This window comes from Salinicoccus carnicancri Crm (assembly GCF_000330705.1).
Lineage (GTDB): Bacteria > Bacillota > Bacilli > Staphylococcales > Salinicoccaceae > Salinicoccus > Salinicoccus carnicancri.
Window position 1 is genome coordinate 518,733 of sequence record NZ_ANAM01000008.1, and the last position, 57,671, is coordinate 576,403.

55 protein-coding genes, 1 pseudogene and 1 CRISPR repeat array (1 of these 57 only partly in view) are annotated in these 57,671 nt (G+C 48.4%); of the genes and pseudogenes, 16 read left to right on the plus strand and 40 right to left on the minus strand.

What is annotated here, in order from left to right:
- Positions 1-854, minus strand: partial view of an N-acetylglucosamine-specific PTS transporter subunit IIBC gene (nagE, locus tag C792_RS0110400; RefSeq protein ID WP_026090320.1) — the 5' portion only. The gene continues 625 nt to the left of window position 1, outside the view; only the first 854 of its 1,479 coding nucleotides appear in the window; the start codon lies at positions 852-854; its stop codon lies off the left edge, out of view.
- A gap of 137 nt (positions 855-991) precedes the next feature.
- On the opposite strand from nagE, the gene nagA reads away from it, so the two are divergent.
- Entirely contained in the window at positions 992-2,131 is a 1,140-nt protein-coding gene (gene nagA / locus C792_RS0110405) for an N-acetylglucosamine-6-phosphate deacetylase (protein WP_017549386.1), read from the plus strand.
- A gap of 187 nt (positions 2,132-2,318) precedes the next feature.
- Here nagA and C792_RS0110410 read toward each other — a convergent pair whose 3' ends face one another.
- The 3 genes from C792_RS0110410 to C792_RS14475 form a co-directional block, all read right to left on the minus strand.
- Positions 2,319-2,846 (minus strand): hypothetical protein, encoded by a 528-nt coding sequence (locus C792_RS0110410; protein ID WP_017549387.1) that lies wholly within the window; start codon positions 2,844-2,846, stop codon positions 2,319-2,321.
- A gap of 92 nt (positions 2,847-2,938) precedes the next feature.
- Positions 2,939-4,555: a BCCT family transporter gene (locus tag C792_RS0110415; RefSeq protein WP_017549388.1), complete on the minus strand. Its 1,617-nt coding sequence runs from the start codon at positions 4,553-4,555 to the stop codon at positions 2,939-2,941.
- A gap of 108 nt (positions 4,556-4,663) precedes the next feature.
- On the minus strand, positions 4,664-4,966 hold the full coding sequence (locus C792_RS14475; RefSeq protein ID WP_017549389.1) for a TIGR04104 family putative zinc finger protein: 303 nt from the start codon (positions 4,964-4,966) through the stop codon (positions 4,664-4,666).
- Between the two features lie 140 nt (positions 4,967-5,106).
- Here C792_RS14475 and exaC point away from each other — a divergent pair, with 140 nt between their 5' ends.
- Positions 5,107-6,627 carry an acetaldehyde dehydrogenase ExaC gene (gene exaC / locus C792_RS0110425; RefSeq protein WP_017549390.1) on the plus strand — a complete coding sequence of 507 codons (1,521 nt, stop codon included), beginning with the start codon at positions 5,107-5,109 and terminating at the stop codon, positions 6,625-6,627.
- A 2-nt stretch (positions 6,628-6,629) separates the two neighbouring features.
- On the plus strand, positions 6,630-6,968 hold the full coding sequence (locus C792_RS0110430; RefSeq protein ID WP_017549391.1) for a DUF779 domain-containing protein: 339 nt from the start codon (positions 6,630-6,632) through the stop codon (positions 6,966-6,968).
- Positions 6,969-7,140: 172 nt separating this feature from the next.
- On the opposite strand, the gene C792_RS0110435 is transcribed toward C792_RS0110430, so the two are convergent.
- Entirely contained in the window at positions 7,141-7,446 is a 306-nt protein-coding gene (locus C792_RS0110435; protein ID WP_017549392.1) for a thiamine-binding protein, read from the minus strand.
- A 114-nt stretch (positions 7,447-7,560) separates the two neighbouring features.
- On the opposite strand from C792_RS0110435, the gene C792_RS0110440 reads away from it, so the two are divergent.
- Positions 7,561-7,746: a hypothetical protein gene (locus C792_RS0110440; RefSeq protein WP_017549393.1), complete on the plus strand. Its 186-nt coding sequence runs from the start codon at positions 7,561-7,563 to the stop codon at positions 7,744-7,746.
- Positions 7,747-7,783: 37 nt separating this feature from the next.
- Here the strand turns inward: C792_RS0110440 and C792_RS0110445 are convergent, their stop codons facing one another.
- From C792_RS0110445 to C792_RS0110475, 7 genes are all read right to left on the minus strand, one after another.
- Entirely contained in the window at positions 7,784-8,926 is a 1,143-nt protein-coding gene (locus tag C792_RS0110445) for a CapA family protein (protein ID WP_017549394.1), read from the minus strand.
- A 19-nt stretch (positions 8,927-8,945) separates the two neighbouring features.
- A complete protein-coding gene (locus C792_RS0110450; RefSeq protein WP_017549395.1) occupies positions 8,946-9,821 on the minus strand; it encodes a DNA-3-methyladenine glycosylase family protein in 876 nt (291 codons plus the stop codon).
- Positions 9,818-10,693 (minus strand): M23 family metallopeptidase, encoded by an 876-nt coding sequence (locus C792_RS0110455; RefSeq protein ID WP_017549396.1) that lies wholly within the window; start codon positions 10,691-10,693, stop codon positions 9,818-9,820. Before C792_RS0110455 ends, C792_RS0110450 begins: the two co-directional genes overlap by 4 nt.
- Positions 10,694-10,762: 69 nt before the next feature.
- The gene (locus C792_RS0110460; protein ID WP_017549397.1) at positions 10,763-11,683 is read right to left on the minus strand and encodes a TroA family protein; all 921 of its coding nucleotides are present in this window, start codon (positions 11,681-11,683) and stop codon (positions 10,763-10,765) included.
- Positions 11,684-11,795: 112 nt separating this feature from the next.
- Positions 11,796-12,188 carry a hypothetical protein gene (locus tag C792_RS0110465; protein ID WP_017549398.1) on the minus strand — a complete coding sequence of 131 codons (393 nt, stop codon included), beginning with the start codon at positions 12,186-12,188 and terminating at the stop codon, positions 11,796-11,798.
- Between the two features lie 12 nt (positions 12,189-12,200).
- Entirely contained in the window at positions 12,201-12,764 is a 564-nt protein-coding gene (locus tag C792_RS0110470; protein WP_017549399.1) for a VanZ family protein, read from the minus strand.
- Positions 12,765-12,783: 19 nt separating this feature from the next.
- On the minus strand, positions 12,784-14,532 hold the full coding sequence (locus tag C792_RS0110475; protein WP_017549400.1) for an ABC transporter ATP-binding protein: 1,749 nt from the start codon (positions 14,530-14,532) through the stop codon (positions 12,784-12,786).
- A 98-nt stretch (positions 14,533-14,630) separates the two neighbouring features.
- Here C792_RS0110475 and C792_RS0110480 point away from each other — a divergent pair, with 98 nt between their 5' ends.
- Positions 14,631-15,530: an ABC transporter ATP-binding protein gene (locus C792_RS0110480; protein ID WP_017549401.1), complete on the plus strand. Its 900-nt coding sequence runs from the start codon at positions 14,631-14,633 to the stop codon at positions 15,528-15,530.
- On the plus strand, positions 15,523-16,743 hold the full coding sequence (locus tag C792_RS0110485) for an ABC transporter permease (protein WP_017549402.1): 1,221 nt from the start codon (positions 15,523-15,525) through the stop codon (positions 16,741-16,743). Before C792_RS0110480 ends, C792_RS0110485 begins: the two co-directional genes overlap by 8 nt.
- 260 nt (positions 16,744-17,003) lie before the next feature.
- On the opposite strand, the gene nagB is transcribed toward C792_RS0110485, so the two are convergent.
- The 10 genes from nagB to pxpB all read right to left on the minus strand — a co-directional run bounded on the left by nagB (position 17,004) and on the right by pxpB (position 26,527).
- On the minus strand, positions 17,004-17,726 hold the full coding sequence (gene nagB / locus C792_RS0110490) for a glucosamine-6-phosphate deaminase (RefSeq protein ID WP_017549403.1): 723 nt from the start codon (positions 17,724-17,726) through the stop codon (positions 17,004-17,006).
- A 145-nt stretch (positions 17,727-17,871) separates the two neighbouring features.
- Positions 17,872-18,468 carry a pyroglutamyl-peptidase I gene (locus tag C792_RS0110495; RefSeq protein WP_017549404.1) on the minus strand — a complete coding sequence of 199 codons (597 nt, stop codon included), beginning with the start codon at positions 18,466-18,468 and terminating at the stop codon, positions 17,872-17,874.
- 89 nt (positions 18,469-18,557) lie between these two features.
- Entirely contained in the window at positions 18,558-20,129 is a 1,572-nt protein-coding gene (locus tag C792_RS0110500; RefSeq protein ID WP_017549405.1) for a glutathione ABC transporter substrate-binding protein, read from the minus strand.
- 118 nt (positions 20,130-20,247) lie between these two features.
- A complete protein-coding gene (locus C792_RS0110505) occupies positions 20,248-21,021 on the minus strand; it encodes a putative hydro-lyase (RefSeq protein WP_017549406.1) in 774 nt (257 codons plus the stop codon).
- Between the two features lie 11 nt (positions 21,022-21,032).
- On the minus strand, positions 21,033-22,244 hold the full coding sequence (locus C792_RS0110510) for an NRAMP family divalent metal transporter (RefSeq protein WP_017549407.1): 1,212 nt from the start codon (positions 22,242-22,244) through the stop codon (positions 21,033-21,035).
- Positions 22,245-22,264: 20 nt separating this feature from the next.
- On the minus strand, positions 22,265-23,020 hold the full coding sequence (locus tag C792_RS0110515; RefSeq protein WP_026090323.1) for a LamB/YcsF family protein: 756 nt from the start codon (positions 23,018-23,020) through the stop codon (positions 22,265-22,267).
- Positions 23,021-23,038: 18 nt separating this feature from the next.
- Entirely contained in the window at positions 23,039-24,385 is a 1,347-nt protein-coding gene (gene accC, locus C792_RS0110520) for an acetyl-CoA carboxylase biotin carboxylase subunit (protein WP_017549409.1), read from the minus strand.
- Between the two features lie 5 nt (positions 24,386-24,390).
- The gene (locus C792_RS0110525) at positions 24,391-24,816 is read right to left on the minus strand and encodes an acetyl-CoA carboxylase biotin carboxyl carrier protein (RefSeq protein ID WP_017549410.1); all 426 of its coding nucleotides are present in this window, start codon (positions 24,814-24,816) and stop codon (positions 24,391-24,393) included.
- Between the two features lie 5 nt (positions 24,817-24,821).
- Positions 24,822-25,811 carry a 5-oxoprolinase subunit C family protein gene (locus tag C792_RS0110530; RefSeq protein WP_017549411.1) on the minus strand — a complete coding sequence of 330 codons (990 nt, stop codon included), beginning with the start codon at positions 25,809-25,811 and terminating at the stop codon, positions 24,822-24,824.
- Positions 25,808-26,527: a 5-oxoprolinase subunit PxpB gene (pxpB, locus tag C792_RS0110535; protein WP_017549412.1), complete on the minus strand. Its 720-nt coding sequence runs from the start codon at positions 26,525-26,527 to the stop codon at positions 25,808-25,810. The genes C792_RS0110530 and pxpB overlap by 4 nt, the downstream gene beginning before the upstream one ends.
- A 206-nt stretch (positions 26,528-26,733) precedes the next feature.
- On the opposite strand from pxpB, the gene C792_RS0110540 reads away from it, so the two are divergent.
- Positions 26,734-27,999, plus strand: a complete 1,266-nt coding sequence (locus tag C792_RS0110540) for a Zn-dependent hydrolase (RefSeq protein WP_017549413.1) — start codon at positions 26,734-26,736, stop codon at positions 27,997-27,999.
- A 42-nt stretch (positions 28,000-28,041) separates the two neighbouring features.
- On the opposite strand, the gene C792_RS0110545 is transcribed toward C792_RS0110540, so the two are convergent.
- Positions 28,042-28,743: a ferredoxin reductase domain-containing protein gene (locus C792_RS0110545; protein ID WP_017549414.1), complete on the minus strand. Its 702-nt coding sequence runs from the start codon at positions 28,741-28,743 to the stop codon at positions 28,042-28,044.
- Between the two features lie 121 nt (positions 28,744-28,864).
- The gene (locus tag C792_RS0110550; RefSeq protein ID WP_017549415.1) at positions 28,865-29,770 is read right to left on the minus strand and encodes a macrolide 2'-phosphotransferase; all 906 of its coding nucleotides are present in this window, start codon (positions 29,768-29,770) and stop codon (positions 28,865-28,867) included.
- Positions 29,771-29,852: 82 nt separating this feature from the next.
- Here C792_RS0110550 and C792_RS14680 point away from each other — a divergent pair, with 82 nt between their 5' ends.
- Positions 29,853-30,701, plus strand: coding sequence for a CPBP family intramembrane glutamic endopeptidase (locus tag C792_RS14680; protein WP_017549416.1), 849 nt, complete (start codon positions 29,853-29,855; stop codon positions 30,699-30,701).
- 15 nt (positions 30,702-30,716) lie between these two features.
- On the opposite strand, the gene C792_RS0110560 is transcribed toward C792_RS14680, so the two are convergent.
- Complete coding sequence (locus tag C792_RS0110560) at positions 30,717-31,454, minus strand: DUF429 domain-containing protein (RefSeq protein WP_017549417.1); 738 nt, start codon at positions 31,452-31,454, stop codon at positions 30,717-30,719.
- Between the two features lie 123 nt (positions 31,455-31,577).
- Here C792_RS0110560 and C792_RS0110565 point away from each other — a divergent pair, with 123 nt between their 5' ends.
- Together C792_RS0110565 and C792_RS0110570 are read left to right on the plus strand one after the other, a co-directional pair.
- Positions 31,578-32,447: an AraC family transcriptional regulator gene (locus C792_RS0110565; RefSeq protein WP_017549418.1), complete on the plus strand. Its 870-nt coding sequence runs from the start codon at positions 31,578-31,580 to the stop codon at positions 32,445-32,447.
- Positions 32,448-32,557: 110 nt separating this feature from the next.
- The gene (locus C792_RS0110570) at positions 32,558-33,439 is read left to right on the plus strand and encodes an RluA family pseudouridine synthase (protein WP_017549419.1); all 882 of its coding nucleotides are present in this window, start codon (positions 32,558-32,560) and stop codon (positions 33,437-33,439) included.
- Positions 33,440-33,506: 67 nt separating this feature from the next.
- On the opposite strand, the gene C792_RS0110575 is transcribed toward C792_RS0110570, so the two are convergent.
- From C792_RS0110575 to C792_RS0110605, 7 genes are all read right to left on the minus strand, one after another.
- The gene (locus tag C792_RS0110575) at positions 33,507-34,325 is read right to left on the minus strand and encodes a hypothetical protein (protein ID WP_017549420.1); all 819 of its coding nucleotides are present in this window, start codon (positions 34,323-34,325) and stop codon (positions 33,507-33,509) included.
- Positions 34,326-34,489: 164 nt separating this feature from the next.
- On the minus strand, positions 34,490-35,272 hold the full coding sequence (locus tag C792_RS0110580; protein ID WP_040608873.1) for a CHAD domain-containing protein: 783 nt from the start codon (positions 35,270-35,272) through the stop codon (positions 34,490-34,492).
- A gap of 76 nt (positions 35,273-35,348) precedes the next feature.
- Positions 35,349-36,203 (minus strand): fructosamine kinase family protein, encoded by an 855-nt coding sequence (locus tag C792_RS0110585; RefSeq protein ID WP_017549422.1) that lies wholly within the window; start codon positions 36,201-36,203, stop codon positions 35,349-35,351.
- 98 nt (positions 36,204-36,301) lie between these two features.
- Positions 36,302-36,772: a thioesterase family protein gene (locus tag C792_RS0110590; protein WP_017549423.1), complete on the minus strand. Its 471-nt coding sequence runs from the start codon at positions 36,770-36,772 to the stop codon at positions 36,302-36,304.
- Positions 36,769-37,734: a 3-hydroxyacyl-CoA dehydrogenase NAD-binding domain-containing protein gene (locus C792_RS0110595; RefSeq protein WP_017549424.1), complete on the minus strand. Its 966-nt coding sequence runs from the start codon at positions 37,732-37,734 to the stop codon at positions 36,769-36,771. Before C792_RS0110595 ends, C792_RS0110590 begins: the two co-directional genes overlap by 4 nt.
- Positions 37,734-38,609 (minus strand): beta-keto acid cleavage family enzyme, encoded by an 876-nt coding sequence (locus C792_RS0110600; protein ID WP_017549425.1) that lies wholly within the window; start codon positions 38,607-38,609, stop codon positions 37,734-37,736. Before C792_RS0110600 ends, C792_RS0110595 begins: the two co-directional genes overlap by 1 nt.
- Before the next feature lie 104 nt (positions 38,610-38,713).
- A complete protein-coding gene (locus C792_RS0110605; protein WP_026090324.1) occupies positions 38,714-39,250 on the minus strand; it encodes a TetR/AcrR family transcriptional regulator in 537 nt (178 codons plus the stop codon).
- A gap of 279 nt (positions 39,251-39,529) precedes the next feature.
- Here C792_RS0110605 and C792_RS0110610 point away from each other — a divergent pair, with 279 nt between their 5' ends.
- Entirely contained in the window at positions 39,530-39,952 is a 423-nt protein-coding gene (locus C792_RS0110610) for a universal stress protein (RefSeq protein WP_017549427.1), read from the plus strand.
- A gap of 215 nt (positions 39,953-40,167) precedes the next feature.
- On the opposite strand, the gene C792_RS0110615 is transcribed toward C792_RS0110610, so the two are convergent.
- Positions 40,168-40,719 carry a TetR/AcrR family transcriptional regulator C-terminal domain-containing protein gene (locus C792_RS0110615; RefSeq protein ID WP_017549428.1) on the minus strand — a complete coding sequence of 184 codons (552 nt, stop codon included), beginning with the start codon at positions 40,717-40,719 and terminating at the stop codon, positions 40,168-40,170.
- A 186-nt stretch (positions 40,720-40,905) separates the two neighbouring features.
- Between C792_RS0110615 and C792_RS0110620 the strand changes: the two genes are divergently transcribed.
- The 5 genes and pseudogenes from C792_RS0110620 (at position 40,906) to C792_RS0110640 (ending at position 44,866) form a co-directional block, all read left to right on the plus strand.
- Positions 40,906-41,247: a DUF6176 family protein gene (locus tag C792_RS0110620; RefSeq protein WP_017549429.1), complete on the plus strand. Its 342-nt coding sequence runs from the start codon at positions 40,906-40,908 to the stop codon at positions 41,245-41,247.
- Between the two features lie 149 nt (positions 41,248-41,396).
- A pseudogene (locus C792_RS14795) lies at positions 41,397-41,546 on the plus strand (SDR family oxidoreductase); the annotation flags it as partial.
- A gap of 336 nt (positions 41,547-41,882) precedes the next feature.
- Positions 41,883-43,625 carry a carbon starvation CstA family protein gene (locus tag C792_RS0110630; RefSeq protein ID WP_017549431.1) on the plus strand — a complete coding sequence of 581 codons (1,743 nt, stop codon included), beginning with the start codon at positions 41,883-41,885 and terminating at the stop codon, positions 43,623-43,625.
- A gap of 17 nt (positions 43,626-43,642) precedes the next feature.
- On the plus strand, positions 43,643-43,900 hold the full coding sequence (locus C792_RS0110635; RefSeq protein ID WP_017549432.1) for a cory-CC-star protein: 258 nt from the start codon (positions 43,643-43,645) through the stop codon (positions 43,898-43,900).
- A 21-nt stretch (positions 43,901-43,921) separates the two neighbouring features.
- Complete coding sequence (locus tag C792_RS0110640) at positions 43,922-44,866, plus strand: ArsA family ATPase (protein ID WP_017549433.1); 945 nt, start codon at positions 43,922-43,924, stop codon at positions 44,864-44,866.
- A 77-nt stretch (positions 44,867-44,943) separates the two neighbouring features.
- Positions 44,944-48,856: direct repeats of the CRISPR family, unit length 32 nt; unit sequence ATTTCAATCCACGCACCCACATGGGGTGCGAC.
- 143 nt (positions 48,857-48,999) lie between these two features.
- Here C792_RS0110640 and cas2 read toward each other — a convergent pair.
- From cas2 to C792_RS0110670, 7 genes are read right to left on the minus strand one after another with little or no spacing between them, the layout of a single operon-like run.
- Positions 49,000-49,305 carry a CRISPR-associated endonuclease Cas2 gene (gene cas2 / locus C792_RS14485; RefSeq protein ID WP_425413717.1) on the minus strand — a complete coding sequence of 102 codons (306 nt, stop codon included), beginning with the start codon at positions 49,303-49,305 and terminating at the stop codon, positions 49,000-49,002.
- Complete coding sequence (gene cas1c / locus C792_RS0110645) at positions 49,306-50,334, minus strand: type I-C CRISPR-associated endonuclease Cas1c (RefSeq protein ID WP_017549434.1); 1,029 nt, start codon at positions 50,332-50,334, stop codon at positions 49,306-49,308.
- Positions 50,331-50,999, minus strand: a complete 669-nt coding sequence (cas4, locus tag C792_RS0110650; RefSeq protein ID WP_017549435.1) for a CRISPR-associated protein Cas4 — start codon at positions 50,997-50,999, stop codon at positions 50,331-50,333. The genes cas1c and cas4 overlap by 4 nt, the downstream gene beginning before the upstream one ends.
- A 2-nt stretch (positions 51,000-51,001) precedes the next feature.
- Positions 51,002-51,850, minus strand: coding sequence for a type I-C CRISPR-associated protein Cas7/Csd2 (gene cas7c / locus C792_RS0110655; RefSeq protein WP_017549436.1), 849 nt, complete (start codon positions 51,848-51,850; stop codon positions 51,002-51,004).
- Positions 51,851-53,743 (minus strand): type I-C CRISPR-associated protein Cas8c/Csd1, encoded by a 1,893-nt coding sequence (gene cas8c / locus C792_RS0110660; RefSeq protein ID WP_017549437.1) that lies wholly within the window; start codon positions 53,741-53,743, stop codon positions 51,851-51,853.
- Positions 53,744-53,757: 14 nt separating this feature from the next.
- Complete coding sequence (gene cas5c, locus C792_RS0110665; protein ID WP_017549438.1) at positions 53,758-54,471, minus strand: type I-C CRISPR-associated protein Cas5c; 714 nt, start codon at positions 54,469-54,471, stop codon at positions 53,758-53,760.
- Positions 54,472-54,529: 58 nt separating this feature from the next.
- Positions 54,530-56,953 (minus strand): CRISPR-associated helicase/endonuclease Cas3, encoded by a 2,424-nt coding sequence (locus tag C792_RS0110670; protein WP_017549439.1) that lies wholly within the window; start codon positions 56,951-56,953, stop codon positions 54,530-54,532.
- Positions 56,954-57,671: the final 718 nt, after the last annotated feature.

The window sequence follows — 57,671 nt, forward strand, 5'->3', positions numbered from 1 at the left end:
AGGGCAGTTGCCAGAAGGACCGATCCTGCCGCTTTCTTATATTTCGTTTTTGCTGTGTGATACATTGCAAGTGCCGCACCCGGCAGACCGAACATCATGATTGGGAAGAAACCGGCCTGATAGCGTCCGGTTATGCCCTGCTCACCTTCGCTTGCCCAGAAGTTTCCGATATCATTGATCCCAACAGTATCGAACCAGAACACTGAGTTGAGTGCATGGTGCAGTCCCGTCGGAATGAGGAGCCTGTTGAAAAATCCGTAGATGCCGGCACCGACCGCCCCGAGGCCGCTGATCCACTCACCGAAGTTGAAGAGCAGATTATACAGCAGCGGCCAGGCGACATAGAGGATGCCTGTGACCGCAAGCATGACGAATACCGCAATGATTGGCACTGCGCGCCTGCCGCTGAAGAAAGCAAGGTACGGCGGCAGTTTCGTTTCACTGAACCGGTTGTAGAGTGCAGCACTTATCAGACCGGTGACGATACCGATCAGAACGTTGTTTTCGATGACGCCGAATGCCTCACCGACCTCTTCGGCCGGCACTCCCTGCAGAAGTGCCACAGATTCCGCATTCAGAAGATTTGTGACTACCAGGAATGAGACCAGCCCTGTAATTGCCGCGGCGCCGTTCTTATCCTTGGACATGCCGAAGGCAAGCCCCACTGAAAAGATGATTGCAAGATGGTCGAATATGGATCTGCCGGCATTGATGAAGAATCCGGCGATGACACTCTCGCCGCCCCATCCAGTCGGGTCGATGGCATATCCGATACCGAGCAGCAGTGCTGCGGCCGGCAGCACCGACACAGGGAGCATGAATGATCTCCCCATATTTTGAACATAGCGTAACATATTTTTTCCTCCCTTTTTACCCTTTAATATATGTTATCGCTTACAATATAGCATATTTTGTCATATCTTTGATATACTATTTTTACCCACGCTTAAAGTTTTATGATAAATTATATTTTTTACAAGGAAGCGATCTGATGAAATTACTTATAAAAAATGCGCATATTGTCACCCATGAGAAAGTTCATGAGAATCATTGGCTGCTTACAGAAAACGGAAAAATCCATTCTTTCGGACCGATGGAAAACTGCCCGGAAGCTGACAACACAATAGATGCTGAACACAGCTACCTCCTGCCCGGCGCCATCGAGATGCATATCCACGGTGCAGACGGCGTTGATGCGATGGATGCAGACATGGAATATATCGAGAAGATTTCCGCCCACCTGCCGAAGACCGGATCCACATCGTTCCTTGCGACGACTATGACATCAACGATCGAGGATGTCGAACGGTCGCTCATGAACCTTGCGGATTACACCTATCAGTCCGGTGCCGAAATGCTCGGCATCCACCAGGAGGGCCCCTTCATATCCAAAAAGCACCCCGGCGCGCAGCATCCGGACCATATCATTACACCTGATGCAAAGATGATCCGCCGTCTCCAGGATATTTCCGGCAACAGGATCCGGCAGATCACGTTCGCACCGGAGGAGGATGAAAACGGCATATTCCTCGAGACTCTCAAGGAACTCGGCATCATTGCGTCCGCCGGCCACACCGATGCGCTGTATGAAACACTCACTGAGGCTGAAAAAAATGGCGTGAGCCATGTCACCCACCTGTATAACGGCATGCGCGGCCTCCACCACCGTGAGCCCGGCGTCGTCGGGTTCGCCTATATGTCCGATGCCTTCGTTGAAATCATCTCCGACGGCATCCATTCACGTCCCGCAATGGTGAAACTTGCCTACGACAACATCACTTCCGACCGGATGATCATGATCACCGATGCGATGCGTGCCCAGGGCCTGCCCGACGGCCGATATGACCTCGGCGGCCAGGAAGTCATTGTAGTGGGCAATGAAGCCCGTCTTGCCGACGGAACGCTTGCCGGCAGTGTGCTGACAATGGATCAGGCAGTGAGGAATATGTTCGCCTTCACCGGCTGCAGCTGGCCGGATATCGTGAAGATGTCATCCTACAATCCGGCAAGGGAACTCGGCATCACTGATCAGAAAGGCGTCATAAAAGAGGGCGCGGATGCGGATCTCGTCCTGTACGACGGGGAAGCCGACCTGATGCTTACAATCGTCAGAGGCAAAGTATTTTCATAGATGAACGGGAGGCTGGGACTAAACTATTCCAGTCATAAATAAGACGGACGTTGGCTTTTCCGGGGCATCGCGTGAGCCTGTAGTCTCACGCGATGCTATTCCCCCGGAAGTCTGACGTCCGTCTTTTAAAGTATAATCGATTATTTATATATATCCAGGGCTTATGCCCCATCTCCATTCATGTGCATCACCGGGGCTCGGGCAGGCTGACCTGGGCGATTTTCCCGATCTCATTGCAGAATATATCCCAGCCGCCCGGAAAACCATTGTTACCCGAACGTATCAGTTCACCCGCTGCCCTCTTCAACACGATTTCCCATTGTGTGCCTTCCAGCACGAACGGATTGTCATAACTTCGTTTCCAATTCAGTATATCCACCTCCCGAAGCATCTCCATAAGTTCCGTCAATTCCTTGTCCCCGAGCGTCGCTACGGTCTTTTCAACCCTGCCGCGCGTGGATCCCAGCCGGACTCCTCCGGTTTTCAGATCGATTTCTATTTCATTGAATCCCCGGTTGAAGCCGCCATAGGATATTTTCACACCATTTATTTCTCTGTAGGCAGCTTCAAAGGCTTCCGCTCTGTCCCATGCCCGGCCGCATTCACTGCAGACATATTCATCCATGTTCAACTCTTCTGTTTTGCGCGAGCCGCAGTCCACGCATTTCCTGTACATGATCACTGCACTCATCCTTTCAAAATACTGTGCATCCATTGTCTCACTAAAGATGTTTTTGTGCCCGGACTGGGTTTATCACATTAAAAAACACCTCCCGGAACCAACCGGGAAGTGCTCTTTCCGAAAGACTATTCCCACCATCTATCACGCTTGGCGTATGTGATGGAAAGTGTCTTCCGCTCTCTTTCTTTGTATGCGTTATGCCTTGCTTCAAGTTTGACCCTGTCTTCGCTGAGCGTACGGATGAAGGACACCATAAGCATGATGAAAATGGCTATCAGCGGTACCCCTGCAACGATGGAAGTCGTCTGAAGCAGACCCAATGAATCTTCCCCGCCGACCACAAGCAGTGAAAACGGCAGGAGGGATAATGCGAATGCCCAGAACAGCCTGTTCCACCTGTACGGTTCACCATCAACCTTGGTCTGCGTCGTACCGGCAAGTATATAGGAGCCTGAATCGAATGTCGTCGCCAGGTAAATCAGTGCAGTCACCAGAAACAGTACAGTGATGACCTCTCCCATCGGCAGCTGGGCGATGATTGCCATGATGGCATCTTCACCGCTGTGGTTCTGCAGGACCCCGGTAACCGAGTATGTGCCTGAAAGTTCAAGCCACAGGCCGTAATTGCCAAGTATCCCGAAAAATAGTACAGATCCAAGCGTTCCGTATACGAGCGTACCCAGTACAATTTCCTTCAGGCGTCTGCCTTTGGATATGCGTGCGATGAACAATCCGACAAACGGCGCATACACAAGCCACCATGCCCAGTAGAACACTGTCCAGTCCTGCGGGAATGACGTTTCCGGGATGCTACCTTGTCCGCCGAATGGTTCAAGCCATGTTGCCATGCGGAAGAAATCTCTGAACATCAGTCCAATACTCGATACCGTCGTCTCCATGATGAAAATTGTCGGTCCGACAAGGAATACAAAGGCAAGCAGTATGAACGTCAGCCATATATTGATGTCGCTGAGGAACTTTATACCGCGCTTCAGGCCGGAATACGAACTGAAGGCAAAAATCAATGTTGCAGCCACCAGTATGCCAAGCCGCAGCATCAGGTTTTGCCCGTCAACTCCGGATAATGATTCGATGCCTGCGGCAATCATCGGTGTGGCAAGGCCGAGTGTCGTCCCCGCCCCGCCGAGCAGTCCGAATATGAACAGGATGTCGATGAGTTTGCCCGGCCATCTTTCCGTGTACTTCCCGAGCACCTTTTCACACGCCAGACTGATTTTCAGTATAGGCGTCTTTTTCACATACAGCGAATAGGCGATCGGCAGCGCCGGGAGGACATATATTGCCCAGGCAATCGGTCCCCAGTGGAACATGCCGTAAGTGCTGGCATAGTTGATTGCTTCCTCGCTTTTCGGTTCCAGATGGAATGGCGGCGCCTCATAATAGTACACCCATTCGATGACCCCCCAGTAGAGGATGCTTGAGCCGATACCCGCACAGAACAGCATGGCCGCCCAGCTGAGTGTCTTGAACTCCGGCTCGTCATTTGCCTCTCCGAGAGTCACCTGGCCGTATTTGCCGAATGCTATATAGAGTACGAAAGCAAGCACGGCACCCCCAAGTGCAAGGTACACAGCACCAAGGCCCGTCGTCACAATGTTATTCAGAGCAAGTATGATCATATTGCTCGCTTCAGGAAACACCATGAGTGGTATGACAACAGAAAGCAGTATCAAAAGTGACACGACAAATGTCGGCCAGTCCATCAATCTGTATTTTTTCATTTTTCCCCACCTCTTGTAAGTTTCTGATACGTTGGATAAAGCAACTTATTCATCTTAACACAGTGAGACATTAAATCAACTGTCCAGACGGTAAAGTTTAGTATCCGTTCATTTATAGCGGTATTTTTTGAACCTGACGGTAAACGGCAGAAAGACAACCAGATAGATTACCAGCAGGGCGATGCTCATCAGAATGGATATGCCGGCCGGCAGCTGCATGACGGGCACCAGCAGGAACACCATCAGCGCCACACCAAGGATGGCAATATAATCATAAATGATCGCAAGTGTCGAAGGCTCTAAATACTCCCGGCATCCCGGACACCTTATACGGGTCCTCGGTTTTATTGCATAGCCCAGCAGTTTCTCTTTATAAGTCCAAACGTGATTGCAATACGGGCATTCACCCATATTTTCACCCCCTCTTTTTATCATTCCATTATAAGGTAAATCCACTCTTCAACCAAGAAGTTTTCAGAAAGTATGAAAACCTTTACAAAATGCTGAGTATTCAGATAAAATTAACGTATAACTGTTAGGAGGTAAGGTAGATGGTATATGAATTTCCGCACAAAGAGAATGCACAGTACAAGGTCAAAGCACAATATGAGAACTATATCGGGGGCGAATGGGTGCCGCCTGCAGGCGGACAGTATTTTGATAATGAATCACCGGTGATCGGCAAGGCCGTGTCCAAAGTCCCGCGTTCCACGAAGGAGGATGTCGACAGGGCGATTGAAGCGGCCCATGAGGCGCAGAAGTCATGGGGGCAGACTTCCCCGACCGAGCGCAGCAACATCCTTCTCAAGATTGCCGACCGTATCGAGGAAAACCTCGAGGAACTCGCGGTGCTTGAAACATTCGAGAACGGCAAGGCTGTCCGTGAGACTCTGAATGCCGACCTGCCTCTTGTGGTCGATCATTACAGATATTTCGCCGGCGCCATCCGCGCTCAGGAAGGCGGCATTTCCCAGATTGACAATGATACAGTGGCCTACCACTATCATGAGCCGCTCGGTGTCGTCGGCCAGATCATCCCATGGAACTTCCCGCTGCTCATGGCGACGTGGAAGCTCGCTCCGGCGCTTGCGGCGGGCAACTCCGTCGTACTGAAACCTGCGGAACAGACACCATCGACCATCCTGCATCTGATGGAACTTGTCGGCGACCTCATTCCGAAAGGTGTCGTGAACATTGTCAACGGTTTCGGTTCAGAAGCCGGACAGTCACTCGCCACCCACGACAAGATCAACAAGATCGCGTTCACCGGTGAGACGACTACGGGACGCATTATCATGCAGAACGCCAGCCAGAACATCATCCCCGTCACACTGGAACTCGGCGGCAAATCTCCGAACATCTTCGCCAAAGACGTAATGGATGCAGATGATGATTACCTGGACAAGGCTATTGAAGGACTCGTAATGTTCGCCCTGAATCAGGGTGAAGTATGTACTTGCCCATCACGTGCACTGATCCACGAGGATATTTATGATGAATTCATCAAACGTGTTATCGAACGTGTCGAAAAGATCCAGGTAGGCAACCCGTTCGATGAAAATACGATGATGGGTGCCCAGACTTCAAAAGAGCAGAAAGAGAAGATCAGCTCCTATCTTGAAATCGGGCGGAAGGAAGGTGCGGAAATACTGACGGGCGGTAGTATCAAGGAAGTGGATGGAGATATCGAAGGTGGATACTATTTCGAGCCGACCATCTTCAAAGGCGACAACACGATGCGCATCTTCCAGGAGGAGATCTTCGGACCGGTGCTCGCTGTCGCGACATACAAGGACGATGACGAAGCCATTGCAATCGCCAATGATACACTGTACGGTCTCGGTGCCGGTGTATGGACCCGCTCGCAGAATAAAGCCTACAGATTCGGACGTTCAATCCAGGCCGGCCGTGTATGGGTGAACACATATCACGATTACCCTGCCCATGCTGCATTCGGCGGCTATAAGATGAGTGGTATCGGCCGCGAAAACCACCTCATGATGCTCAGCCATTACCAGCAGACCAAGAACCTGCTGGTCAGCTACAGCGAATCCCCAAAAGGATTCTTCTAAAAATGGAAACGCTGAACAGTATTGATGCAACAGAAGCTGCCAGATCCCTGATCAGGGATCTGAAAGAAGAGCATGGTCCACTCATATTCCATCAGTCCGGCGGATGCTGCGACGGATCGAGTCCGATGTGCTTCCGGGAAGGTACGATGATCATCGGGGATGCCGATGTCAAACTCGGCGAAGTCGAAGGCGTGCCGTTCTATATGCACCACAGGCAGTACGAATACTGGAAACATACGCGGCTCACACTGGATGTCGTGGAAGGCATCGGAGGCATGTTCAGCATAGAAGGTCCACGCGGGGTCAGATTCCATATCCGTTCGGAACCGATAGAAGGATAGATTTCGACAGAAACCGGGGATACCCGGTTTTTTTTATGGCTTTTTGCGGGCAATGGGCGGAGTGCTATGTACACGTTGTCCTTTTTATGCCTGCTCCCCGGAATCCATCTGATGGCACAGGCGCGCAAAAAGCCCGGGACAATCGTCCCGGGCTCCCCGCTCGCGTCCAGACCTACTCATCTTCGTCGAACTCGTAGTAATCGGCAAGTATGTCTTTGATTTTAATTGGTTTTTCAGACTGGATGAGTTTGATGTTGGAAGTCACCTGATCGCACCCCTCATTTTCAAGATGACGGTTCAGTTTCTTCACAAGGTTCATCAGTTCATCAATTGATCCTTCGACTGTCGTTTCCATCGGACCGACAAAATGGGTCAGTCCGCTTTCTTCGATGATCTCAATCGCACTGTTGACGTGCGATTGATAATCACTCGTTTTGGGATGATGGGGCACCAGCTGGATAGCCATAATGTAGTTCATATTCTATTCCTCCCTGATAAATGTGCTTCTGATTGTCAATTTTATGATAACATTGCCGTAAATGCTTTTAAAGTAAACGCACTGATCATAATCATTTTCACAAGGAGTGTTCACATGAATTTCAAAGGGATGAAGTGGCTGAATTTCACACTTACCATCATCGCACTGTTTGCCATCTACATATTCCTCAGCAGCCGGGTGAATCCTGCGCTCTCCAATATCCTCGCCGTCGTCCTCATCATCATCGGACTCTTATCCCTGATACCGGTGCTGAAGAAACCCAAAGATGGCAATGGATGATGGAGGCTGCGGAAGCCGGTAAAGGCTATGCAGTCTTTTATTCCATGTAGTCGACTATTTCCACCTCGTCGGAATACTCCGTCATATGGGAAGTGACATCTTCATAAACCGATGCCGCATCGGATAAACCATATTCTCCGGCATCAGCAAGCGGTACAAGCCGGAAATTGTCATATTCCTCACTCGCCACATATGTCGGCATGAATTCGACATCATCCACACTGGTCTCCCCGCCGGTTTTCGTCACATCGAAGCCGATGATGCCTCCGAGCTTCGTTTCAAGTGACTGCTGGGCGCTGAAGAAGTTCCCGAGAGAATAGGCGATGACCGCATCCCTGCCATCCGCCGTCTCATTTATCTCTATCGGCTGGAGCACGTGCGGGTGATGGCCCAGAACGATGTCAGCCCCGCGTTCTGTCATCTCAATCATCTGCTGCCTGTCATTCTCCCGCGGATACTCTTCATATTCCACCCCCTGGTGCATGCTGACGATGAGCAGATCGACCTTCTCATCAAGTGCCTCGATATCCTGGTTGATCGGACTGCCGTCGATCAGATTGACCAGATAGTCCTTGCCTTCAGGTACCGGCATCCCGTTTGTTCCGTATGTATATCCCAGGAAGCCGACTTTGATGCCGTTCAACTCAAGTATCCTGTCGCGCTCTGCATCCTCTGCACTCTTGTTGGCACCGACGTACTCAATCCCTTTATCTTCGAACAGATTGATGGTCCGGAGTATGCCCTCCTCCTTCTTGTCGAGGGTATGGTTGTTCGCATTCGACACGATATCCGCACCGAACTCCAGCAGCAGATCGCCCGCTTCAACCGGCGAGTTGAAGTTCGGATAGCCGCTCAGGCCGAGTGCCTCCCCCCCAATCGGTGTTTCCTGATTCAGGAAAGTAAGGTCTTTGTCATTCAAGTAAGGCGCCACTTCAGACACACGCGAAGCAAAATCATAGCCATCCGCCGTCTCCACATCTTCATACAGGTGATCGTGGATCAGCACATCACCCGCCCCCGCAAATGAGAAACTCTGCGAAAAATTCTGCGCAATGATGGATGACACATCCGCCGCCTCCACAGGCTCCAGTTCCTTCTCGAATGTCCCATTTGGCTCCGCATCCGCACCGCCCCCTCCGAAAAGGCCCAGAAATAACAATACCGGCAATAAAAATTTCATATCCATCCCCCATTTATTTTTATCCAAGTACGCGCCACATATAGAGTGTCGCATATGCACCGAATTGCCCCCACCAGCTGATGATGTCCTCTATGTACTCGGCACCGGGCTTCCCATCCAGGCCATCTGTGATTTTGAGCGCATTCCGGAGACCGGCATCCCCGACGGGCACCGCATGTCTGAACTTGACCGTTCGCATCAGCACAACATTGGCGCTCCACGGACCGATGCCCCGCACTCCGGTCAGATGCGTTTTTGCCCCGCTGTAACTGTCAAAACTCTGCAGATATTCCTTCGACAGACTGCCGTTCTCCACCCCTTCGGCACAATTCAGTATATACTCCGCCTTCCGTCTTGAAATCTGCATCTCCCGCATATCTTCCACTGTGAGCGTAAGCAGTTCCCCGGCACTCGGCATGATCCAGTATTTTTCACCTTCGTACTCGATGAAATGGCCAAAATATTCCACGAGCCGCCTCTTCAGCTCAAAGGCGAATTTCATGTTGATCTGCTGTCCGATGATCGACCAGACCAGCACATCGGTTACATTGACATAAGCGAGCATGCGGAACCCGTAATACTCGCCGGTCACCGCCTCAAACCGCCCATCCCTGCGCGCAAAGGCGTAAAAACGCTCCAGATCATAATCCAGATCGAACCAGTCTGCCACATATTCACTGACCACGCACTCCCCTGCACCCTCATCATGTAAAATCTCAACCTCGAGTCCATCCGGCTCCGCCGACTCCGACACTTCGAATAAAACCCGCCTGCCGCCAAATATTTCCGCGCGACGCACTTTTCCACCCCTGGTCTGATACAGGCAGTCGTCCTGACGCTCCATGAAATCATACATCACTCCGAAATCGAAGGGACCATTGGCCCGCAGGATCATATTCTTCTTTGTCCTTTCACAATGTCTCCCTGCCTCGGTTCGCGCCCTTCGGCGAACTGTATCCTGATGGATTCCGACTCATATGGATGGGAACCGTTCATCACATGGAAGTGAAGGTGTGGAGTATCCGAAGCACCGCTGTTTCCGCACTGTGCCAGCTTTTGGCCCGACTCAACCTCATCACCGACTGCCACCGTGATGGAATGCTCCCGGAGATGCGCAAGCATCGTATATTCATCATAGCCGTGTTCCAGGATGATGCAGTTGCCTTCCGGCGATACCATGCTCATACGGTGCGGTGCATTATCCTCCACATCCTTGATGACATGGATGACTTTGCCCGCCCTCGGCGCCACAACTTCCTCACCATATGCATGATAGGACAGCAGCTCACCCGGATCCCCGGAAAATGCCCTGCCGTCCACTTTTTTGATGAAGTCATAGGCGTATCTCTGGTGCATATGGGAATAGTGGTAGTTCAGAAAGCTGTCCGTGCCGCCCCAGAGGACGAACCATTCCCCTGTAAACGGTACGCGGTAGCTGTTGATCGTCGATTCCCTGTCAGTATCGAACTTCTCGTAAATATCAAACTGTATGCCCATGATTTCCCCTTCATTGTTGAAGGCGGTAACAATCATGCGGCCGCTTTCCTCCGCCACCCACTGATAGCGTTTGATACCCGGCTCCAGCTGATTTGTCCGCTTCAGGGAGAACCGTCCGGCGCCATCGTTGAACTCCGCTGCGGCTGCGGTAAATTCATCCTCCCCCATGCTCAGCCGGAAATCTCTGATCGTCTGATTGTATATGCGCTTGAAGTTCCCCTCCGAGAAATGATATCCAAACTCTTCCGGAAATACTCTGTCCTTCGCCATCTGATCATCTCCATACGTCGTTTTACTACCTTAATCATACCGGAAACAGTCATACCCGTCACGGCACGCCTACTCTATCTTCTCGATGATTTCCTCTGTCTGCTTCTCGACCGATATCAGATCGTTGAGCCTGTAGGTGCCATAATCGAGCAGGATGACATTCTCACGAGGCACACCGAGAGTCTCCGACACCTCTTCCCCGACATCCTCCTGTCCGCCTTCCCTGACGCTCACAAATACATAATCCGTCTCCACCCCTTCCAGATCTCTGAGTGTTTCAGGACCCGATCCCCGCTCTTCGAACTCGGCCTCAAGCGTCTCGTCAATACCGAATTTCAAAACATCATAGACCGCCTCCGTCCCGAAACCTGCATATTCCTCGTACAGGAAATATCCGTCCTCCTCCTTTGACAGGACCATGGCTGTATTGCCCGCCACAATATCCGCAGCCTCGCGCTGCAGGCGGGTCGCCTCCTCAAGCCATTCATCACCGATCGCTTCGGCCTTCTCCTCTCTGTTCAGTATGACACCGAGGTTGAACAGATGCGTCAGATACAGACGCTCCTTGAAAGGACTGAATGTGGAGGTGCTATAGTTCACCTGCACTGTCGGCGCTATTTCCTGGTAATCAAACAGATATTCATCCGTCGTATACGTCACAATCAGGTCCGGATCGATCCCTTTCAGTGACTGAAGGTCCCCATGCTCAAGATACACCGCATCACCGCCCGTAAGTTCCCGGGCATACCGGCTGTCCTCAACGATGCCTGTCACAGCCCGGGTATCGCTGCCGAGAAGTTCCGCATTCCCTGCATCAATTGCGCGGAACAGGACGACACGTTCTGGATTGGAGGGCAGTTCAATCTCCTCACTGTGTTCGGTCATAATCTGTCTGATTTCACCATCGTCGGAAACCCCTGTTTCTCTGAAACTGCTGCAGGCAGGCAGCAATAGCGCCGACAGAATCACTATCATCAATCTCATTTTCATTTTTGCATATCCCCTATGTTCAGATCAGTTTCCATTATACACCAAACACTACCCGGTTAAAATGACACAAAAAGAGACCGGGGGACCCCGGTCTCTTTTGCGTCATATTCTTTTATCCTGCGTTTCTGTTTGGTTCCATTTCCAGATGGAGTTCCCGTGTCCTGTATTTATAGAGGAACTCGAGCGTCCGGTCTATGTCACCATCCGACACGCTTTTCAGACTGACTCCGATATGTCCCCCTACCCAGAAGTGAATCACTGTACCAAGCATCAGCAGTTTCTCCTCACTGATCCCTGTGATGTCCTCATAGAGCACACCCCTGCTCTCGATCTCCCTTTCATTGATGTAGATCCTTATAAACAGGCGATGGGTTGTCGGAATGATGGCGCCGTAAAATTCATGTCGGCCATCCTGTTCATACTCGATGGTCCCGACAAGCGCTGGACCGACCACTTCATTCTCAAAAAGCTCTATGCTTCCCATGTCCTTCAAACGTTTGTACATCTTCCATCCCCCTTAATGTTTGTCGTTATCATTACCCCCACTCTTAATATAATAAACAATTCCAAATTTTGCAAATATTAAACCGCTTATCATTCCCACACATCCGCCGATAATGTTGAGTATTACATCATCCACATTCGAAATCCTGCCGATCGGCAGGATATACTGGAGGAATTCAATCGACACCGACGTGAGAAACGTGAGAAACACTGTCCAGAACGCCCGCCTTAAAAGCAGGTATACGAAAAAGCCGAAAGGGACGAAAAGTACGATGTTCATCAAGAGTGAGTTGATGATTGCCCTTGTCGTTGCATATTCCCACGTGTCGATGATGCTCAGAAACGGAATGAATGATGTGACTTTTTCAGGATTATTGCTTGGCAGCATCGTCACAAGCGCCATGCCGATCAGAGTCATCAAAAGCCCGACATACGTCAGATAGCTCACGATCTTCTTTCTGTTGTCCAGTTTGTATCCGCTGCGGCTGTTTATCAGGAGTGTGATGAATACCACCGCAAAGAACAATATGATAAAAACCGGGATGACCGGTTCAAAAGCGTTGTAAAGTTCGTACATTTTCCATTCCTCTTATCTGTCAGCCAAATTGCTGTTCTGTAAATATCCTGTACATTTCATGAGTTTTCATAAGTTCCCGGTGCGTTCCGCTCCCCGTCAGATACCCGTTATCTATGAAGAATATTTTATCTGAGTTTACAACAGTGGAGAGCCTGTGTGCAATCACTAACACAGTCCGCCCCTCCATCAGTTCATCCAGCGCTTCCTGGACGTAGCGTTCCGAGCGTGAATCGAGACTTGCCGTCGCTTCATCCAGCATGAGCAGTTTCGGATTTTTCAGGAAGGCACGGGCAATGCCGATCCGCTGCCTCTGTCCGCCCGAGAGTTTCACCCCGCGCTCGCCGACCTCCGTATCGAGGCCGTCCTCAAGCGCATCGATGAACTCTTTCGCATATGACTTCACCACCGCCGACTCCACGTCTTCATGTGTGTAGTCCGATTCTTCAAGGCCGTATGTGATGTTCTCAAGTATGGTTCCTGAAATGATGGCACTCTCCTGGGCAACGTAGCCGATATTTCTGCGCAGCGAACCGAGCGGAATGCCGCGGATATCCATGCCGTCGATTTCAATAGCGCCCGAAAGGACGTCATAATACCTTTCAATGAGTGCGAAAATCGTTGACTTCCCACCTCCGCTCGGTCCGACGAACGCCACTTTCCGGTTATGTTCCGCCCTGAAATCTATGCCGTGCAGAACGGGCTTATCTTCACCGTAGCCGAAATGGACATCCTTGAATTCAATCGTTCTGAACTGCAGGTCCCGCTCTGCAGCCATTTTTGCCGCGTCCGCTTCTTCATCGCGATCAAGTATGCCGATGATCCTGTCGGTGGCACCGAGGGCCTTATTATACTCGGTGAAAAACATGGCGAACATCGTCATCGGCATGATAATCTGGAACAGGTAGAGCAGAAACGCCACCATCGTGCCCACAGACAGCGTCCCTTCTGCGACACGCAGTCCGCCGTAGCCGATGATCAGTATGATGACAAACATCATCACTGTACCCATGATCGGCGACAGGAATGCATTGATCTTCGCCTCACGCATGCCGTAGTTATACAGCCTTCTGATGCCGGATCGCCCTTTCTGCCGTTCATATGCTTCGCCGTTGAAGGATTTCATGAGGCGGATCTCACTCAGCGTCTCCTGGACACTGCCGGTGAATTTCGCCGTCTCATCCTGAAGTGCCCTGGAAATCCTGCTCATTTTCCGGCCGAGCGGCATGATGACGAGTATCGAGACCGGCACGGAGATGAACATTATGAGCGACATGCGCCAGTCCAGGACGAAAAGGATGACGACCGAACCCGCCACCGACATGATGCCGCCGATGAGCTGCGGGAAATGGCTGGTGATCAGATCTTTTATGATGGCAGTATCATTGACCACCCTGCTGACGGACTCCCCGCTCTTGGTCCGGTCGAAATAGCTGACGGGAAGCATGAGGAATTTATCCCACACAATCTCGCGGAGCCGTGAAATGATTGTCTGGCCGACACGTGCGAGTATATAGTATGAGACTCCGTCAAGTATGGCACTGAGCAGGAACACCGAGATGATGAGGACTATGATGCCGGAGGAGAACATGTCGGTATCAAAACCGTCGATGAACCGCTGTGTGAGAAGCGGTACGATGAGGCTGCCGACCGTGCCGAATAAAGTGAGTACGATTGCGAATATAAAGAGCCCCTTACTGATTCGTGTGCACCGCAGCAGCTGCATGAAATCCGGGAATGATGCGGACTTTTCCTGTAATTTTTCTTCCATGGGTTATGACCTCATTTTCTGATCGAGTATTATCCATTATATAGTAACAGCAGGCTTTTCACTATGGTAAAATCGATGTAAGAGAAGGAGGTAATCCCATGTCACTTGAACTGAACCAGCTTACCAAGAAATTCAACGAAAACACTGCAGTTGATGACATCAACCTCACTGTGCCCACCGGCAGCATGTACGGCTTCCTCGGTGGAAACGGTGCGGGCAAGACGACGACATTCCGGATGATTCTGGGCCTTCTGAAACAGACGGAAGGCACGATCACCTACAACGGGAAGCCCATCGACTACAGCGTCACAAACCGTATCGGCTATCTGCCGGAGGAACGCGGGCTGCATCCGAAGCTGAAAGTCGAAGAGCAGATACGCTATCTCGCCCAGCTTAAAGGAATGTCGAAAAAGGATATCGATGTAAAACTCGATGAGTGGCTCGAGCGGTTTGAAGTTCCGGAAAACCGGGACAAACGCATCGAGAAACTGTCCAAGGGGAACCAGCAGAAGATCCAGCTGATTGCATCGATCATCCATGAGCCGGACCTCATCATACTGGATGAACCGTTCAGCGGACTCGACCCCGTAAATGTGGAGATACTTAAGAAATCGGTGAAGGAACTCAACAGCAGCGGTGCGACGATCATCTTCAGCACGCACCGCATGGAGCATGTCGAGGAAATGTGCGAGGAACTCTGCATCCTCAACCACGGCAGCCAGGTCGTCAGCGGCAATATCGACCAGATCAAAAGCGACTTCGGACAGAAGGAGATAATCATCGAAGGGGATCATGACATTTCATTCCTTGAAGAAATGCCGGGTGTCCTCGACATGAAACAGGTCAGGAAGAAGACGACGCTGAAGATTTCAGACGAACAGTATGCCGAGCCGATTTTCAAGGAAATCATCAAACTCGGATATTTCAAACGATTCCAGGTGAATGAACCTTCGCTGAACGATATCTTTATTTCGAAAGTGGGTCGTAAATATGAATAAATTCATGACGACGTTCCTGCAGACATATGTTTCCAAAGTACGCGCGAAGTCATTCATCATCAGTACGCTCATCATCATCCTCCTGATATTCCTTGCCGCGAATATCGACAGGATCATCGAACTTTTCGATTCGAGCGAAGAGGTGACCACGCTTCAGGTCGATGCGGAAGAAGCGCAGTACGGGGCGATTGAATCAATGTTCGCATCCATGGATGCGGAATTCGAAATAGAGCCGTACGAAGGCGGCGACGCGCCGGCGGGCGGTGCAGTGCTGTCCCTCGAGGAAACAGATCCGATGGCGTTTACCATTTCGGCTGAAAACGATCTTCCCGATGAACAGAAGACGGAAATCGAGACAGCCCTCGCTGAAGTGCAGAGAATGAACACGATACAGGCGCTCAACCTGACACCTGAAGAAACAGCCAGCCTCGGCGAGTCGCCTGACATCACTTATGACATCGCTGCAGACGATGGGGAAGCGGAGGACGAAGGCTCGGCCGCCGACATGAACCCGCTCAACAGCATCATCTTCTATGTCACAGTGATCATCATGTTCTTCATCATCATCAACTACGCCAGCCAGATCGGTACAGAGATCGCCATGGAGAAGACATCCCGCGTCATAGAAATGATCGTATCAAGCGTTCCGCCGGTGACCCATCTGCTGGCGAAGATATCCGCGATGATCTCGGTCAGCCTGACCCAGCTCATCGTCTTCGTTCTGGCAGTCATTGCCGCGATACAGATGTTCGATTTCAACAACCTGATCTCCGAATTCGGTTTGGAGTCGAACGACCGGACAGTCACGCTCGCTGTCTACTCACTGATCTACCTGATACTCGGGCTGGTGCTATACCTGTCGATTTCCGCCCTGCTTGGCTCATTCATCAGCCGCATGGAAGACCTTCAACAGGCACTCCTGCCCGTGACGATGTTTTCACTGATCGGTTTCTATATCGCAATCTTCAACATCTGGACGAGCGAAAACATGCTCGTCATCATCTCGAGCTACATTCCCCCGTTCACGCCGTTCGTCATGCCACTCCGGGCGATGCATGAAACCACAGGCCAGGTCGAACTGCTGCTCGGAATCGCAATACTGATTGTGACCATCGCTGCTGTCATCTGGCTTGCCGCAAGCATCTACAGAAACAGTGTCCTGTCGACGGACAAAGGCATACTGAAAAACCTCAAACGCATCAGAAGAGAATAGTCGTGCTGTTGGAAGGACTCCGGTCCTTCCTTTTTTGTGATGAGCGGATGGCGGTTTTGACCGCTTTCCTCATCGATTGGAAAACGATGACAAGGCAGACCCCCTGCCTTATTGTCGATTCCGAAACGAAGGCAGGACAACGCCTTTACTTATCATCGATTGGAAAACGATGACAAGACAGACGGGGGTCTCCCCCCGGATCGCTCCAAACACAAATGGCCCTCCGCATGTGTGCGGAAGGCCAAATCGAATCCCGTATCTTATAATTCTATATCCGCAACGTCGGTGATGACTTTTACGTCGTGGTGGCGCTGCAGTATTGATGCCGGAACTTCTTCAGTTATTTCACCGTGGATCATGTTTTTGAGCGCCTGCCTCTTACCCTCACCTGAAGCCATAAGCAGGATGCTCTTGGCGTTCATGATCGTTCCGAGCCCCATGGATACTGCCTTGACCGGAACGTCTTCTATTTTGTCGAAGAATCTTGCGTTATCCTGGATTGTACTTTCTGTCAGATCGACGACGTGGGTGCCGGATTCGAACGAAGTTCCGGGCTCATTGAAGGCAATGTGTGCATTTCTGCCGATGCCGAGAATCTGCAGATCGACACCGCCGAGCTCATCTATCATTTCATCATACTCCCTGGTCTCCCGGGCAAGGTCTTGAGCCACACCATTTGGAAGCTTCGTATTCTCAAGTGGGAGGGCCACCTTGTCAAAGAAGATCTCCCTCATGTAATAATGATAGCTCTGCTCATCTTCCGGCGAAAGGCCGACATACTCGTCCAGGTTCACCGTATAAACGTGGGAGAGATCGACTTTGTTCTTATTCAGCATTTCCGCAAGATACTCATACATCTTCTCCGGTGTGGAACCTGTCGCAAGCCCCAGCACGAGCCTGTTCGAGTCCACTATCTTCTGAAATACGATCTTAGCTGCTTCCATGCTCATTTCATCATAATTTTTCACTTTGCTTAATTCCATAAAGTGCCTCCATGTTCTATTCCAATAAAGGATATGTATTCCGGAATATCCAGATGAAGGAAATTCCGGATCATTTAAAATTATAATATCACGAAAAATGTTGAAAAACTAGAAAAATTGCTAGTTAATTCACATGATTCCCCTTTTACAGATTTTCTATGATGGTGCGTACTGCATGGGTGATATCTCCCTGGGACCAGCTCGGAATATCCAGTTCCGTCCCGATTTCGTGATGCGCCGGCACATGGATGAACCCGGCAGGTGTATCGAGCCCTTTATCCTGTATATGATTCAGCGCAGAATACATCACATTATTGCACAGGTAAGTGCCGGCCGTGTTGGATATGGAGGCCGGAATCGCCTTTTTCCTGAGTGCCGCTTCCAGCTTTTTCACAGGCAGAGTGGAGAATAGCCCGTCCGGACCCGCACCGTCTATCTTCTCACCGTCGGGATTGAATCCGGCATTATCCGTTCTGCCGTCTATGCAGTTGATCGCAATCCGCTCGATATGGATTGTATGGCGGCCGCCGGCAAGCCCCAGGCATACGACTGCATCCGGGTGTTCGGCTTCCATGTCCCCTGTGATCCGTTCACCGATTCCATCAAAGACGACAGGATATATTTTCCCGGTCACGCTGTACTCCCCGATTACAAGACCATCAAGCTCGCGCACCGCAGCTTCTGTCGGATTCGACCTGAAACTCAAAAACGGTTCGAATCCTGTCAGCAGTAATTTCTTCATCGTTTTCCCACCTCACATAATCATGTCACTTCCAATGTATCAGACTGTGAAGAAAAAAGCTCCCATATTAAATGGGAGCCCTCCGTCGATCAATCCAGGTCTTTCAAATACGGGAAACTGCTCGGATACTGATAATACCCTTCCAGTTCATCGTCTATACCTGCAAGCAGTACAGAATGATAAATCGGTACGAGCGGAGATTCATCCAGGATGATCTGCTGCGCACTGGCGTACTGCTCCATGCGCGCCGCCCGATCAGTCTCGGTCCGCGCCTGGTCTAGCAGCTGGTCCACTTCTCTATTCGCATATCTCGTGCGATTGCCCGGCGCGCCATGGTTGTCCGAATGGAACATCGGATAAAGCCCATAATCTGCATCAAGCGTCACCGTGCCCCAGCTGCCCATGAACATTTCATGTTCACCGTTGGCCGTGAATTCCTGGTAGGCGCCGGACTCCATCTGACGGATCTCCAAATTGATATTCAGATCCTTCAGCTCTTCCTGTATGAATGTGGCTATATCCGCAGTCGTCCGGTCGTTTACGACAATTTCAGCTGTGAATCCATCACCGTGTCCACTCTCCTCAAGGAGTTCTTCTGCCGCTTCCTTATCGAAAGGCACCGGCTCAAGATTCTCACTATAGCCTGTCACAGTCGGATTGAGCGGAGTATCGGCAACAGCCGGGATGCCTTCCAGCATTTCATTGATGATGGCCTTCTTGTCGATGGACATTGCGATTGCACGTCTCACATCCGGATCATCGAACGGTTCTTTCTCAACATTGAACCCCATGTAGGACATGCTGGCACTCTTGTTCTGTGCCACACGCGAGCCTTCTGTCCCGTCAATCCGCGCGACATCACTCGGATTGACCGGGTAGATCAGGTCAGCATCGCCAGTTGACAGTTCTGCAATCCGCGTACCATCTTCCGGCACTGCCTTGAATGTTACGGACTTGGGCTTTGCAGGCTCTCCCCAATAGTCTTCGTTGCGCACAAGGGTCACATGATCACCTTCCGCAATCTCCTCAAACTTGAAGAACCCGGTACCAACCGGATTTGCATTGACTTCCGTCAGTGGATTGCCGCCTTCTTCCATTCCTGCGTAGTCTGCATCGATCACTTCCTTGCTTATCATGTGCCCGCCCGGATGGGCCAGGTGTGCCGGCAGTGCAGCAAACGGCCTTTCGGTATGTACACGGACAGTGTAATCATCAACAATCTCCACATCATCTATCTCTGTGAATAGGAACTCGAGGGGGGCCCCGACTTCCGGATCTCTCACGCGGTCAAGGTTCGCTTTTACAACTTCGGCGTTGAATGCACTGCCATCATGGAAAGTGATGCCTTCACGCAGTTTGAATTCCCATGTCGTATCATCCAGCTGCTCGTAGGATTCGGCCAGTCCGGGTTCGAGTTCGAGATCCTGGTTCATTTTCACCAGTGTTTCATATATGTTGGTCATCACATAGAGTGAATATCCGTCATTTGCCGCATGCGGATCAAGGGAACTCGGCATGGCAAGCAGGCTGAAATTGATATCCCTTCCCGCCGCATTCTCCTCGCTGCCGTCTGATTCAGCAGCTTCATCCACCCCGCTGTCATCCGTGCATGCTGCAAGCACGAATATCAGGGACACAATCAGAAAACACCATTTTTTCATTTTCATTTCCTCCCATTACTCATTCACTTATTATACCTATAATAATACTATGGATTAAGGGGTAAAAGAAGCGGAAATGTATACAATTACTGCACATTTCCGCCTATTAGTTACTTTTTCAATTATTTTTCCTGTAATCCTCGTTCTCAAGGTCGGTCACGAACATGTGACCCGGCGCGTGGGTGATCATGATGGAAGGCTTCGCATTCAATGCCGCATTCTGTGGTGTGACACCACATGCCCAGAAAACCGGCATTTCCCTTTCCCCGATTTCAACCGCCTCGCCATATTCAGGGCAGGCGATATCTCTGATGCCGATCTCGTGCGGGCTGCCGTAATGGACAGGTCCGCCGTGCATTTCGGGGAACTGCCCTGTTACACGTGTGACGGTCTCCACTTCACTTTCATCAAACGGCCGCATTGAGACGACCAGTTCGCCGCTGAACACACCCGCCGGATCGGTCGCGATGTTTGTCTTGTACATGGCAACGTTCCGCCTCTCATCAATATGCCTGATTGAAAGTCCCTCATCCAGTAGCGCCTGCTCAAACGTAAAGCTGCAGCCGATAAGGAATGTGACGAAGTCATCCCGCCAATATCCTCTGATGTCATCCGTCGTCTCGCGGAGCACGCCGTCCTCATATATATTATACTTAGGCACGTCTGTCCGGATGTCGGAGCCGTCCGCAAACCGGCTTTTTGTCTGTCCGTCTTCGATGACCTCAATCACGGGCACCGCCTTCTTATTGCGCATGGCATACAGCAGGAAGTCAAATGCGTAAACCTTCGGCAGGATGACCAGGTTCGCCTGGACTTTATGGCCCGCGGCACCTGAGGTCGTTCCGGTGAATTCACCATTCCTGATCGCTTCTCTCAATTCTTTAGAATCCACTTCGTATCCTCCTATCTATTCCATAGATCTGCCAGGCCTTCAAGTGACATGATCCCGGCAATGAGTGTGATGATTACAGCGACGGCACCGAAAATGATCATCCACGCGGGATGGCGGTAATCACCGACGATTTTCTTCCTTCTGGAGGCGATAAGTATCGCACCAAGAGTGACCGGCAGGATGAGACCGTTGAAGGCGCCTGCCAGGATGAGCAGCGCCACGGGGCGTCCGACGAAAGTGAATATCACCGTCGACACGACGATGAACACGACGATCACCGTATTGTTGTGTTCATCAAAAAACCTGTGTATAGATCTCAGGAAAGACGCGCTGGTATAGGCTGAACCGATGACGGATGACAATGCTGCCGCAACGAGCACGACACCGAACACCTGCATGCCGATGTCACCGAGTGCGATCTGGAACACGGAAGCCGGCGGGTTATCCGGATCGAGCGTCGCACCCGTCGCCACCACACCGAGCACAGCGAGGAATAGAAGCACGCGCATGACGCCCGTTGTCAGGATGCCATAATTCGCCGCCTTGCTGACGAAATTCAGGTTCTCCTGCCCCGTCATACCGGCTTCGATCAGTCTGTGTGCACCGGCGAATGTAATGTAGCCACCCACTGTGCCGCCGACCAATGTGATGATCGGCACCACAAGGGATCCAGGCTCTTCAGGGGCCACCGCCCGGAGCGCCGCCTCCCCATATGGCGGGTTGGACCGGATCATGACAAAGGCGGTGATGAGAATCATCAGCACACCAAGAGACTGTGTGACAACGTCCATTACAGCACGGCCGTTCTTGACAAGGAAGACGAAGATGGCGAATGCACCGGTCAGTGCTGCACCAACGCGCACATCCCATCCGAATATCGCGTTGAAGCCGAGGCCCGCTCCAGCGACGTTGCCGATGTTGAATGCAAAGCCGCCGAGGACGATGAGCAGTGCCACAGCATGGCCGAGCCCCGGGGCAACATCGTTTGCGACATCCTGTCCCCGTTTGCCTGAGACACTGAGCACGCGCCAGATGTTCAGCTGTGCACCGATATCAATGATGATTGAAGCAAGGATGGCAAAAGCAAAGCTTGCCAGAAACTGTTCGGTAAACACCGCGGTCTGCGTCAGGAACGCCGGACCGATTGATGAGGTGGCCATCAGGAATATGGCGCCAAAGAGCAGGCGCCGCTGTGCTGCGGTCAATTTCGGTTTTTCATTCATTTTTCCACACCCCTTCCAATCTACATCATTTTAATCTCTATCCCGTTCTCACCGAGCTGCCGTCTGATCTCTCTGACAAATTCCAGAGCCTTCGGGCCATCGCCATGCACGCATATGCTGTCTGCCTGGATATCGATGTCATGCCCGCCTATGGATTCGACCCTGCCCTCTTGGACCATGCGGATGACGCGCCCGACCGCAATATCCGTGTCCGTGATCATCGCGCCTTCCTTGCGCCTTGAGACAAGCGTACCGTCATCCTCATAGGCGCGGTCGGCGAAGACTTCGTGCCTGACTTCAAGGCCAGCCTCCTCACCGGCTTTCACAAGGTTCTGATTGGAGAGTCCCAGCAGCTTGAGTCCGGGATTGTAATCGCGCACCGCTTCGGCAATCGTCCTGGCGAGTTCCTTATCCTTGAACGTGGCATTATACAGTGCGCCGTGCGGCTTGACATGGTTCAACTCGACACCCCCGACTCTGCAGAACCCATCCAGGGCGCCGAGCTGATAGAACATCAGGGCTCTGACTTCCTGCATGGAAAGTTCCATATACCTTCTGCCGAATCCCATCAGGTCGGGGTACGCCGGATGCGCTCCGATGCCGGTGCTTCCGCTTTCCCTGATCAGTCGGACGGTCTTCAGCATGACCGACGGATCGCCCGCATGGAAGCCGCAGGCGACGTTCGCCGATGAAATCAGCGGAATGATTTCATCATCGTTACCTATCGTATAGTTGCCGTAGCTCTCACCGAGGTCTGCATTCAGATCAACTGTCAACATGTCCATACTCCCTTTCTATTCTATGATTTCATTGTTTTCCAGAAACTTGATGTCCACGGTATTGTCCATATATTTCGGGTGGTTCATCAGATAATGCTGGAAATCGAGTGTCGTATCAATCGGAGAGATCACCGTCTCTCCGAGCACATGACGCATCTTTCGTATGGCTTTTTCGCGGTCCGGGGCATGCGCAATGATCTTGGCGATCATCGAGTCGTAATCCGGCGGGATCTGATAGCCCCGAAACACATGGGTGTCGACACGCACACCGTTGCCGAGGCCGAAGTGCAGCCGGTCGATGCTGCCCGGGGACGGCATGAAATTTTTGGCAGGGTTCTCTGCATTGATACGGCATTCGATGGCAAAACCTTTCATCTCTATATCTTCCTGCCGGATATCGAACTGGCCGAACAATGCCACCTCGAGCTGCAGACGGATGATGTCAATTCCGGTGATCATCTCGGAAATCGTATGCTCCACCTGTACCCTCGTGTTCATCTCCATGAAGTAGAATGCATCCTCTTCCTCCACATACAAATACTCGACGGTGCCCGCACCGGCATATTCAAGCCGCCCTATGGCAGCCGCCGTCCGCTCCGTAATATCCGCACGCGTCGCATCAGCGAGGACTGCTGCCGGCGCTTCCTCTATCAGCTTCTGATTATTGCGCTGGATCGAGCAGTCCCGTTCGAAAAGATGCACAGCGTCCCCTTTGCTGTCACCGACAATCTGCACTTCGATATGCCGCGCTTTCGGAATGTATTTCTCTACATAGATCCGGTCGTCGCCGAACGCATTCTTCGCCTCTTTCCTGGCGTCTTTGTACTGTTTCCCGAGTGACTGCTCATCATGCACGAAGCGCATCCCCTTTCCACCGCCGCCGGAGACGGCCTTGATGACGATCGGAAAGCCTATATCCGCAGCCACCTCCTTCACTTCATCGATGCTTTCCACAACGCCTTCGCTGCCCGGGATGACCGGGATGCCCGCAGCTTTCACAGTCCGTCTCGCCTCCGCCTTGTCCCCCATCTTTTTCATGATGGCGGAATCCGGGCCGACGAAGATGATGCCCGCTTCCTCGCAGCGCCGTGCAAACTCCGGGGTTTCCGACAGGAATCCGTATCCGGGATGGATGGCATCCGCGCCCGAGACTTCCGCCGCCTGGAGCATGCGCTCGATGTCAAGATAGCTGTCGGTGCTTTTGGGCGGACCGATGCAGATGGCTTCATCCGCTATCGTGACATGCAGGCTGTCCCGGTCCGCTGTGGAATAGACGGCCACGCTCCCGAGACCCATCTCCCTGAGCGTCCGTACAATGCGGACGGCAATTTCACCGCGGTTGGCAATCAATACTTTCTTCATACTGTCTAGTCCTCCTTCGGCCTGAGCGTCACAAGCGGCTGATCGTATTCGACCGTTTCCCCGTTCCCGACGAGTACCTCCTCAACCACTCCATCGGCATCGGCCAGCACATCATTGAACACTTTCATCGCTTCGATCATGCCAATCTGATCACCGCTTGCCACTTTGTCACCCGCTTCGACGAAATTTTCCGTGCTGTTTTCCTCTTTATGCGTATAGAACGTACCCACCTGCGCCGCCTTAACTGTATGCAGTCCGTTATGCCCGCCGTCCGCAGAAGACTTGTCTTTACCACCATGCTCCGTCACGACAGTGTCACCGCTGCCTTTTGTTTCTATGTGCACCTCCGTATCCATATCTCCGACGCGGAGCACTTTAAGGTCTTCCTCTTTCGCAAGTTTTATCAGTTCCCTGATTTTTTCCACATCCATAGTCGTCACCTCTTCATGATACTTTCAATTTTTCCAGCCAGCGGCCGTCTGTGGGACCTGAAATCATTGTCGATTCCAAAATATCCATCTGATCGGACCTTCCCTATTTCATCCTTATAAAGTTCCACTGCCCTGTCCACACTGATTTCCTCAAACCGGATCGTGTCACCCTGCCGCTTCTGCACAAGCTTCGGTATGTCACAGAGTGCCACTGTGGCAATGCGGGCGTATCCGCCGGCGGTCTGTCGGTCGTTCAGCAGGATGATCGGTTTGCCGTTTTTCGGAATCTGGATGCTGCCGAGCTGCGTCGGCTCACTGAGTATATCATGTCCACCCACGGCTTCGATCACTTCCCCGTCAAGCCTGAATCCCATGCGGTCACAGTCCTTGGTAAGTGTATACCCGGAACCGTAAAACTTATCCAGGTTGTCTTTGAATCTGTCGTACTGCTGACCGGGGATCACACGGATGACATCATCGTCATCATCAAAAACCCTGATCCGCCCCATTCCGGCGGCACCATTTCCACCGGCCGCTTTCAGACTGTCACCGGATTTCAGTGTCCTGCCGCCGAGTCCGCCAATGCCGCTGCGTGTATGCGTCGAGGCGCTGCCGAACACTTCAGGGACAGCGAAACCACCGGTCACAGCGAGATATGTTCGTGCACCGCGTTCTGCGCCGCCAAAAGATACCTGTTCCCCTTTCATCAGCGGGATTACCGTACCGGTCTTCATTTCCAGTCCATCGACAGCCACCGGCATTTCCGCACCGGCTGTTGAGATTGTCACTTCCTCTGTCACTTCAAAGGAGGCGCCCTGCAGTGTCATCTCAAGCACTGCTGCACCTTCATCATTGCCGAGCAGCCGGTTTGAGAGCATCATCGCCCGCCAGTCCATCGCACCGGCCGGGGAAAAGCCTTCGGCCTGATGGCCGTATCTTCCCATATCCTGGACTGTCGTGAAAAGCCCCGGATCCATCACCTTCAATGCCATCATCCATCACTCCCTGACTCAATTTTCACTTCATACCGGCCGGCTTCGACCGCGTCCTTTATATCATCATACTCTTTTTCATCTACGGCACGGTAAACAACCCGATCCCCCGCCTGGTAGAGTATCGGTTCCGCACGCCCCGGGTCGAATAAAGGGACCGGTGTCCGCCCGAGAAGATTCCATCCGCCCGGGGATTCGAACGGATACATGCCGGTCTGTTTCCCGCCGATGCCTACCGATCCGGCGGGAATCCGTACCCGCGGTGTCCCAAGCCTCGCCTTGTGCAATTTTTCATCGAGCCCGCCGAGATACGGGAAGCCCGGCATGAAGCCGAGCATATATACCAGATATTCCTTCCCGCTGTGCATGTCGATCACTTCAGCAGCAGAAAGTCCATTTTCCTCAAAGTTTTCAATATCCGGGCCGTATTTCCCGCCGTAGCAGACCGGGATCTCCACTACCCGGTATTCAAATTCACCCTCAAGCAGCGCATCCGTATCGAGCCCCCCGATCTCTCCCTCAATCGTTTCAGCATCCGTTTCGAAAATATCGAAATAGATGATGAGACTCGTGTATGAGATGACGATTTCCCCAATTCCGGCGATATCGAGCGATTCTATTTTCTTCTTCAGTTCAACCAGCCGCCGGTTCACCTTCTCATCAATGTCATCTCCCATGTATATCGTAAGCGCGTTTTCCGCATACTGCCTGACTTCCATTTTTTCACCTTCTTTTCTTTATTCGTCACTTGAAGTATAACCTACAACGATAAAAATTAAATATTAGAATAATTCAATTCTATCAGACGCCTCTGATATGTTATAGTTGATTTTAAATTATTGGGAAAATACAACATGAAGATATCCAATGCTGTAAAAACGGAAAGAACGAATGATTCTCACAATATATCAGGAGTGATCTGCCAATGAACACTTTTCTTGAAAAGATGAAAGCGGAGATGCCGGATGACAAAACTTCCGAGAGACTGCACGCACGGATCCTTGAAATATCCGAAATCGGCCGGACCGGAGATGAAGGCTCAAAACGCATGGGCTACTCCGGCTTGGAAATTGAGGCAAAGGAGAAAGTCACCGGATGGATGGAGGATATCGGAATGAGTGTCCGCACTGACGGGGCCGGCAATGTATTCGGAAGATACCAGGGCCATGATGATTCTGAGGTATTGATGGCGGGCTCCCACCTGGACTCTGTACCGAACGGGGGCCATTTCGATGGCGCGGCGGGTGTGCTGTCGGCGCTCGAGATCGCAGAACTGTGGCATGAATCCGGGTATACACCGAGGCATTCCTACGAAGTCGCCATCTTCTCTGATGAGGAAGGCAGCCGCTTCAACAGCGGGCTTACAGGAAGCCGGGCATTCATGGGACTGATTGATGAAGATGAACTGGATAAATACCGTGATTACAAAGGTCAGACGATCGATGATGTACTGGGGAATATCAATTCGGACCGCAGACGGTTCCTCTCATCAAGAGGCCGGGACTGCAACATAAGGATGTACGGGGAAATCCATATCGAGCAGGCGAAACAGCTGGAGGAAAAAGACCTTCCTGTCGGCATTGTGAGCGGCATTGCAGGAGCGACGCGGACTAATGTTACATTCAGAGGCGAAGCCGGGCATGCGGGATCTACACCTATGCATCAGAGGAATGATGCGCTTGTCCAGGCATCGGAATTCATCCGCACACTGCCGGAAGTCGCGGCATCAGTGAGCCCGACCGCGGTGGCCACCGTGGGCAAGATGGAAGTCAGCCCGAACGGCGTCAATGTCATCCCGGGCGAAGTCGAACTCGTCGTGGATGCAAGGGACATCAATGAAGACCGGCAGACGGAGCTCATCAAAGGTGTGAGGAGACATGCTGAAAGCATAGCTGAACAATCCGACGTCACGGCACGGATAGATCTCACCACACGCATCATGCCGGTACCGATCCGGAGTGAAGTGATTGCCGGCATGGAGGAATCCTTCAGACGGCAGGGACAGACCCCTTTCCATCTGCCGAGCGGCGCCGGCCATGATGCGATGAGCATCGGTACAAAGTATCCGGTCACCATGCTTTTCGTCCGCAGCATCGGAGGTATCAGCCACACACCGGAGGAATTCAGCCATGTCAGTGACATCAGGGATGCCGTCCTCATACTCAAGGACTTCTTCGAAAATCTCGAATGACGCAAAAAAGGTTCAGATCTATTTGATCTGAACCTTTTTCACTCATCCGAGGAACTCCTGCACCATATGTTCACGCTTATCCAGCATGATCTGCTCTGCCTTTATACCCAATCCGCGCAGCAATGCAATGTTCTCTATCAGAAACGCATCGCTTCCCACTACGTAGAACAGGCCATCTTTATCTTCAGCAAGGTTTCTCACATGCTGATAATATTCATCCCGGTCATCCACGAACTTTGAGGTGAACCCTTTTTTTGGTGCCGATTCGAAAATACCGGGGAAAAGATGATCTTTTGAAGAATCGATGTTCAGTGAATACAGGCTCCTCACCTCATCCGGGCGGTTCATGTATTCCCGCACAAGCGGCCGGAACGTCGCCAGTCCGACGCCAGCGGAAAGGAGATAGACATTTTTCCCCTCCCTTTTCAGCGGCACATTGGAATGTGTCTTGAATATTGCCACAGGACTGCCGGCATCGAGGCCCTCCAGCATATCCTTGAATTCAGAGCGCTGCTTCCGGATGCGTGTCGTAATCCCTATGGATGCCTCATCCGGCAGTGTCGAGATGGACATATGGCGGACCAGCCCTTTATCAGGCTTCTCACCCGCGTTGAACCCTTCAAGCCCGAGATGCGTGTGCGAACCTTCCTCCCAGGTGAACCCATCCGGACAGTCCAGCATATACGTCCTTATCTCCGGCGTTTCCTGAATCACCCTGTTTATCTTCGTCCAATGGATTTGCATATATTAAACAGTCTCCCGTCATCATTTTATCAATACAAGTATAAGTATATAACAAGTGATAACGATTCTCAATTAAATGATTCCAAAGATACAATACCGGCAACCAAATACCCGACGGCTTTTACTGATCCTCCACACCCAGTTCTTTCCTGGCCATCTTTTCATATTCGTCCATGCCGGATTCCATCGCAAATTCTGCAATATCTACTGAAAATGAGGACATGAGTTCCATCATGTGCTCTTTCATGCCCGGCCAGCAGTAGCCGCCGGCCGCCTTATAGGCTGCTATCAGATTATCGAGTCCATCTTCGCCAAACACTCTGTAGTGGCCCATGAAATCTTTCGATATATCCGAAACTTTCGCCTCGGTCCAGTCGATGAGACCTGTGACATTGGATTCACTATCCACCATGATATGACCGGGATGCAGATCCCCGTGAATCAGGCCTGTCTCTTTCGGCCACATTTCCTCTGCTTCAATCCATCCCATCCACCGGTCCCACAACGCATCGGAAACACCGAAATGGTTCCTGACCTTTATCATGCGTTCTTTCATATTTTTCCTCAGACCACCGGGACCGATGGTTTCTATCCCTGCCTCCCGGGCTTCAGCAAGAGGGATGCTATGCAGATCCGCCATCGTTTCTGCAAGCGTCCTTGTAAAGTTTTCAGGCAGATTCTGATTATCAATTTCGAATATATAGTTCTGGATTTCCGGATCGATCGTCCCCGACGGCACACCGCCAAGACTCTGATAGGCGATCAGATCCTCTTCATATATCTCCCATACAGGCACTTCAAAATCTACGTTCCGCGCAATTAATTCCAGTGCCTTCTTTTCAGGCTTCGTCCGGACAAATACATCCTCCCTTCTCGGTATTCTCAACACCCAGTTCCTATTCTTCTTGTCCGATCCGAAAACAACCTGGAAATCGAGTCCTGAATTATTTTCCACCAAATTTTTTCGGTTCAGTTCCAAGCCATGCGATTCGGCCAGTAGTGCGATTTCGTCCATCGTTCTTCCCATGAAACCACTCCTTAAAATTCATTACATAACCTTACCCTCATGAGGGTAAAGTGAAAACAGTTTATTTCAGGAGAGTGATCCCATGGACCACAACCCAAAAATACAGCCACCCGCCATCATCATCTATGCAGTCCTGGCCGCAGCATTTCTCTTCGTCTCCGGTGAAACCGGCAGTTATCTTTTGGAAAATACAAATCTGCCGTTGAATCTCGTCCGTTTCCTGCAGGGTGTCCTGTTTGCCGTTCTTACTCTGGTTATCCTCTTCTTCGTGCGGCGTAAAGACAGGAGAATCATACGAAAGATCAAGCTTGGCGGACCCGATAGCCCGGGCAGGATGAAAACAGCCATACTGATTCCTTTCATCCTCATCTCTCTTGGAATACTCAGCGCAGATCTCTTCGGGCTCATTGAAAATACCTCGTTGAATCTGACGAGGACCGTCATGACGGCGCTGCTGCTCAATACGGTTACAGCATTCCTGTATGAGGCGTTTCCCGAAGAGCTGTTTTTACGCGGCCTCATATATGAACAGCTGAGGCGGAAATTCAGCTTTCCCGTCTCTCTATTCTCCCAGACCGTGATTTTTCTTTTTGTTGCGGTATCAAGCTTCCTGCTGCAGTCTGCCCTGTTCGGCGAACCCGTATCCATCACACCGGACTACGTCATACTGATATTCTTTTTTGGTCTCGTTCTCCAGCTGGTCAAGGAATACACAGGCACACTCTGGATGAGCATCATATTCCATCTCATCTATCTTGAGGCGGCACGGTTCATCTCCGGCGCATCAAATACACAGGGAGAAGGACTGATTGTATACGACGAGCTGTTCCCGGGCGCAATGGTCATCTACCTCTCATTCCTGTGCGTAGTATTGGGGAGCCTCGCCTGCTTTTCCATACTGGTCTTCAGGCTTAAAAAGCATAATATATGAAAGTAATATTGTCTGTCAGGCATTTTTCACCGGCACCACCATAAACCCGTCTTCAGTGTTGCCGAACATCATGCCTTCTGCCCTGCCATGATAGATGCTGTACATGCCGTAGGCGCACAAAAAAGCATCGATCTTATCTTCTGTGTGTTTATGCTCTTTGCGTGTGAGGGAAGTCACGTCTAAAGTGAGCTTTGAACTAAGTCCGCTGACATGCCCCTCGGCTGTTTCTATTCTTCCAAACCGATTGAGCAGTATTTCCATCTGCCGGCATGTCTCGTCAAAAGGGACTTTGGGTTTCCGTTTATACTTCACCGGGTAAATTTCCGGGAACAGACCGCAGCAGATGCCGGTAGGGAATGTCTCGATGATATTGGATTTTGATTCGGTGAAGCCGACCTCTGTATCAGGAAATTCCCCTTGTATCATCTTCATCAGCGTTTCACCCCGTATATCTCCGAAAACCTTCATGAAATAGCTCCTGTTTGAATTGAAGGCGGACAGTCGGTGCCCGTGGATCCTCGTCCGCATCAGTGCGCCTTCCGCCCCTCTCGAACCGGTCTCGTTGTTTACGATCAGCGGTGCGTCGATGGCGATGCACATGTCATCCCCGCTGTAGTTCCTGATGATCTCCAGTATTTCTTCATTCGTGTAAATGCCGGCATCAAGAAATTTCACCTCTCCACTTCCAATGATTACACAGATTCCCGACTCATTTTTATAAGTCCAGGCCAGATCGATTCCTATGAACAGCATACATCTACGCCCTTTTCCTGTAATATTGTATCTATGATACCATCCGACATAATCCGGATGGAAATTATCGAGAGTTTTCTCCTGCCGCTCTCTACAATAAAGATTGGAAAGGACGGGGAAATGATGCTTAAAACATTGAATGATGTGATCGACTTCATAGAGGACAATCTCGCGTACGATATCAGAATCGAGGATGTTGCAAAATACATCGGTGAGTCGGACTACCACTTCAGGAAGATATTCCAGTACATCAGCGGCATGCCGCTCAGTGAATATATCAAAAAGAGGAAGCTGGCCAAAGCAAATCGCGATCTGGTGGACGGACAAAGCGTGACGGATACGGCATTCAAATACGGCTATCAGTCCATCGACGGTTTTACCAGGGCGTTCAAATCCTGGAGCGGCTATCTGCCCTCTGAAGTCTACAGGGATAAGATCATCGTTTCTTTTCCGAAACTTTCATTCTATATCGACGTCAGAGGAGGAGAAAATATGGAAGTACAGATTAAAGAGCTGCCGGCGTTCACGATCGCCGGCGTCAAACGGAGGGTGCCGATGCAGTTTGAAGGTGTAAATGATGAAATTGTCAAACTGGCTGAAAGCATCACCGGGGAACAGAGGACGAAGATGCATGAATTGATGAATATGGAGCCCGCCCAGATTGTCAATGCGTCATATGATGCAGACGAAAAGTTTTTGAAGGATGAAGGCGGTCTGACCCATGTAATCGGTGTACCGACTACAGAAACGGATATCAGTCCGCTGCTTGACACAGTGGAAATCGCTGCCCACACATGGGCGGTCTTCCCGAATGCGGGCCCCTTCCCGGAAACACTCCAGAATACGATGGCACGCACCTATTCCGAATGGCTGCCGTCATCCGGGTATGAAGTCATCGATGTTCCGTCATTCTCGTTCACCAACATGGATGAGGATAAGGAGAACCATGCTTACAGCGAAGTATGGATACCGGTGAGACCAAGTCACAGTTGATAGAAACGGAAGACAGGAATTCCCTTTATATACTTCCTCATATTATAGTAATATTAGATGGACACTATCACACCCCGGCACATGCCGGTATGGAACAGGGGAAAATTTTGATGAAGAAGAAATCGAATGAAAAGAAAGCCGGATGGATCGTCCGGGAGCCGGAGGAACTGCTGAAGTTCCTGTTTGAAATGATGCCGTCAGAAAGCAGAAAGGCAGTTAAAGGCATGCTCAGCCGCGGACAGGTCACTGTAAATGACACTGTAACGACACAGTTCAATGAGACACTGACACCCGGCGACCGTATCACCATCCTTTCCCAGGGTGCCAATCCCAAAGTGAAAGTCAGGGGGATTGAAATCCTGTATGAAGATGATGATCTTATCGTAATCGACAAGGAAGCCGGTCTGCTGACGATCGCCTCGGATAAGGAAAAGCAGGCGACCGCATACCGGCAGCTGTCGGATTATGTAAAAAGCGGCAATCCGAAAGGCCGTATTTTCATTGTGCACCGGCTGGACCGTGACACTTCGGGCGTCATGCTGTTTGCAAAAAGCAAACAGACCCAGCAGCGTCTGCAGAATGCCTGGAAGTCCAGCGTGCGGGAGCGGACGTACATTGCACTCGTTGAGGGCACCGTCAAGGAAAATGGCACAGTCACTTCCTGGCTGACGGAGGATAAGACGCTTACGATGCGTTCAAGCTCCAGGCCGAACAAAGGTCAGAAAGCTGTGACCCGCTATAAGGTATTAAAAGCAGGCCGGGAATCATCCTTATTGCAGGTGAACCTGGAGACAGGCCGCAAGAATCAGATCCGTGTCCACATGCAGGACATCGGCCATCCGATTATCGGGGACAAAAAGTACGGTTCCCGTAAAAATATCATCGGCCGTCTTGGGTTGCATGCAAGTGCACTCCAGTTCAAACATCCTGCAACCGGCGAAATCATGCGTTTCGAATCGAAAACCCCTGCAGCATTCACACGCAAAATCTGAAGCAAAGTCAGACACAACTATGCACGAAAAAGGCAAAGCCCGGGAGGCTTTGCCTTTTTCCATGAAGCTAATCTCTCTGTGTAAGCGTGATGGACGGATAATTCCGCAGTATGACAATGTCACCCTCTTCAAAAGAAGTGACAAATGACGACATGCCGCCGTACTCTGAATCACCCAGGGAGAAGCGTGCCTTCACACTGTCCGGATGTGTGTATGTTTCAAGAGTGCCGAACTGCCCTTCATCTTCTGCCGTGATTTCATATACACCTGCGGGGAAATCCTCACCCACAACCCACATGCCTGTGAACAGCTCGGATACTTCCTCCGTTTCATACGGCGTAAAACTCACATTTTCCAGACCATTGATTTCAATCGACTGTCCCTCTTCCAGAAAAGCGAGCACCTCGCCTGAACCATAATCCTGCGCTTCCTCTTCACCATTGAGCGTCGTGCTTAAAATCGTCCGGTCCGAATCATCGCTGATGAACAGGTTGCCTATGCCGGTATCGGCAGCAATCACATACCTGCCGGCAGGAATATCATTTCCGACTGCATGCGTGCCGGATTCAAGAGTCGTCTCCTCCCCTTCGCCCAACAGGCCGCTGTAGTCCTTCGGCTGGACTTCAGTTTCTTCAGAATCACTGTCCGTCCCTTCAGACTGACCTTCGTCGGATGTTTCCGTATCAGCCGTCCCGGCTGTATCCTCCGATGTTTGTCCTTCAGCTGCATCCTCTTCCGTCGGCTCCTCCTCGGCAGAATCATCGCTGTTCACCCAGCTGTTGATTTCATCCGCCAGGGAATTGAACGGATTACTGCAGGCACCGAGGAACAGAGTACTCCCCAGTATCACTGTGGCAAATTTTAATGATGCACTCCTGTTTTTCATAGTAATAACCCCATTCACAAGTTTGTAACAATTCAACTTAATTATAGGGCTGTGCTGGAGAGCGGTCAAATCGGATTGGGGACATCAGCTACTCCGCTTTTCCAGGGTTCTATACAGCTGTGCCGAAAGCCAGGTGGTATCTTGGGCATGTCCCTCTTTGTCCCTCAGCCTTTTGCAATTAATTCCTCCTGCTCTTCTGACATTTTACCAAACAATTTGTCGAGTTCCCCGTCCTCCGCCTTTTCAGCATAGTTTTCCAGCAGACGGCGGTTCGTCCCGGCATCTGTTATCTTTCCTAATTCATCCTGGATCCGTTTTGCGTTTTTGGCGATTTTCCTGTGCCTGACGGATGACAGCTTTCCAAAATATTTTGCAGAAAAGCGTACCTTTTTGGCCCGCTTTCTAGTCTCATGGACTTTCTCAAAGTCATCCAGGTCGACATTTTCATACTCATCACCCAGTCTTTTATACTTTTTAATGAGATGCTTTTTGATATAGGCGTCCCAGTCATCCCTCTCTTTCAGTGTAAGGTGCCTGATTCCAGTCTCTGCCGTCTCTATGGCAGACTCTGCAGTTTTTACATTGGTCTTGTTGAATGTCCGGCGCATTTCCCTGCGCCGTTTTTTTCCGAGATAGTTGAACAGTGCCCTGTACCGATCGCTCAAGCCGGGCTTTTGACGCGCAATTTCGGCACACCACTCCGTCAGTATATCCACTTCGCGCACCGGACCGTAAATCAGAGCCAGTTTCCTCAGCTCCCCGTTCAGCTTCTGATACTCTTCGCCATCCATCACCTTCTTAAGAAAGCTCAGCATGCTGCGGAGCTTCCTGCTGTCCGTGCGGATCCGATGGGCCGCCTCTTTGTCGAATGGATTATTCTGATAGTCGGTATATGATTTCTTCAACTTGTCCATACGTCTGCCCAGTCTTTTCTGTATCTGTTCCATGATCTCCTGAGTCACCTTTCGATTCCACCTCATATATTTACGGTATGCTTCCCCGTTGCGGCAGAAATTATGACGGTTATTCGTTTAAAATATCCTGCATCGCTCCATGGACACTTGTTTTATAGATTTCTCCAAACTTTGCAAGGTGGACCATCAGAAGGTACAGGCGATAGAAACGAATCCGTTCCCAGGCACCTTCCGCTAGCGGATATTCAGCTTCATAGGCATCATAGAAGTCTCCCGAGAAGCCGCCGAACACTGTGGTTGCCCCGAGATCGAATTCCCGGTCGCCGTACAGCGGGGACGGGTCGAAGAGTGCCGGCCTGCCGTCGGAAAGGAACATGTAATTACCCGCCCACAGATCTCCATGCAGGAGTGACGGATCGCTTGAATGTTCTGCCAGTTCTGCTGTCATGACATCCCGCACTTTCATGTAAGTTTCCGACTCCTCTGTTGTCCACAGCCCTTTATCCATGATTCTTTCCTTCAATACATCCATCCGCCGGGCGATGAAAAGTTCACTCCATGAATCTGTCCATCCGTTGTCGAATGAAATATTACCGCCTTCATGCGGCTGATCGAACCCGAAAATCCCGGCATTCTGATGTGTCTGATGCATCTTCGCCACCATCCGCCCCAGGTCTTTCTGGCTGCCTGCCCCTTCCTTCAGATAGGTCAGCAGCAGCCAGGCACCGTCGTCAAACTCTCCACTGCCTATGACTCTCGGAGCAGTGATGCCTGCCTCTTCAAATGCTTCGAGACCGGCGATTTCCGCGGCATAGAACGCTTCAGACTGCCCCGGCTGGACAAGGAGGAACTTCGGCTCATCGTCCGTTTCGACCCGGTAGGCATCGTTGACGTCTCCTCCTGCGACCGGGATGATATTCCTGATGCCGTCCAAAGGCAGTTTTTCAATCCATTCCTGATTCAATATATCCTCTCCTTACAATGGAATCTCATATGAATACTCTTCCCTTTTACCGCCAGATTAAAAAGCGGCAGCCGGAATCCGGCTGCCGCTTTTCAACATCATCTTCTGATTCCTATTGTGCGTCCCATCTCTTTGATGTCGACGTCATTATCCTGCATGCTGTAGTAATCTGCGACCGTCCGTGCGAAAAATTCCGGAAACGGTGCCGGACGTCCCGTCTGCCTGTCCATCCCCATATACATGACTTCATATGCTGCACACTGGTCACCGTGTGGATCATGCAGTGTCATGAAGACATGCAGGCGTTTGGCGTCATAATCATGGATTCTGATCCGGACGGTGATCTCATCCCCGCCGAAGACTTCCTTCTGATAAACAATGTGATTCTCGAGTGTGAAGATTGTATAGGAAATCTCCTCGATCTTCTCCGTATCCAGTCCCATCTGTGCCAGCCATACCATGCCGGCATCACTGAACGCACGGCCGTATTCACCGTCGTTCATGTGGCCGTTGTGATCGACCCAGCCCATCGGGACGGTCGTTTTGTACTCATACGCTTTTACTGTCATAACTGAGCCGCCTTTTCATTTTTTCTCATCGCTTCAGTCTGAGTCAGCCAGTATTCTTCCGCCAGCTGTTTCACCTTAACCAGGAATTCATTGCGGTTCTGGTCGAGCTCGGACATCGTATAATCATTTGAAGAAGATTCACAACCGCTTACAACACTATCATACAGATTTTGTGTGAGTTCGGGGGCTTCAAGCTTCGTCCACGGCTTTTTGAGCGCCGGGCCGAACTGCTTCAGCATGTGGCGCATGCCGCCTTCACCGCCTGCCAGATGGAATGTCATGAACGGTCCGTGCTGGGCGTATCTCAGCCCCGCTCCGTGTGTGAATGCCTTGTCCACTTCCTCGGTCGTTGCAATGCCGTCATTGACGATATGGAGGGCCTCTCTCCACAGTGCCTCCATCAGGCGGTCTGCGATATGGCCCTCGATTTCCCTGCGTACATGAAGAACATCCATGCCGATACTTTCATATACCAGTTCCGCCTTTTTCACGTTCTCTTCGCTCGTCTTCCCGCCCGGAACGATTTCGACAAGCGGGAGTATATAGACCGGGTGGAACGGATGTGCCACGACAAAGCGTTCCGGATGGTTCAGGTTCTGCTGAAGTTCGGACGGCATGATGCCGGATGTACTTGAGCCGATCAGCGCCCCGGGGGGTGCATATGCATCGATTTGACGCAGCACAGTATCCTTGATGGATTCCACTTCAGGCACATTCTCCTGGATGACATCCGCGTCCTTCACCGCCTCCCCGAGGTTCGGTGTGAACGTCAGACGGTCGATGGATGCACCCGGTGCGAGCCCCAGCTGCTCGGCATACGGCCAGTTCTGCTCCACCTGCTTCATCATTGATTCATATGCACCATCAGCAAGGTCTGTTGCCACCACATCATGCCCATGTGCGAGTATACGCGTAATCCAGCCGGAGCCGATGACGCCTGTTCCAACGATTGCGAACTTCATCATTGGCCCCCTTTCGGATTCCTGAGATTATAGAATTCGCGTGCTTCCTGTGGTGTCATCGGTTCCACGCCCTGTTCCTTCAGGATTTCCACAGCTTTCTCAACCAATGACTCATTCGTCGCCTTGACACCTTTGGCCATATATATATTATCTTCCAGCCCGACGCGCACATTGCCGCCGCGTTTTGCAGCTTCCTCGACTGTCGGCAGCTGCATGCGGCCGATGCCGAATGCAGACCAGTGGGCGTTTTCCGGAAGGCGTGTCTTGAAATATTCTATTGTTTCCGCATCATTTTCAGCCCCCCATGGAATACCGAGGCAGAATTGGAATAGGGGTTCGCCTTCAATGAGACCTTCTTTGATGAGCTGCTTGGCAAAAGCGATATGTCCGGTATCGAAGCATTCCAGCTCAGGCTTCACACCCGCATCCTTGACGAGCTTCGCCTGCTGCCTCAGCCAGTCCGAAGGGCTCAGGTATACCGCATCACCGAAATTGACACTGCCGCAGTCGAGCGTACACATTTCCGGCAGCAGTGCACCGATTGGCTCGTGCCGCTCCTTGGGCGTCTGCATATCGGAACCCTCCCCGGCCTGGTACGGGTTGTCCATGTCCGGGATGAAGTCTCCGCCGCCGCCGGATGTCAGATTGATAACGACATCCTGGTCGGATTCACGGATCAGGCGGACCGCTTCACGGAACAGTTCAGTATCATGGCTGATGCCTCCTGTCTCAGGGTCACGCACATGCAGGTGGGCGACCGTCGCGCCGGCTTTCGCCGCCCTGATGGCAGAATCCGCTATCTCCTGTGGTGTCACCGGTACGTTTTCGTTCTTTTCCACTGTATCCCCAGCACCCGTAATCGCTGCGGTCAACATTACTTTTCTAGCCAAAACAACTACCTCCGCTATTATTATTTTTTAACACGTCGGATAGTATACCAACCAGTCGGTATTTTTTCAATGGTTCAGATGCTCTTTTTTTATTTTTCCGTATAGCTGCTCAGACGATCGAGCACCTTCCTGCGCATATCTTCATCTATCGCATCCAGCCCGAACACCTCTGACAACCACAGGCCGTCCACTGCGAGGCGGATGATGGTGGCATCCACATTGTCGATTCCGTCCTGCTCTATCTTTTCCTGCCATCCGCTGTAAGTTTCCTGCAGTGGCGCAAGCAGTTCGCGGTTGATGCCCTGGGCGGCGAGCATGCCTGATGTGATGTTTGCATTATCCGCCCTGATCTGCCGTGTCGCTTCGATGAAAGCGCGCAGCCACCTGCCGTTGGATCCATCATCCGCAGCAAAATGGCTGTCCACATTATCACGGTACATCTGATCGGCGTGCTCAACAAGACCGCGGATCAGTGCATCCTTGTTCCTGAAATGATAGATCAATCCGCCCTTGCTTACCCCTGCCCTTTCAGCGACGGCATCCAGCGTAAGAAAATCGCTGCCCTGTTCATTTACAATCCCTGCTGCCGCCTCCAGCAGCTGCATCTTTTTAGAAACCCTTGCCATAATCATCCTGCCTTCCAATACTGTTATTTGCATATATATTATAATAACCGAAAGTGACCTTGATATTAAACATGACGAATCATTCCATATACCATTTCTGATTCATGATCCCGGATTCTGCGACAGGACCACGGATGACATTGTTTTCCGATAAGGAAGATAATTTTCAAATATATTTCCGGCATCCTTTTTTAAAGTTTTTTTAGACCAGTGAAGGGTAAAATCAAGTATAATACTATATACTTATAATCATACAATACAAAAAGGATGTGTTATTAGATGTACAAAAGTATTCTCCTTCCCTATGATTTCGGTAACTCCTTCAGCAACGTCCCCGATGAGCTTGCCAAACTGACTGGGGGAAGCAAGGATTCCAGAGTCACAATCTTCAACGTAATTTCGGAGACAGAACAGGCGGACAACGTAAAATACCACGGTAAGCACTTTGAGGATATCACAAAGGACAAGGTTGAAGATCTCAAGCCCTTCACGGATCAACTGGATGAACTGGGCATCAAATACAGAACTTCGTTCAAGACCGGCCGTATCATTCCGGAACTTATGAATGAAGTGAACGAGAATGATTATGAAATCGTCGTAATGAGCAACAAACGGTCAAAACGCGATATCAAGCATGTGCTGGGACATGTTACGCATAAACTGGCAAAGCGTGTCAACATACCGGTCCTCATCATCAAGTAAACACCGCGATATCAAATACCCGCCAGCCTGCAATTGAGGAGCACCTCAAGCCCGGACCGGCGGGTATCTTTTCATGCGAGTTTTAAATTTGAACAGATGCCCCGGTGCCGGGGATATACAGCTTTGAGTCTCTGGAAACCGATGTATGTTAACAGGGATCTGCCCCCCGGTCCATACCCGTGAGAATCACGAACTCACCCCTGAATGACTCAACATCATTGCCGATCGGGAACAATCATATGATACAACAGCCCGGTCCGTTCAGCAATTGTGCGTGCATCCTCCGGCTGGTCGCTTGCGAGCCACCATTCAATTATCCCAAGCACACCGTACGAGAAGAAACGGGCGGCAACTTCCCTGTCCCTTTCACCTTCTATGAAGTCCTCCATCTCCACTCTCGTGTCATCGAGTATCAATTGGAGGAAACGCTTGCGGAAATGTTCAGTGCTGTTCCCGCCGAGCATACTGGAGAAAAATATGAAATGCTTCTCTATGTATTCGAACCACAGGAACTCAGACTCACTGTGCTCAAGGCCGACACCCAGTTCAGTCCGGTATTTCAACGCCCCGATGTGCTCATCAATGACTGAATCCAGCAGATCATATTTATCTGTGTAATGCAGGTAGAACGTCTTGCGGGCAACATTCGCGCATCGCGTGATCTCCATGACAGAAATCTCTTCAAAGCTCTTCTGCTCAAGGAGGCCTGTCAATGCACTCTTGATTGCATCTATCGATTTCGCGACTCTTCTGTCCGTCTGCTTCATAATCAGGAAATCCCCATTTCAAATTATTACTCATAAAAGGTCTGTGTGGGTATTAATTCACAGTTCCATCAAAACTGGTTATAGTATTACATGGAATCCATGGTATATATTATATACAAATGTGTGATTCGCAGGCAAATCTGTAAAGGGTGGACCATTCCTTTACACAGCCGGAAGGAGGCAATTATGAGAGTAGAACTGACAAAGTTCAGAGTAAAACCGGGCAAAAGCGAATGTGTGGATGAGTGGTTCGAATATATGCACAACCACATGGATGATGTACTGCTCGGCCTCGAAGGTGAGAAAATGTATGTCGAGACGATTTTCCGTGAAAAATTCGACAACCGGGAATATCTGTACTGGTACAGTGTACAGGATGATAAAAACCCGGAAGCGATAGAAGACGCATACATCGACCAGAAGCACATCGAATTCATGGACGAATGCATCGACAAGACATTCCGGCCGGATGACATGGAAGCGGAAGTCATGATGATGCCGGAAAAAGTACGCGAAGTGATGAAATAAGCTTAACCACCTTGTCCCCCTGCCGGGTTATCCGGCAGGGGGACATTATGTTTCCAGCCATGCCCGCGGCCTACTCCCAAAGTTTGATTTCAACGCAAAATGGTTTCCGCGATCAGGACATGAGGTAGACATCCTATATCAATGACTTTAAGAGAGCAATCACAGAAAGCGTGCCGCTCGGCCGTTATGCTGAATCGGAAGACATCGCCAACGTCGTACTGTTCCTCGCATCAGACGACAGTAAATTCGTCACTGGTTCACAGTACAGAGTCGACGGCGGCATGGGTGCTACAAGCTAGATGACAAACGAATATCGATTCATCGGAAAAGCGGAACCGGAAAGTAAAGGTTCCGCTTCTTTAACCCATCATTTGCTGCCTTCGATATTACAATATATAAAATTCCTGTTATGTAATTTATGATAAATTACTATGTGTAAGAGTGAACAGAAGTGAGAGATTCTCACCAACATAAATTATGGGGAATGCAGTATGCGAACCAGAAATCAGTGACACTCCGGACTGCAGCGCAACAGCCTGCAAAGTTCACGACGGCTCCGGAAACCGCCTCCATTTACAGTTATTTGAATATTCGGTATAATCTCATTTAACATCATCCAAAGAGGAGTGGATCCATTGAATGCCATACTTGTCGCCATCCTGGGACTCGCCGTTTTTGTTCTGGGCTACCGCTACTATTCCAAATTCATCGCAGAACGTATCTACAGACTCGATCCGAACTATGTTACACCGGCTCATAAATATAAGGACGGTGTGGATTTTGTGCCGACGAACAAATTCGTACTGTGGGGCCACCACTTCACTTCCGTCGCGGGTGCCGCGCCGATTCTCGGTCCCGCCATTGCCGTCTACTGGGGCTGGCTGCCGGCCTTTCTATGGGTCATCCTGGGAACTGTCTTCGCCGCCGGCATCCACGATTTCGGTACACTGGCACTGTCGGTGCGCAATAAGGGCCAGTCGATTGGCACGATAGCCGAGAAGTTCATCGGCAGACGGGGGAAGATCCTGTTCCTGTTCATCATACTGACGCTTGTACTGATGATCAACGCAGTCTTTGCCTGGGTGATTGCAAACCTGTTCATTACATATCCTGCAAGCATCGTCCCAGTCTTCATACAGATACCACTCGCCATATGGATCGGTTATGCGGCATACAAACGGAATGTGAGGATGCTTGTACCTTCCCTGCTTGCACTTGCTGTCATGTACCTGGGGGCGATTGTCACGGCGGAGGTCTCGTGGCTGCAGATCGACCTCGTCTCCTATATGGGCGGTGAGGAAGCTGCGGGGCTGTTCGGTCTCGGTTCCGTTTCAACCGCATTCATGATCTGGATTGTCATACTGCTGATCTATGTATACATTGCATCGACCCTGCCTGTATGGAAGTTGCTGCAGCCGAGGGATTTCATCAACTCCCACCAGCTGACTGTCGGACTCATCATCATGTATGCAGGCCTGCTGCTGACGAACCCGACCATCAGTGCACCGGCTACAAACGGGGATGCAGACACCTCCTGGCTGCCACTGTTATTCATCACGATTGCCTGCGGAGCGATTTCAGGCTTCCACGGCCTCGTGTCATCAGGTACATCTTCCAAGCAGCTGGACAAGGAGACCGATGCCCGCTTCGTCGGCTATTTCGGAGCAGTCGGTGAAGGCATACTTGCACTGATTTCAATCCTTGCGGTCGTAACGCTGTTCAACAGTGCCGATGAATTCACTGCCACCTACTCCAGCTTCAATGAAGCCAATGCCACCGGGCTCGGCAACTTTGTCGAGGGTGCGGCAGTGCTTGCCGGGGGCCTCGGCATACCGGAAAATGTCGCCACGACAATCGTATCCATCATAGTCGTGAGCTTTGCCGCCACGACACTTGATACCTCGGTCCGCCTCATGCGGTATATCATCGCAGAGATCGGTTCTGAGTATAAAGTGCAGCCACTGACGAAAAAGCATGTCGCCACTTCTGTCGCGGTCGTCTCCACTGCAGCACTGGTCCTCCTCCCAGAAGGACCGAATGGTTTCGGTTCCGGCGGCTATCTCATCTGGCCGCTGTTCGGAACATCCAACCAGCTGCTTGCCGGAATCAGTCTGCTGCTGATTTCCATATGGCTGAAGAGGCGGGGCATCAACTATATCGCCACACTCATACCGATGATCTTCCTCCTTTTCATGACATTGTACGCGATGTTTGTCCAGGTGTTCTTCGAATGGGCCTGGTATGCAGAAGAATCAAACCTGTTGCTGTTCATACTGGGGGCAATCATATTCGTCTTCTCGATATGGATAATCATCACATCCATACAGGCTCTGAGCGGAAAATTCGATGATGAACTTGAAAAATACCGGAACGACTGATCAATGAGGTGATAATGATGTTGGACAAAGCCAAAAAACTGGTCCGCTTTTATGAGGAAGTGCTTGAAATGCCGCACCGGACGGAAGTAGCAAGGGAGCTGAGAGACCAGGATGACATGTTCCTGCTCCTCCTCTACTCCGAGATGATCGGTATACCAAATCCGGTCTACTACTATACTCTGGAACTGTATCCGCACATCATCGAGGATTTCCATGACTGGCACCTCCGCATGGGCATGGACAAATCACCACTGACAGGCATCCGCTGCTGCTGATCATATTAAAGGAGCATACCTATGAGCATTTATGACAAAAAGATTCTTTTCATCGGAGGGAAAGGCGGTGTTGGAAAATCCACATCCGCTGCTGCCATCGCATGGAGACTCGCAAAATCAGGGAAAAAGACCCTGCTCATTTCGACAGACCCGGCGCACAATCTCGGGGATATCTTTTCACAGCAGATCGGCGGGGAGACGACAGAGATAGCAGATAACCTCCATGCACTGGAAATCGATCCGGAAAATGAAACGAAAAAATATATCGACTCAGTTAAAGAGAACATCAGAGGCACTGTACAATCCAGCATGATTGAGGAAGTCAACCGCCAGCTCGATACAGCCAGAGCTTCTCCAGGCGCAGATGAATCCGCACTATTCGACAAACTGGTGTCCATCATTCTTGAAGAAGAAGGAGAATTCGATAACCTCGTATTCGACACCGCCCCCACAGGGCATACAATCAGGCTGCTCACACTGCCGGAACTGATGGGTGTGTGGATCGAGGGACTATTGAAAAAGCGTCAGAAGACAAACGAGAACTATACCCAGCTGCTGAACGACGGAGAGCCAGTGGAAGATCCAATATATGATGTGCTGCTCGAACGTCAGAATCGTTTCGAGAAAGCACGGAAAATCCTTCTCGAATCCGGGAAAACCGGATTTATCTTCGTACTGAATCCCGAGCGGCTGCCTATACTCGAAACAAAGAAAGCCGTCGACCTGCTTGACCAATATCATCTGCACGTAAAAACACTCATCGTCAATAAAGTCCTGCCCGATGAAGCCGACGGCAGCTTCCTCGAGCAGAGACGGCAGTATGAAGGCCGGTATCTCCGGGAAATAGAAGATACATTTACAGATCAGAAACTGATCCATGTCCCCCTTCTCCCCCATGACATCACAAGTATTGATGAACTGGATAAGTTCAGCGGGTATTATGAGATGGCCAAAAACAAAGATTAAATATACAAAAGCAGCACGCTGTTCTTCAAATGAACAGTGTGCTGCTTTTATAGTCCTTGTTCATTATCTGCCTATTTATTTCAATCCACGCACCCACATGGGGTGCGACGTCGATACCCCTGAAACTGTACACCCTAACAAAGAGATTTCAATCCACGCACCCACATGGGGTGCGACAATGCGCTCCATGAGTTCGGATTCCATCTCATGTGAATTTCAATCCACGCACCCACATGGGGTGCGACTGAAACAATTATCAAAGTATGCATGGATCGCACAATTTCAATCCACGCACCCACATGGGGTGCGACGCAAGCACATCACACGGTTGTCTAAAGTCATTGGAATTTCAATCCACGCACCCACATGGGGTGCGACCAGTATTGATGGCAGTTGCTGATCAATATTTAAAGATTTCAATCCACGCACCCACATGGGGTGCGACTGTCGTCCAATACGATTATTGTCGGTCAGAAATTATTTCAATCCACGCACCCACATGGGGTGCGACTGATTGATCTTTGCAGATGTCCGGGTGCCCAACTATTTCAATCCACGCACCCACATGGGGTGCGACTCCGGAGCCCTCATCCGATTCTCCTTCTTCGGATGATTTCAATCCACGCACCCACATGGGGTGCGACGGGGAGATGGAGCGGATGAATTCGCTGTTTTAAACATTTCAATCCACGCACCCACATGGGGTGCGACAGTACAGCGAGAAACCATACATGCCGTGGAGGATTTATTTCAATCCACGCACCCACATGGGGTGCGACGATCTCACCGGTGGACTTTAAAAGTCAGGAATCGGGATTTCAATCCACGCACCCACATGGGGTGCGACGCAGTGCCTTCTGAGCGGCTGTGTGCGATAACGTATTTCAATCCACGCACCCACATGGGGTGCGACGTTAAAGCAAATATTGATGGTTTCACAAAAGACACAATTTCAATCCACGCACCCACATGGGGTGCGACAACAGTGGCTAAAGAACTGGCAGGCGTCATGAACATTTCAATCCACGCACCCACATGGGGTGCGACTCGATTGTGCGACCATACGGCATTTGACCTTTTTTATTTCAATCCACGCACCCACATGGGGTGCGACTGATACGGATACGTTCATTGAAAAGCGGACCAAAATTTCAATCCACGCACCCACATGGGGTGCGACCATTTCAAAACCGATGACGGTGGGTGGCGTCCGGATTTCAATCCACGCACCCACATGGGGTGCGACACGTTAAATCAAATGGCATCATATGAACTCTAAGCATTTCAATCCACGCACCCACATGGGGTGCGACATAAATACAAAGAAACTATAAAGCAAGCTGTCAATATTTCAATCCACGCACCCACATGGGGTGCGACATAAATACAAAGAAACTATAAAGCAAGCTGTCAATATTTCAATCCACGCACCCACATGGGGTGCGACATTCTCTCGTTCGTCTGTGCTTTAAACTCATGCGTATTTCAATCCACGCACCCACATGGGGTGCGACAATTGCTTGATTTGCATTGTAATAGGGCATAGCTATTTCAATCCACGCACCCACATGGGGTGCGACGCCTGCGGGCACAGGAACTAGAAGATAAACAAAATATTTCAATCCACGCACCCACATGGGGTGCGACATGGACTGTCTATCATTTATACGTGTTATATAACATTTCAATCCACGCACCCACATGGGGTGCGACTGGTAATGGCGCGGAAAGAAAGCGGAAACTGGGTATTTCAATCCACGCACCCACATGGGGTGCGACTGATTAAGTGCATTTCCCAAACCAGAAGCACTCCCAATTTCAATCCACGCACCCACATGGGGTGCGACAGGCAATCATCCAAGCAATCAGTCAAAAGGGGGAGGATTTCAATCCACGCACCCACATGGGGTGCGACATGACTGCATAACCACTATTGACTGCCATTATCGATTTCAATCCACGCACCCACATGGGGTGCGACGAACGTTAGAACTAATGTTATTATATTTCGAGAAATTTCAATCCACGCACCCACATGGGGTGCGACGGGCTATGTTGATAAACAGATCATAGACCGATTTATTTCAATCCACGCACCCACATGGGGTGCGACTCGAGCAAGTCAGACAAGCAATAAGGGATAAAATAATTTCAATCCACGCACCCACATGGGGTGCGACGAATTATGAATTATGCGACTGAAACTTATACGACAATTTCAATCCACGCACCCACATGGGGTGCGACAACGGAGCATATCAATTAAGATACACTCCGTCGCATTTCAATCCACGCACCCACATGGGGTGCGACGATTTGGAACAGCCAGAGAATATCAAGACAGTAATATTTCAATCCACGCACCCACATGGGGTGCGACGCTCTAATTTTGGCAACAGTTGAAAAGTGTTTTCGAATTTCAATCCACGCACCCACATGGGGTGCGACATCTATTTTTGAATTAATACTTTTTGAATAAGAAATTTCAATCCACGCACCCACATGGGGTGCGACACTGCTCTATATATATAACGATTCGGATTGTCTGATATTTCAATCCACGCACCCACATGGGGTGCGACTTAATGACCGGCCGGCGTAACTTACATTTTTAGATATTTCAATCCACGCACCCACATGGGGTGCGACCTTTAAAATCGCTTATATTAATGGCTTTCTTTTAATTTCAATCCACGCACCCACATGGGGTGCGACGTTTCGCCATTGATTAATGCTTCTATCTGATTTTCTATTTCAATCCACGCACCCACATGGGGTGCGACTTTGAGGCTAGACTATTACTTGTAGATAACAAATTATTTCAATCCACGCACCCACATGGGGTGCGACTCCCTTCCCTTCTTTTCATCCTCAATAAGTAATATATTTCAATCCACGCACCCACATGGGGTGCGACTCGAACGATTGGCAGATGAATTGCGGATGACAAAGTATTTCAATCCACGCACCCACATGGGGTGCGACTCCCTTCCCTTCTTTTCATCCTCAATAAGTAATATATTTCAATCCACGCACCCACATGGGGTGCGACGATAATAGCGTCGAGGACGCACAATTTCAGGAGGTAATTTCAATCCACGCACCCACATGGGGTGCGACAATATATACGAGGGACGTATATGAGGCGCTGACTATTTCAATCCACGCACCCACATGGGGTGCGACAAATATACAAAAAAGGGGAGGAGATTATTAATATCATTTCAATCCACGCACCCACATGGGGTGCGACATTAATCAATTGATCGACGACAGGGAAGAAGAGAAATTTCAATCCACGCACCCACATGGGGTGCGACGATCAATGAAGGCGACACGGTTGTGCTCCGTTTCTTATTTCAATCCACGCACCCACATGGGGTGCGACTCAGTAATGGGTGTCTATTTTTATGTCCAAATTTAATTTCAATCCACGCACCCACATGGGGTGCGACAAAAAGAGTTTGCGAAACAAAAACAGACTGAAATATTTCAATCCACGCACCCACATGGGGTGCGACTATAATAACCAGACATACTATCACTCCTTTCTTTTATTTCAATCCACGCACCCACATGGGGTGCGACAGCACTCTCGATGATAAAGAGACATTTAAGGTCATCATTTCAATCCACGCACCCACATGGGGTGCGACTGGCGCAGCTGCAAGATTCTCTCGCCACTTTCATATTTCAATCCACGCACCCACATGGGGTGCGACTAAAGACGTGATGGAGAGCGATGTGTGGGTGGAGATTTCAATCCACGCACCCACATGGGGTGCGACCATAATGAGGTGGTTCAGGCAATTCCGTTCAACAGATTTCAATCCACGCACCCACATGGGGTGCGACCTCAGTAATGGGTGTCTATTTTATACCTAAATTTAATTTCAATCCACGCACCCACATGGGGTGCGACTGTTTCTCAAATTCTCTTTCGCTATCATCAGCTGTAATTTCAATCCACGCACCCACATGGGGTGCGACTGCCTATTTAATCATGAAAAAGCACTACTATAATACATAAGCGAAATATTATAGCAATTTTAAGTGCATTCATATCTATAATTCACTAGTTTTAACGCGAACCTCCCCTATCTTTATGTGTAACTCAGGTTCGCTATAACTGACTATAGTATAAATACATCTTTATCGGGATGATATGAATCATCTTTCCCCAGTGTTTCAACTCTTCTATCCCAATTTTTACCCAGTAGATAAAATCTCAATGAATCTCTTTCTTTATCAATTATCTCTTTGAGTTCATTTTTTAATCTAACATATTGATCCGGCATGACACTGCACTCGAATACCGAATTTTGAACACGTTGGCCATAATCAGTACATTTTTTTGCGACATGCCTTAATCTTTTTTTACCACTACCTGACTCGGTATTAACATCATAAGTTACCAGTACCAGAATATTGATCACCACCTATGTTAGAAATGGGGGATATGCTTCAATGTCCTTTCTAATATACCTGCTCAACAATTGTGCTTGCACGTATGGTATTAAACCTATAGGCACCTTCTCTTTTATAAAGGGATGAATAATATCTTCCTTTTTTCTGCTTTGCCATAACTTCAATACATTCTGCCTTCCTTTGTCATTCAGAAGTACAGCTTTATTCGCTTTCACTTCAAAATCATTCTCATTGATTTGCTTTCGATTAATTAAAGTCACAACAAATCTGTCCACCATAAAAGGCCTCAGCTCTTCAATTAAATCCAATGCCAGACTCACTCTTCCAGGCCGATCTGTATGGTAGAATCCTACATAGCTGTCGAGTCCCACAGTTTCAAGAGCTGACTGTATTTCATAAGTCAGTAAACTATAAAGATAAGACAGGATGGCATTGACTCTGTTCAGGGGTGGGCGTTTCGAGCGCATTACAAATTTGAATTCTTCCTTTTGGTACAAAATTAATTCATCAAAAGTCTGAAAGTAATGGCGAGCAGCATCTCCTTCCACACCTCTCAATGAATCGAGATTCGCACATTGATCTACTTTCTCAATTTGACTTTTCAAATACTCAATCGTAAATAACACTTTGGCTTTATCCACTTTTTCTCCATGATCACGCAACAACCTTAAAAATAATTTCCGACTATTGATGAGCTTCCCTTTAATACAGTGGGCAGCTACCAGTAGACTGGCTTCTTCATCATCAGCCAATCTGTACTGGGCTCTTCTGAGAAGAACATTACCATTTGTCACACCGATGAATTTACCACAAAACTGACCACTCGGAGTAAGATAAGTAATTGATATATTATTCTCATTGGCTAATCTGACTACTCCCGGACTAGTTCCTGTGTAATTAAAGCAAACGATGCCTTCCAGTATATGTATTGGAAAGCGTTTGACCACCTTATTTTCATGCCTGACAACGATATTTTCACGTTCACGTCCTAAGTGAAAATCTTCATTAGTGATATATAAAGTATTCAATAATTTTCTCATAACATATCCTCGTCCAGATGATTACTCATATAATTTGATATACTGATTTTTTTCTTGGTGAGTCGCGGAATACAAATATCATATAATGAGCATTCTTTACAATTTTTATACGTCTCAGCCTGAAGGGTCCTCCCTTCTTTGTATACCTCATGCATTATCCGGGCAGTATATTCCACTTCTTCTCTTAAATTTTGAGTTATTTCAACCCTCACCTTTTTATTGGTTTGATTGTAGTATAGAAAAGAATGAGAAATGTTCACTTTCAAAGTTTCTTCCAAACAAATTACTTGGGCAACAAGTTGAACGATATCCCGGTTATCTTTCTTTTCTTTCCCCCGTTTAAATTCAACAATAGCGGGCTGCCACAATCCTTGTTTCCCATTAACTTCAACCCCTGCAGCTTCCTGCTTTGTGAATTCCACAATATCAAGAATACCTGACAGACCTAATTTGGAAGAAGCTACCGGCATTGCTCTTGAAATGAAATGATTTTTCCTTTTCTCCTTTAAGTAAGGATTATCCGCTTTCTTGTGAACAATCTGGCCTTCTGCCGTCCACCTGTTTTCTTTCCATTGCTGCTCAACGTGAATCAAGCTCCACTGACGTTTGCAAAAGTAGAAATGCTGTATCCCGCTCAGCATAAGGTAATCATCTTCCCGATACATAATCAAATACCCTCTAGTTGTTCAATTTTGAGTCCGAGTTCCTTATATTCCTTAAGTTTTTCTTCGTTTAAATGAATATTATAATCTTCGTACTTTTCTTTCATGTCATTTTCTTTATCCCATTCTAATAAGCCTTTGATTTTTGCACTTGATATATTTCCTATTTTAGTAGAGTGTTCAAACCAGAAAATGTCCTTGACCTCCATCGAACCTTCGGGACGCGCCGAAGAAGCATCATTTATAAACAAAGTCCTAAGGGCTTCCTTTATCACTTTTAAGTCTTCTTGGTCAAAACCTGTTCTTTCTGCGTAAAAGCAATTAATTGCTCCATAGATGACATATGTGGCGAATTCGACCACATGTTTGGTCCCCATCGTATCAGAAGAACGTGACTTCTCATTTTTAGGTTTCATTCCATTTGTACTTCTTGTAATCTGCATGGATGTGATTTCCACTGGATCCAATGATTTGGCGATGCCTATGGATACCGGTCCACGTATACCAATGGATTTCTTTTCATAAGTGATCACCTGACCAAAAGTTCTCACATCCAGCCATCTTTCCTGCACTCCTTTTTCTACATCCAAATCATTTTTGTTTCCTTTGAAATACTCCAGGTATCTTTCTTCCAGTGAATAGAAATCATCATCTACCCGATCACGAGATTTCACAAAAATCTCATGGCCTAAGTCCTGCATACGGTTTCTAATTTTTCTCTTGATGCTCACATCACTCATTTCACCATAACCCTTGGAATCAGTTCTGGGCATATTTCCAGCAAGCGGGTCACCATTGGGATTTGCATTATTAACAACGACAGTAGCAATAAAGTCCACTTTATTTTCAATCATTTAAACAACCTCCTCCTGTTCTTCATCTTCTTTTTTAGAAAAAATATAATCAATTTCTGAATAATACCCAAAAATGAATTGGTATCCTAGAGATTTATTCAATTCTTTCTCGTCTGTATGGTCATGTAAAGCATTGATTATCTCTTGTTTTTCTGAAGTTAGTTTATGATATAAACCTCTTTTGCCTTCGCTGTTCCTTAATTGTTTTTCGTATGATTTTATTTTCTCCTCAAGACGCAACATCATAGTTGCCGGGTTATTAGTATATGAAGTCCAAAACTTTTCCGCATTGGTGATACGTCCACCATCTCTATCGAATGTACTTTTTTCAATCCTCTCATATACAGCTAATAAACGACCATACAAATAAGAACGGTCTGTATTATTTTTATCTACCATTTTATCAAACTTCCCCTCCTTCTCATTATTAAGCACTGACAATGCAACAAACATCAAATTATTCCAGGTACTTTCATAGCTTAATCTGTTTTTTATATTGAGTTTGGCCTTCACAAAAAAGTCGGAAGGCATTTTTTCTCCTTCAATGATATGTGTAACCAGTTTTCTTTCCTGGGATTTTTTAAAGCTTCCGTTGTCAATCGCCATTTTTCCATCTCGTTCGATGCCATACGTTGTGTGAATTAGGTTAAAAGTATGTGGTGTCTGTAGTTCTGTTTTATCTAATTCGTAATTGTATCTCCACCAGGAGTTCATATCCTGCCACTTTTTTAAATTTCTGAATAATTGGGATACAGAAAGCTCTTTGAAATATTTTACGGAAAGCCGACCGTTACTCGCCTTATCAATTATGGCTACATAATAAGTATTTACATCCAATAGTCCGGTGTTGCCTCCCCAGAATGCCTCCCCTACCTTCTTATTCCTTTGAGTCACCGGTATGAAGTCGTCCTCTTCTTGATTAATTTCTGAAAATAGATTAATCGTCTTGTCCCCAGGCTTAGTAACCTCCAATCCAATATCATTTGAAATATCATCTGAAAACCAGTTGATCAAATATTGTTGTTCTCCCAAGTGTTGGTTACTATTCTTATTTTCCAAGAGATATTTCAACATGAGATGCACTTTTTCGGAAGTACTGTATCCGACTTGTACTATGTCGGTTCCTGCTTTAAACCTGCCATAATAAGTTTCCTTGTTGTTGCTGACCGATATTAGTTTCGCATTCCCCAATAATCCCCTATGATTTTTTACTATATAATCTTCTTTACCGGTAAAATAACATACACCATTATTCTTATTATTTTGTTCAACATATTGTATGTAATCCTGATGCAAAGATTCATTGCGGGTAATGCTGATATTTTTCGCTCCTTCAAATTCCTCAATCATGAAAGTGACAAATACACTGGATAAATCATCCTGCTTCGGCTTATCTTTATCATCATTGTAATATACGGTCAGGTTTCGTAAATTATAATCTATGCCGTCATATACACTTTTTACGATCACCTCCAGCATCTCTTCACTGTTGATAAATGTTTTTATAGCTTTTAAAAATAATTTAGTTGATTCACTCGTGCTGTTATCCAACCAATCGTATAAGATTTTTTTATATCTCTCATTTTTAGGTCTGTCCACTTTAGCAATATATTGCAATTTATCCACCAGTGGATGAGGAGGAGGATTTTGACCAGAACGCGTTAGTGATTTTTCTGTTACGGGAAATATGATGCTTTCTTTATCGTCTAAAAATTCAGCTTTAACAAATTTTCCATCCTTAGTGATAGTGCATTCAATAATGTTCCGTCCATCCGATCGCATACTATTGTGATAGATCGGCAGCAACACGGTACTACCTTCCTCATATTTGTCCACCAGGCCGGCTTTCTCAGCTTGGTTATAAGTATTTAGTAAAGCTGTAATCAAACTCATGGATACACCTCCTTCTATTCCTCCAGTTCATCAAACTCATCCTCCACTGATTTGATTTTTTTCGGGTATTTAAATTCATAATCAGAAAGTTCATTCTGCACTTCACACTCATCTTGATTTTTGAAAGTAATCACTCCGTCTTCCATCACGGTATTTGTAAAGCACGCAACCAAGGGCTCCCCTGGGGAAGGTGGATACTTGAACGAGTGAAAAGTAACACCAAATGATAGTGTCTGGTTTTGATAAAAACTTTCCACCTGTTCATATTCATCTTCAGTTACCGCTTCAACATTGGCTACACACTCCCGGGTACCAAGAAAGACATCTCTTCTTCCACCCTTTTTAATTGAACGTTCAGCAATTGCTTCATGTTTCTTTTGATTCCGGTCGTAATCAAGGTCCTGCCGGCTTTCATTCCATTCAAAATGATATTTAACGTAATAACAAGGGTCGGATAAATAGGTGACATAATTGAGGTCCGTTTTCCCTTTCCCCACCATTGCACGGATACCTTTTGTATCTGTCTGAATTGGATTGATGACTTTAACTTCATCAATGACGTTTACAAAGGTTGGTTTAAAGTACAAGCTATCCGCAATTCCATGAAGCCCTTGCCGGGTCGGTACAGAATAGGTGTGTTTCTCACCACCTCCCTTACTTGATATATCAGTCCATAAGGCGTAGTGTCCATACACTTTAAAATATAATGACTTTGATCTAAATTTCATGTTTTCACCTCAATTCGCTTGATCAAACCTTAAATACAGTTTCTTACATACTGATTTTTTATAAGACAAAATCCTTTGCTTCTTCAATTATCCCAAATTTTTCATCATAACTGTCCTTAATTAAAATACTTACCCGGCCTTCCAAGTAATACATGATGGCGTGACCAAACTTTTCTGTACTGTATAGATTCACTGTATAAGGTTGCAATTTGTCCAATATAATTTTTATCTGGCCAATCTCATCAAACCGATATTCCGTCTCTAACCTTTCCAGCATAGGAATCAGTTTTTCTATCAAGTTTCTACTTTGTTTGTAATATACAATGACAGCTGTCGTTTCCTGATCAATGAGATTAATTATTTGTCCCGCACTTTTGAACGATTGATTCAAGTACCTTCTTTTGTGTCGAATTGAAAGTTCAATATTTTTAGAGAGGAGACTTACGGCCGTGCTCTTGTCTTTACCAAGAGAGTAATTTAGACTTTCAGAGGAATTCGCATAGTAATAGTCATAGAATTTATCATTCAACTCCTCAACATTGATCTTATCTTTTTCATATCTTAAAATTTTCTCAGTCACTGACACTTTTTCTTTAATGGATTTAAGCGCCACAACATCCATATTCTCAAACTCTTTTTTGGTCTTCACCAACTTAACTTGTCCCAGCCCTTCTAATTTTCCATTCCTGTTACATCTGCCCATCGATTGGACAATTGAATCTATACCGGCATATGAGCGGATCAAACGTTTGAAATCAATGTCTACTCCCGCTTCAATCAGTTGAGTACTTACACAAACAACTGGTTCTGTCGGTAATTTTCTTTTTATATCTTTTATAATATCTTTACGATGTTGAGGGCAAAGGTTTGTACTCAAATAATAAACCGGTCTGGAAGTTCTTTCTTCCAAAACATCAACTACTTTCTTAACTGCTTTCTTTGTGTTCAAAATTATCAATATGGAATCTTCAGGGTAGTCGAGCACTTCTTTTACGATTTCAGTCTCGTCTGAACTCTCTCCATCATGTAACTTGCTGACAGTAGTTCGGTCAAAAACGCTTCTTTCTCCTTTATCCATCTTGACTATATTTTTCTTTTCCGCAATTTGATAATTGATTTGATATTTTATATAGTCAGAATTATAGGTAGGTTGTGTGGCTGTGCATAATACGACAATTGATTCCATCACCTGACTGATGAAATTCATGGTCAGATTAAATAGATGTGTGACTTCAATTGGAAGAGATTGAACTTCATCTAAAATGATGACTGAATTTGCCAAGGAAGAGAACCTTCTTATATTGTTAGATTTTTCTTTGAAAAGAGTTTGAAAAAATTGAACCATAGTACTCAATATGACAGGGCTGTCCCAGGAATCTCTCAGGTATTGAGTTAACATTTTTTCTCTCTGATCATCATCAATACCATTTTCCCCTTCTTCTTCAGGTCCTACTATATTCGAATGATGTTCAGTTATATGCTTATCTTTTAGTATGTGTTTGATTTCTTCTGCGTTTTGCTCCAATACTGATAAAAATGGTGTTATGTATATCAGCCGATCTTTGTCTTGATGCTTCATCTGATGAACTCCATACCTTAGTGATATGAGTGTCTTACCCGATCCAGTGGGTAAATTAAGCTGGTAAATTCCAGGTGTATCGGTTGTACCTCTTTCCTTCGCCTCTGCTGCTAGTCGTGTACGTATTTTATTGATTTCAGACACAGGATTCGCAAAGCCTTCATACACCTTTTCTATTTCTTCTATATAATTTTCTTTCTTCTCTTCCAAATCTCCGTTGGTTAGAGGCTTTACTACCTCTTCATATGCATTTATCGTATCTGTAATATCTGCATTTTTTAAAAACGATAAATACATCCTCATTTTTAACCCACTATAAAAATGCCGCTCTACTTCATCTTTTGGAGTCAGCTTGTTACTGAGTGATTTGAATTCATTAAAGGAAGCATTGATCAGGTCAGATAAACTAATGTCATATTGTTCGAAAAAAGCATTGGCGAAAGTGACGACATCCTCTTCAAAATAGTAGGTTTGATTACTCTCACGCTTATCGTATTCCATTCTATAAGATAATTGGTTCTCATCTGAATGAGGATTCCATACATCGAATAAACCATGGTGGGAAAGAATTACATATGACATGACATCTACATATTCGGCGAATAAAAGAAGATCATCTTTTGCAATTTCCCTCTCGGCAAGATAATTATCATTTATGAACTGATTGAAAAATTTTGCCCCGGCAGCTGAGTGTTTCACTTTTAATTTAGGCTTTTCATTAATCTTCTTTTGGAATCTTCTATCTGCTTTTCCTAAATCATGTAATATACCTAACAAAAATAATGTTTCCCGCTGATTGATAACGCTTCCATTTTCACCCGCCTTAACACCTACATTCAAGAGATGATCTGAGAGCCTTTGCTTTTCCCCAGTATCTTGATTTTTATGTGCAGTGACTTCCAATCTACCCCTCCTCTGACATATATTATATCATAAAGAATTTATTTTAAATCATTTTATTGAATATTCTTATTTTTCTTGGAAATATATAGAGTCTGAACTACTTATACTTTCAGTTGGGGGGGGCAATTTGATCAAAACCAAACGGTTTTTGAAATTTTCATGTGCTGTGGTGGAATACAGGATTATTTCCATGTCGTGGGAGGAATTATCAAATAAATATATGGAAGTACTGTTTTTGGACCAACTTTCTTCATGACTCGAAACCAGTTTTGAAATTGGCATAGTATTTGCTTCACTTCAGTATCTGAATCCATCGACACATTGTCTTAAAGATAACCCTTATACACAAAGCTGGATGTTAGCTTGAAGTGAAGAACCCGACTGGATATCTATCACCAACGACCCGCACCCGAATGGTCACCATTGCTCATCAGTGGCTTTCTATGACAAATTAAAATTACTTTTATTGTTTAGAATTCATTTTCGTCTTTAGCGAAAAGGTTCACAAAAAACTTGCAAAATATACAATGAGGAATAGATGCCCATGAAAAAACCTTTGCTAAACATATACATCATGGTTATGGCGATTCATATCTTCCCGATCTTTCAGGTTGAAAATATCCACCTTGAATAATTCGAATTCTATACCCGTGTCCGTTCCGCTTTCCAGAGTCAACGCCTGTTATCATAATGGTTTCAGTTATCCTTAACTGTCTCC

Coding starts and splice junctions, on each gene's coding strand:
- C792_RS0110600 (WP_017549425.1), bottom strand. CDS start 38,609: ATGTTGACCGCAGCGATTACGGGTGCTGGGGATACAGTGGAAAAGAAC.
- C792_RS0110575 (WP_017549420.1), bottom strand. CDS start 34,325: ATGAAAAACAGGAGTGCATCATTAAAATTTGCCACAGTGATACTGGGG.
- C792_RS0110565 (WP_017549418.1), top strand. CDS start 31,578: ATGCTTAAAACATTGAATGATGTGATCGACTTCATAGAGGACAATCTC.
- C792_RS0110450 (WP_017549395.1), bottom strand. CDS start 9,821: ATGATCCTGCGGGCCAATGGTCCCTTCGATTTCGGAGTGATGTATGAT.
- pxpB (WP_017549412.1), bottom strand. CDS start 26,527: ATGGAAGTCAGGCAGTATGCGGAAAACGCGCTTACGATATACATGGGA.
- C792_RS0110595 (WP_017549424.1), bottom strand. CDS start 37,734: ATGAAGTTCGCAATCGTTGGAACAGGCGTCATCGGCTCCGGCTGGATT.
- C792_RS0110560 (WP_017549417.1), bottom strand. CDS start 31,454: ATGCTGTTCATAGGAATCGATCTGGCCTGGACTTATAAAAATGAGTCG.
- C792_RS0110540 (WP_017549413.1), top strand. CDS start 26,734: ATGAACACTTTTCTTGAAAAGATGAAAGCGGAGATGCCGGATGACAAA.
- C792_RS0110620 (WP_017549429.1), top strand. CDS start 40,906: ATGAGAGTAGAACTGACAAAGTTCAGAGTAAAACCGGGCAAAAGCGAA.
- C792_RS0110550 (WP_017549415.1), bottom strand. CDS start 29,770: ATGGGAAGAACGATGGACGAAATCGCACTACTGGCCGAATCGCATGGC.
- C792_RS0110635 (WP_017549432.1), top strand. CDS start 43,643: ATGTTGGACAAAGCCAAAAAACTGGTCCGCTTTTATGAGGAAGTGCTT.
- C792_RS0110570 (WP_017549419.1), top strand. CDS start 32,558: ATGAAGAAGAAATCGAATGAAAAGAAAGCCGGATGGATCGTCCGGGAG.
- C792_RS0110410 (WP_017549387.1), bottom strand. CDS start 2,846: ATGGATGCACAGTATTTTGAAAGGATGAGTGCAGTGATCATGTACAGG.
- C792_RS14475 (WP_017549389.1), bottom strand. CDS start 4,966: ATGGGTGAATGCCCGTATTGCAATCACGTTTGGACTTATAAAGAGAAA.
- cas8c (WP_017549437.1), bottom strand. CDS start 53,743: ATGAGTTTGATTACAGCTTTACTAAATACTTATAACCAAGCTGAGAAA.
- C792_RS0110510 (WP_017549407.1), bottom strand. CDS start 22,244: ATGAATGAAAAACCGAAATTGACCGCAGCACAGCGGCGCCTGCTCTTT.
- C792_RS0110500 (WP_017549405.1), bottom strand. CDS start 20,129: ATGAAAAAATGGTGTTTTCTGATTGTGTCCCTGATATTCGTGCTTGCA.
- C792_RS0110475 (WP_017549400.1), bottom strand. CDS start 14,532: ATGGAAGAAAAATTACAGGAAAAGTCCGCATCATTCCCGGATTTCATG.
- nagB (WP_017549403.1), bottom strand. CDS start 17,726: ATGGAATTAAGCAAAGTGAAAAATTATGATGAAATGAGCATGGAAGCA.
- C792_RS0110605 (WP_026090324.1), bottom strand. CDS start 39,250: ATGGCAAGGGTTTCTAAAAAGATGCAGCTGCTGGAGGCGGCAGCAGGG.
- exaC (WP_017549390.1), top strand. CDS start 5,107: ATGGTATATGAATTTCCGCACAAAGAGAATGCACAGTACAAGGTCAAA.
- C792_RS0110430 (WP_017549391.1), top strand. CDS start 6,630: ATGGAAACGCTGAACAGTATTGATGCAACAGAAGCTGCCAGATCCCTG.
- C792_RS0110640 (WP_017549433.1), top strand. CDS start 43,922: ATGAGCATTTATGACAAAAAGATTCTTTTCATCGGAGGGAAAGGCGGT.
- C792_RS0110580 (WP_040608873.1), bottom strand. CDS start 35,272: ATGGAACAGATACAGAAAAGACTGGGCAGACGTATGGACAAGTTGAAG.
- C792_RS0110615 (WP_017549428.1), bottom strand. CDS start 40,719: ATGAAGCAGACGGACAGAAGAGTCGCGAAATCGATAGATGCAATCAAG.
- C792_RS0110465 (WP_017549398.1), bottom strand. CDS start 12,188: ATGTACAAACGTTTGAAGGACATGGGAAGCATAGAGCTTTTTGAGAAT.
- cas7c (WP_017549436.1), bottom strand. CDS start 51,850: ATGATTGAAAATAAAGTGGACTTTATTGCTACTGTCGTTGTTAATAAT.
- C792_RS0110525 (WP_017549410.1), bottom strand. CDS start 24,816: ATGGATGTGGAAAAAATCAGGGAACTGATAAAACTTGCGAAAGAGGAA.
- C792_RS14680 (WP_017549416.1), top strand. CDS start 29,853: ATGGACCACAACCCAAAAATACAGCCACCCGCCATCATCATCTATGCA.
- C792_RS0110545 (WP_017549414.1), bottom strand. CDS start 28,743: ATGCAAATCCATTGGACGAAGATAAACAGGGTGATTCAGGAAACGCCG.
- C792_RS0110415 (WP_017549388.1), bottom strand. CDS start 4,555: ATGAAAAAATACAGATTGATGGACTGGCCGACATTTGTCGTGTCACTT.
- C792_RS0110440 (WP_017549393.1), top strand. CDS start 7,561: ATGAATTTCAAAGGGATGAAGTGGCTGAATTTCACACTTACCATCATC.
- cas5c (WP_017549438.1), bottom strand. CDS start 54,471: ATGAAATTTAGATCAAAGTCATTATATTTTAAAGTGTATGGACACTAC.
- C792_RS0110470 (WP_017549399.1), bottom strand. CDS start 12,764: ATGTACGAACTTTACAACGCTTTTGAACCGGTCATCCCGGTTTTTATC.
- C792_RS0110610 (WP_017549427.1), top strand. CDS start 39,530: ATGTACAAAAGTATTCTCCTTCCCTATGATTTCGGTAACTCCTTCAGC.
- C792_RS0110530 (WP_017549411.1), bottom strand. CDS start 25,811: ATGATGGCATTGAAGGTGATGGATCCGGGGCTTTTCACGACAGTCCAG.
- C792_RS0110480 (WP_017549401.1), top strand. CDS start 14,631: ATGTCACTTGAACTGAACCAGCTTACCAAGAAATTCAACGAAAACACT.
- C792_RS0110590 (WP_017549423.1), bottom strand. CDS start 36,772: ATGACAGTAAAAGCGTATGAGTACAAAACGACCGTCCCGATGGGCTGG.
- C792_RS0110445 (WP_017549394.1), bottom strand. CDS start 8,926: ATGAAATTTTTATTGCCGGTATTGTTATTTCTGGGCCTTTTCGGAGGG.
- accC (WP_017549409.1), bottom strand. CDS start 24,385: ATGAAGAAAGTATTGATTGCCAACCGCGGTGAAATTGCCGTCCGCATT.
- C792_RS0110460 (WP_017549397.1), bottom strand. CDS start 11,683: ATGAAAATGAGATTGATGATAGTGATTCTGTCGGCGCTATTGCTGCCT.
- nagA (WP_017549386.1), top strand. CDS start 992: ATGAAATTACTTATAAAAAATGCGCATATTGTCACCCATGAGAAAGTT.
- cas4 (WP_017549435.1), bottom strand. CDS start 50,999: ATGTATCGGGAAGATGATTACCTTATGCTGAGCGGGATACAGCATTTC.
- C792_RS0110485 (WP_017549402.1), top strand. CDS start 15,523: ATGAATAAATTCATGACGACGTTCCTGCAGACATATGTTTCCAAAGTA.
- C792_RS0110495 (WP_017549404.1), bottom strand. CDS start 18,468: ATGAAGAAATTACTGCTGACAGGATTCGAACCGTTTTTGAGTTTCAGG.
- C792_RS0110435 (WP_017549392.1), bottom strand. CDS start 7,446: ATGAACTACATTATGGCTATCCAGCTGGTGCCCCATCATCCCAAAACG.
- C792_RS0110455 (WP_017549396.1), bottom strand. CDS start 10,693: ATGGCGAAGGACAGAGTATTTCCGGAAGAGTTTGGATATCATTTCTCG.
- cas1c (WP_017549434.1), bottom strand. CDS start 50,334: ATGAGAAAATTATTGAATACTTTATATATCACTAATGAAGATTTTCAC.